General features: G+C 47.4%; 55 protein-coding genes (1 of these 55 only partly in view). 5 read left to right on the top strand and 50 right to left on the bottom strand.

Translation table 11 applies throughout. The annotated features are described in order from the left end of the window. From EV146_RS16090 to EV146_RS16055, 7 genes are all read right to left on the bottom strand, one after another. Positions 1 to 531: the 5' portion of a 3'-5' exonuclease gene (locus EV146_RS16090; protein WP_132008148.1), read on the bottom strand. The gene continues 114 nt to the left of window position 1, outside the view; 531 of the gene's 645 nt are visible here — the first part of the coding sequence; its start codon is at positions 529 to 531; its stop codon lies beyond the left edge, outside the window. A gap of 52 nt (positions 532 to 583) precedes the next feature. Beyond that, positions 584 to 2,458 carry a DUF294 nucleotidyltransferase-like domain-containing protein gene (locus EV146_RS16085; RefSeq protein WP_241993930.1) on the bottom strand — a complete coding sequence of 625 codons (1,875 nt, stop codon included), beginning with the start codon at positions 2,456 to 2,458 and terminating at the stop codon, positions 584 to 586. Continuing rightward, positions 2,433 to 4,103 (bottom strand): sodium:solute symporter family protein, encoded by a 1,671-nt coding sequence (locus tag EV146_RS16080; protein ID WP_132008142.1) that lies wholly within the window; start codon positions 4,101 to 4,103, stop codon positions 2,433 to 2,435. The genes EV146_RS16085 and EV146_RS16080 overlap by 26 nt, the downstream gene beginning before the upstream one ends. A gap of 64 nt (positions 4,104 to 4,167) precedes the next feature. Then, positions 4,168 to 4,470, bottom strand: coding sequence for a DUF4212 domain-containing protein (locus EV146_RS16075; RefSeq protein WP_121610585.1), 303 nt, complete (start codon positions 4,468 to 4,470; stop codon positions 4,168 to 4,170). Positions 4,471 to 5,423: 953 nt separating this feature from the next. Continuing rightward, positions 5,424 to 7,094, bottom strand: a complete 1,671-nt coding sequence (locus tag EV146_RS16065) for an alpha-glucosidase (protein WP_132008139.1) — start codon at positions 7,092 to 7,094, stop codon at positions 5,424 to 5,426. Positions 7,095 to 7,271: 177 nt separating this feature from the next. Then, on the bottom strand, positions 7,272 to 8,846 hold the full coding sequence (locus EV146_RS16060) for a response regulator (protein WP_132008136.1): 1,575 nt from the start codon (positions 8,844 to 8,846) through the stop codon (positions 7,272 to 7,274). Then, positions 8,843 to 10,684, bottom strand: coding sequence for a sensor histidine kinase (locus EV146_RS16055; protein WP_241993929.1), 1,842 nt, complete (start codon positions 10,682 to 10,684; stop codon positions 8,843 to 8,845). The genes EV146_RS16060 and EV146_RS16055 overlap by 4 nt, the downstream gene beginning before the upstream one ends. Before the next feature lie 287 nt (positions 10,685 to 10,971). Between EV146_RS16055 and EV146_RS16050 the strand changes: the two genes are divergently transcribed. From EV146_RS16050 to EV146_RS16040, 3 genes are all read left to right on the top strand, one after another. Then, complete coding sequence (locus EV146_RS16050; protein ID WP_121613840.1) at positions 10,972 to 11,853, top strand: carbohydrate ABC transporter permease; 882 nt, start codon at positions 10,972 to 10,974, stop codon at positions 11,851 to 11,853. Next, on the top strand, positions 11,853 to 12,680 hold the full coding sequence (locus EV146_RS16045) for a carbohydrate ABC transporter permease (RefSeq protein ID WP_132008130.1): 828 nt from the start codon (positions 11,853 to 11,855) through the stop codon (positions 12,678 to 12,680). The genes EV146_RS16050 and EV146_RS16045 overlap by 1 nt, the downstream gene beginning before the upstream one ends. 95 nt (positions 12,681 to 12,775) lie before the next feature. Beyond that, positions 12,776 to 14,077, top strand: coding sequence for an ABC transporter substrate-binding protein (locus EV146_RS16040; protein WP_132008127.1), 1,302 nt, complete (start codon positions 12,776 to 12,778; stop codon positions 14,075 to 14,077). 339 nt (positions 14,078 to 14,416) lie between these two features. Here the strand turns inward: EV146_RS16040 and EV146_RS16035 are convergent, their stop codons facing one another. Beyond that, positions 14,417 to 16,417 carry a penicillin-binding transpeptidase domain-containing protein gene (locus tag EV146_RS16035; protein WP_132008124.1) on the bottom strand — a complete coding sequence of 667 codons (2,001 nt, stop codon included), beginning with the start codon at positions 16,415 to 16,417 and terminating at the stop codon, positions 14,417 to 14,419. 101 nt (positions 16,418 to 16,518) lie between these two features. Then, on the bottom strand, positions 16,519 to 17,565 hold the full coding sequence (locus EV146_RS16030; RefSeq protein ID WP_132008121.1) for a stage II sporulation protein SpoIIQ: 1,047 nt from the start codon (positions 17,563 to 17,565) through the stop codon (positions 16,519 to 16,521). 135 nt (positions 17,566 to 17,700) lie between these two features. Between EV146_RS16030 and EV146_RS16025 the strand changes: the two genes are divergently transcribed. Together EV146_RS16025 and EV146_RS16020 are read left to right on the top strand one after the other, a co-directional pair. Then, positions 17,701 to 18,126 (top strand): VanZ family protein, encoded by a 426-nt coding sequence (locus EV146_RS16025; protein WP_241993928.1) that lies wholly within the window; start codon positions 17,701 to 17,703, stop codon positions 18,124 to 18,126. A 203-nt stretch (positions 18,127 to 18,329) separates the two neighbouring features. After that, positions 18,330 to 19,337 carry a nuclease-related domain-containing protein gene (locus EV146_RS16020; protein WP_132008115.1) on the top strand — a complete coding sequence of 336 codons (1,008 nt, stop codon included), beginning with the start codon at positions 18,330 to 18,332 and terminating at the stop codon, positions 19,335 to 19,337. Between the two features lie 19 nt (positions 19,338 to 19,356). Here EV146_RS16020 and spoIID read toward each other — a convergent pair whose 3' ends face one another. The 41 genes from spoIID to EV146_RS27730 all read right to left on the bottom strand — a co-directional run. Continuing rightward, complete coding sequence (gene spoIID, locus EV146_RS16015; protein ID WP_132008112.1) at positions 19,357 to 20,397, bottom strand: stage II sporulation protein D; 1,041 nt, start codon at positions 20,395 to 20,397, stop codon at positions 19,357 to 19,359. Between the two features lie 192 nt (positions 20,398 to 20,589). Beyond that, the gene (gene murA, locus EV146_RS16010; protein WP_132008109.1) at positions 20,590 to 21,897 is read right to left on the bottom strand and encodes a UDP-N-acetylglucosamine 1-carboxyvinyltransferase; all 1,308 of its coding nucleotides are present in this window, start codon (positions 21,895 to 21,897) and stop codon (positions 20,590 to 20,592) included. A 32-nt stretch (positions 21,898 to 21,929) separates the two neighbouring features. Beyond that, positions 21,930 to 22,673 carry a YwmB family TATA-box binding protein gene (locus EV146_RS16005; protein WP_132008106.1) on the bottom strand — a complete coding sequence of 248 codons (744 nt, stop codon included), beginning with the start codon at positions 22,671 to 22,673 and terminating at the stop codon, positions 21,930 to 21,932. 238 nt (positions 22,674 to 22,911) lie between these two features. Next, positions 22,912 to 23,157 carry a DUF1146 family protein gene (locus EV146_RS16000; RefSeq protein WP_132008103.1) on the bottom strand — a complete coding sequence of 82 codons (246 nt, stop codon included), beginning with the start codon at positions 23,155 to 23,157 and terminating at the stop codon, positions 22,912 to 22,914. 171 nt (positions 23,158 to 23,328) lie between these two features. Next, positions 23,329 to 24,846 carry an NADH-quinone oxidoreductase subunit NuoN gene (nuoN, locus tag EV146_RS15995; RefSeq protein WP_132008100.1) on the bottom strand — a complete coding sequence of 506 codons (1,518 nt, stop codon included), beginning with the start codon at positions 24,844 to 24,846 and terminating at the stop codon, positions 23,329 to 23,331. Between the two features lie 6 nt (positions 24,847 to 24,852). Further along, positions 24,853 to 26,358: an NADH-quinone oxidoreductase subunit M gene (locus EV146_RS15990; protein WP_132008097.1), complete on the bottom strand. Its 1,506-nt coding sequence runs from the start codon at positions 26,356 to 26,358 to the stop codon at positions 24,853 to 24,855. After that, positions 26,355 to 28,211: an NADH-quinone oxidoreductase subunit L gene (gene nuoL, locus EV146_RS15985; protein WP_132008094.1), complete on the bottom strand. Its 1,857-nt coding sequence runs from the start codon at positions 28,209 to 28,211 to the stop codon at positions 26,355 to 26,357. Before nuoL ends, EV146_RS15990 begins: the two co-directional genes overlap by 4 nt. Positions 28,212 to 28,317: 106 nt before the next feature. Continuing rightward, complete coding sequence (gene nuoK / locus EV146_RS15980; protein WP_121610567.1) at positions 28,318 to 28,632, bottom strand: NADH-quinone oxidoreductase subunit NuoK; 315 nt, start codon at positions 28,630 to 28,632, stop codon at positions 28,318 to 28,320. Further along, positions 28,629 to 29,153, bottom strand: coding sequence for an NADH-quinone oxidoreductase subunit J (locus EV146_RS15975; protein ID WP_132008091.1), 525 nt, complete (start codon positions 29,151 to 29,153; stop codon positions 28,629 to 28,631). Before EV146_RS15975 ends, nuoK begins: the two co-directional genes overlap by 4 nt. Then, the gene (gene nuoI, locus EV146_RS15970; protein WP_121610565.1) at positions 29,150 to 29,569 is read right to left on the bottom strand and encodes an NADH-quinone oxidoreductase subunit NuoI; all 420 of its coding nucleotides are present in this window, start codon (positions 29,567 to 29,569) and stop codon (positions 29,150 to 29,152) included. Before nuoI ends, EV146_RS15975 begins: the two co-directional genes overlap by 4 nt. Positions 29,570 to 29,628: 59 nt before the next feature. Further along, the gene (gene nuoH, locus EV146_RS15965) at positions 29,629 to 30,636 is read right to left on the bottom strand and encodes an NADH-quinone oxidoreductase subunit NuoH (protein ID WP_132008088.1); all 1,008 of its coding nucleotides are present in this window, start codon (positions 30,634 to 30,636) and stop codon (positions 29,629 to 29,631) included. After that, positions 30,636 to 31,736, bottom strand: a complete 1,101-nt coding sequence (locus EV146_RS15960) for an NADH-quinone oxidoreductase subunit D (RefSeq protein WP_132008085.1) — start codon at positions 31,734 to 31,736, stop codon at positions 30,636 to 30,638. The genes nuoH and EV146_RS15960 overlap by 1 nt, the downstream gene beginning before the upstream one ends. A gap of 3 nt (positions 31,737 to 31,739) precedes the next feature. Beyond that, positions 31,740 to 33,068, bottom strand: coding sequence for an NADH-quinone oxidoreductase subunit C (locus EV146_RS15955; RefSeq protein WP_132008082.1), 1,329 nt, complete (start codon positions 33,066 to 33,068; stop codon positions 31,740 to 31,742). 3 nt (positions 33,069 to 33,071) lie between these two features. Continuing rightward, positions 33,072 to 33,584: a NuoB/complex I 20 kDa subunit family protein gene (locus tag EV146_RS15950; RefSeq protein WP_121610561.1), complete on the bottom strand. Its 513-nt coding sequence runs from the start codon at positions 33,582 to 33,584 to the stop codon at positions 33,072 to 33,074. Further along, positions 33,575 to 33,952 carry an NADH-quinone oxidoreductase subunit A gene (locus tag EV146_RS15945; RefSeq protein ID WP_121610560.1) on the bottom strand — a complete coding sequence of 126 codons (378 nt, stop codon included), beginning with the start codon at positions 33,950 to 33,952 and terminating at the stop codon, positions 33,575 to 33,577. Before EV146_RS15945 ends, EV146_RS15950 begins: the two co-directional genes overlap by 10 nt. A gap of 286 nt (positions 33,953 to 34,238) precedes the next feature. Beyond that, positions 34,239 to 34,646, bottom strand: coding sequence for a F0F1 ATP synthase subunit epsilon (locus EV146_RS15940; RefSeq protein ID WP_132008079.1), 408 nt, complete (start codon positions 34,644 to 34,646; stop codon positions 34,239 to 34,241). A gap of 22 nt (positions 34,647 to 34,668) precedes the next feature. Continuing rightward, positions 34,669 to 36,090 (bottom strand): F0F1 ATP synthase subunit beta, encoded by a 1,422-nt coding sequence (gene atpD / locus EV146_RS15935; protein WP_132008076.1) that lies wholly within the window; start codon positions 36,088 to 36,090, stop codon positions 34,669 to 34,671. An 84-nt stretch (positions 36,091 to 36,174) separates the two neighbouring features. Next, positions 36,175 to 37,032, bottom strand: coding sequence for a F0F1 ATP synthase subunit gamma (locus tag EV146_RS15930; protein WP_132008073.1), 858 nt, complete (start codon positions 37,030 to 37,032; stop codon positions 36,175 to 36,177). Positions 37,033 to 37,494: 462 nt separating this feature from the next. Further along, entirely contained in the window at positions 37,495 to 39,003 is a 1,509-nt protein-coding gene (gene atpA, locus EV146_RS15925; RefSeq protein ID WP_121610555.1) for a F0F1 ATP synthase subunit alpha, read from the bottom strand. A gap of 24 nt (positions 39,004 to 39,027) precedes the next feature. Then, the gene (locus EV146_RS15920; protein WP_121610554.1) at positions 39,028 to 39,564 is read right to left on the bottom strand and encodes a F0F1 ATP synthase subunit delta; all 537 of its coding nucleotides are present in this window, start codon (positions 39,562 to 39,564) and stop codon (positions 39,028 to 39,030) included. Then, positions 39,561 to 40,094 carry a F0F1 ATP synthase subunit B gene (gene atpF / locus EV146_RS15915; protein ID WP_132008070.1) on the bottom strand — a complete coding sequence of 178 codons (534 nt, stop codon included), beginning with the start codon at positions 40,092 to 40,094 and terminating at the stop codon, positions 39,561 to 39,563. Before atpF ends, EV146_RS15920 begins: the two co-directional genes overlap by 4 nt. A 221-nt stretch (positions 40,095 to 40,315) precedes the next feature. After that, positions 40,316 to 40,528: a F0F1 ATP synthase subunit C gene (gene atpE / locus EV146_RS15910; protein WP_121610552.1), complete on the bottom strand. Its 213-nt coding sequence runs from the start codon at positions 40,526 to 40,528 to the stop codon at positions 40,316 to 40,318. A gap of 68 nt (positions 40,529 to 40,596) precedes the next feature. Then, positions 40,597 to 41,307, bottom strand: coding sequence for a F0F1 ATP synthase subunit A (gene atpB, locus EV146_RS15905; protein WP_132008067.1), 711 nt, complete (start codon positions 41,305 to 41,307; stop codon positions 40,597 to 40,599). A gap of 22 nt (positions 41,308 to 41,329) precedes the next feature. Further along, positions 41,330 to 41,704: an ATP synthase subunit I gene (locus EV146_RS15900; protein ID WP_132008064.1), complete on the bottom strand. Its 375-nt coding sequence runs from the start codon at positions 41,702 to 41,704 to the stop codon at positions 41,330 to 41,332. Between the two features lie 7 nt (positions 41,705 to 41,711). Next, a complete protein-coding gene (locus EV146_RS15895; protein WP_132008061.1) occupies positions 41,712 to 41,933 on the bottom strand; it encodes an AtpZ/AtpI family protein in 222 nt (73 codons plus the stop codon). A 296-nt stretch (positions 41,934 to 42,229) separates the two neighbouring features. Further along, the gene (locus EV146_RS15890; RefSeq protein WP_132008502.1) at positions 42,230 to 44,446 is read right to left on the bottom strand and encodes a S8 family serine peptidase; all 2,217 of its coding nucleotides are present in this window, start codon (positions 44,444 to 44,446) and stop codon (positions 42,230 to 42,232) included. 92 nt (positions 44,447 to 44,538) lie between these two features. After that, complete coding sequence (gene wecB / locus EV146_RS15885; protein WP_132008058.1) at positions 44,539 to 45,687, bottom strand: non-hydrolyzing UDP-N-acetylglucosamine 2-epimerase; 1,149 nt, start codon at positions 45,685 to 45,687, stop codon at positions 44,539 to 44,541. A 55-nt stretch (positions 45,688 to 45,742) separates the two neighbouring features. After that, positions 45,743 to 46,372, bottom strand: a complete 630-nt coding sequence (upp, locus tag EV146_RS15880; RefSeq protein WP_121610546.1) for a uracil phosphoribosyltransferase — start codon at positions 46,370 to 46,372, stop codon at positions 45,743 to 45,745. 163 nt (positions 46,373 to 46,535) lie between these two features. Further along, a complete protein-coding gene (gene glyA / locus EV146_RS15875; protein WP_132008055.1) occupies positions 46,536 to 47,777 on the bottom strand; it encodes a serine hydroxymethyltransferase in 1,242 nt (413 codons plus the stop codon). 266 nt (positions 47,778 to 48,043) lie between these two features. Beyond that, complete coding sequence (locus tag EV146_RS15870; protein WP_181215904.1) at positions 48,044 to 48,610, bottom strand: TIGR01440 family protein; 567 nt, start codon at positions 48,608 to 48,610, stop codon at positions 48,044 to 48,046. Positions 48,611 to 48,673: 63 nt separating this feature from the next. Continuing rightward, complete coding sequence (gene rpiB / locus EV146_RS15865; protein WP_121610543.1) at positions 48,674 to 49,114, bottom strand: ribose 5-phosphate isomerase B; 441 nt, start codon at positions 49,112 to 49,114, stop codon at positions 48,674 to 48,676. Between the two features lie 208 nt (positions 49,115 to 49,322). After that, positions 49,323 to 49,763 (bottom strand): low molecular weight protein arginine phosphatase, encoded by a 441-nt coding sequence (locus EV146_RS15860; RefSeq protein ID WP_132008052.1) that lies wholly within the window; start codon positions 49,761 to 49,763, stop codon positions 49,323 to 49,325. Positions 49,764 to 49,852: 89 nt separating this feature from the next. Continuing rightward, positions 49,853 to 50,401, bottom strand: a complete 549-nt coding sequence (locus tag EV146_RS15855) for a manganese efflux pump MntP (protein ID WP_132008049.1) — start codon at positions 50,399 to 50,401, stop codon at positions 49,853 to 49,855. 84 nt (positions 50,402 to 50,485) lie between these two features. After that, positions 50,486 to 51,532, bottom strand: coding sequence for an L-threonylcarbamoyladenylate synthase (locus EV146_RS15850; protein ID WP_132008046.1), 1,047 nt, complete (start codon positions 51,530 to 51,532; stop codon positions 50,486 to 50,488). Positions 51,533 to 51,718: 186 nt separating this feature from the next. Then, complete coding sequence (locus tag EV146_RS15845; RefSeq protein WP_132008043.1) at positions 51,719 to 52,156, bottom strand: GNAT family N-acetyltransferase; 438 nt, start codon at positions 52,154 to 52,156, stop codon at positions 51,719 to 51,721. A gap of 148 nt (positions 52,157 to 52,304) precedes the next feature. Then, positions 52,305 to 52,760, bottom strand: a complete 456-nt coding sequence (locus tag EV146_RS15840; protein WP_132008040.1) for a KGG domain-containing protein — start codon at positions 52,758 to 52,760, stop codon at positions 52,305 to 52,307. 289 nt (positions 52,761 to 53,049) lie between these two features. Further along, the gene (spoIIR, locus tag EV146_RS15835; RefSeq protein ID WP_132008037.1) at positions 53,050 to 53,817 is read right to left on the bottom strand and encodes a stage II sporulation protein R; all 768 of its coding nucleotides are present in this window, start codon (positions 53,815 to 53,817) and stop codon (positions 53,050 to 53,052) included. Between the two features lie 124 nt (positions 53,818 to 53,941). Continuing rightward, complete coding sequence (prmC, locus tag EV146_RS15830; RefSeq protein ID WP_132008034.1) at positions 53,942 to 54,814, bottom strand: peptide chain release factor N(5)-glutamine methyltransferase; 873 nt, start codon at positions 54,812 to 54,814, stop codon at positions 53,942 to 53,944. Beyond that, a complete protein-coding gene (gene prfA / locus EV146_RS15825; protein WP_132008031.1) occupies positions 54,807 to 55,880 on the bottom strand; it encodes a peptide chain release factor 1 in 1,074 nt (357 codons plus the stop codon). Before prfA ends, prmC begins: the two co-directional genes overlap by 8 nt. A 652-nt stretch (positions 55,881 to 56,532) precedes the next feature. Then, positions 56,533 to 57,153: a thymidine kinase gene (locus tag EV146_RS15820; protein WP_132008028.1), complete on the bottom strand. Its 621-nt coding sequence runs from the start codon at positions 57,151 to 57,153 to the stop codon at positions 56,533 to 56,535. Between the two features lie 329 nt (positions 57,154 to 57,482). Continuing rightward, positions 57,483 to 57,671: hypothetical protein (locus tag EV146_RS27730; protein ID WP_206751982.1), on the bottom strand; the 189-nt coding region annotated here is incomplete at its 5' end.

Raw genomic sequence — 57,671 nt, 5'->3', positions numbered from 1 at the left:
ATGGCGTTTGTAGATTCTCGTCCCGAATGCCATGGCGTATCGCTCAAGATCCCTCATATCGTACGAAGGAGCAATAAAGCCAATCAAGTCTAGAGTATCAATCGTACAGAGGCCCCTTAATCCCTGCTTTCCCCTCTTTAACTCATGTTTGAAAACAAGGGTATCAAAGCTGACATAATGACCAACCAAACATACAGCCTCCCGCTCCCCAACATAATGAAAAAAGCTGGCAATGGCCTCTGTCGCTTGAGGCGCATTTTCGACTTTTTCTGTGGTAATGGACGTTAATTGGATTATTTCCCGAGAAATTTGTCGATTCGGATTTACATATGAATGAAAAATATCCTCTTCCTGTACCTTGAGCCCCTTGATGGAAACGGCACCAATCTCAAGCAACCGGTCATCTGCACCCACCTGGAAACCGGTTGTTTCCGTATCAAAGACGATAAATGACAATTCCTCCAGCTCAGTGGACAAAGGCAAGCTGTCATAGGCAACTGGGCAGGATACCGTCTTACGCTGAAATAACATCGAACCCTCCTTTTATAAAAATATAATTCCAGCCTGCAAATCAGCCTCCCTGCTACAGCGGAAACTGCGCAAATACAGAGCCTTGCAGTTTCTTTAATGTCCTCAGGCTCAACATCAGTTCATCCTTCTCTCTAGTCGACAAACCTGAAAAGGTTAAGACCGAGCTGCCATCTCCACTATCTTCATTCCATCTCAGCCTGATATACAAGGATAATACCTGGCTTGCGGCTGCCCTTACATCCTGGGCAAAATCGGCCGTGAACACCCCTTTTTGTTCCAGCGCATTGATCTTTTCCAAAGTGGTTCCTCCCAGAATGCCAGCTTTCAAGGCCAGTATTTGCAGGCTGTGGTGATAAGGAAACAGCACCTCTTTCTTTAAGTCCAGGCTCTTGCGCTCCATTTTAAACAGAGACCGGATTGGCTGGTCAAGGTCAGGGATCGGGCGTTGCTCTCTTTCTGCCTGCGCAAGGCGGTATAAAAAAATCTTCGACCTGGCAAGGAGTTCTCTGAGACCGGACTCCAGCCCCCGGCCCACTTCCTCGCTTCCAGCAACCAACCGGTAGGAAAAGAAATTTTGCGCCAGCAGCAGGTTGGTGTTCGTAGACTGAACCATCCATTGCCTTACCCGGTCCTGCCACTGGCTGACCGTTCCCCGCCACTGTTCCTCGCTGGCCATCATCAGGCCCTGACAGCTGGCATAGCCCGCCTGTTCTAGGATGGAGACAATCTCGCTGCCAAGCTTTTTAAAATAAGCATGGTCTCCGCCGTCCTCATAGACAAGAAAATGGTCCTGGTCTGTCAGCATGAATTGCTCGCCCCGGCCGCTGCTTCCCATCTGGTAAAAAGCAAACGGTGCAGGAGGTCGTCCGAGCCTTGCAGCAGCAAGATCCACAGCCCTGGACACTCCCCGGTCATAAAGGCTGGTGACTGTTTCCAGCAAGGTAAATACCGGTACCTGCTCCCTTAGCAAATGATCCGTTATCACGGATACCGCCTCCTTTACCTCCCTCAGTCCTGTTTCGTCCGCCTCCTCTATTTGCCTGATTGTCTTTAAGACACTGGCATTTTTCCTCCTGCCAAGGTCGGATAATGTGACAATACCGACCGTTTTTTCGCCCTCTATAACCGGTAAATGCTTAATTCCCTTTAAAACCATCTCCGAAATCGCTTCGTACACGTAAGCGAGCCGTGGAATGACTATGGGATCAGGAGTCATGATTTGGCTCGCGGAACTTTGAAAAGACTTGCCTCCAGCCACCACCCTCTGAACAATATCCCGCTCTGTAATTATTCCTTCAAGCTTCCCCTCTTCGGTGACCAGGACAGAGCTGACTCGTTTGTCCGACATTGCCCGGGCTGCCTCCTGCACAGTTGCTCTGGGCGGAATCGAAACTATCTCCTCTGACATGATGTCCTGTACCCGGGAAATAAACGGTTCCTTTTCTCCCAGCTGCCGGGCCAGACTGACCTGTTCCGCAAGCGATCCATAGACATCCCTCAGGCGGATGGCTACCTGAGAAAGAATATAGTCATGGACATTGGAATCCTCCCACCTCCTGGCCAGCACCGCAAATGGGATGAACAGTACCTTTACTTGCTCCACAGCACGCAGCTCAACGGTAAGAAGGTGGTCTTCAGGAGAAGGGATGCCAAGGAAATCAGCCAGGCTTGAAAAGCCGGCCATTTCCCCTTTTTGAATCACCTCAAGCACCTCTTCTCCAACACGCACCTCGGCGATGCCTTCTAAGAGCAGCAATAACCCCTCGCGTTCTGTATCGCCCTTCAGCATGACCTCATGCTTCTGGTAGGCCTTTACCTCGCATTCGCGGACAAGGGAAAGGGCTGTGCCCTGTTCCAGCCCCTGAAACAAGGGATGGAACTGCACAGCCTCCATAATTTTATTAAATTGATTTGGTTGCATCGTCATTCATCCAGACTGAGCCGTCTTTATAGACCATCTGCTCCGGATAGCGAAGGTCGAGCACTTCTTCCTGAAGCTTTTGGGATGGTGCCGGAGTAGCCAGCGAGACGACAATATTGGCGAGGAATGCAGCAGCAGCACCAAATACCCCTGCCCCCGTATCAATGATTCCAAGAATCGTGAATCCTCCGTATTTCGCTGCAAAGATATAGCCCAGCGTGACAGCGAGGCCGACGAGCAGACCCGCTATGACCCCTTGGGCATTCGAACGCTTCCACCAGACACCAAGGACCAATGCCGGAAAGAAGGTTCCAGTTGCCAGTGCAAACGCCCAGGCCACAATCTGCGTAATCGCTCCCGGAGGATTCAAGGCGATCAGGCCCGCAAGCAAGGTAGCAATGACGATTGACCAGCGCGCCACCGCAAGGCGCGTTTTTTCCGTCGAGTTTGGCTTCCAGACGCGGTAGAAAATATCATGGGCAAAGGATGATGAGATCGAGATCATCAGGCCGCCCGCAGTGGAAAGTGCTGCAGCCATTGCCCCAGCAGCCACCAGGCCGATGACGAACACCCCAAGATTGGCAATTTCCGGTGTTGCCATAACCACAATGTCGTTTGAAATGATGAGCTCGCTCCATTGCAAAACACCGTCGCCATTATTGTCGGCCATTTGCAGCTTTCCGGTATCGATCCATGACTTGGTCCAGGCAGGGAGTTCGGTGATTTTGCTCCCTGCCACCTTCGTCATTAAAATAAACCGGGAAAAGGCGGCGTATGCTGGCGCCGAGAAATAGAGAAGCCCGATGAAAAGCAGTGCCCAAGCCCCCGACCAGCGTGCTGCTTTCATGGTGGATACAGTATAAAAACGGACAATGACGTGCGGAAGTCCTGCCGTACCGCACATCAGCGTAAACATCAAGGCAAGGAACTGCCACTTCGTCCCATTGGTAAACGGAGCAAAATACTGGGAAATTCCGAGCTCCCGGTCCAGTTCACCCATCTTTCCGACAAGCTCCCCGTACGAAAGCCATGGCAGCGGGTTGTTAGTCAGCTGGAGCGACATAAAGATAACGGGGATCAAATAGGCAATAATCAGGACAATATACTGGGCAACCTGCGTCCAGGTAATCCCCTTCATCCCTCCGAAAGCCGCATAAAATGCAATCAGCACAACACCAATCATCGTTCCAAGCTTGGCGTCGATTTCAAACAGGCGGCCGATGACCACCCCGGAACCTGACAGCTGTCCGATGGAATACGTAAATGAAATAATAATGGTACAAACTGCGGCCAGAACACGCGCGGTATGGCTGTCAAATCGGTCGCCAATGAACTCCGGCACAGTGTAGCGGCCATATTTGCGAAGCTGCGGTGCGAGCAGGAAGGTAAGGAGCAGATAACCGCCCGTCCAGCCCATGATATAGGCGAGCCCATCATACCCAAGCAGCATGATCGTTCCAGCCATTCCAATAAAAGACGCAGCACTCATCCAGTCAGCGCCGATTGCCATTCCGTTAAAAACTGGAGGGACACCTCGTCCAGCAACATAAAAATCAGAAGTCGCCTTCGCCTTGTTATAAAGCGCAATACCAATATAAAGAGCAAATGTTGCCAATATGATCGATAATGAGACCAGAAACTGTGTATCCAAAGAACTTCCCCCTATTCATGCACATTCTATTTAATTTAAAAAATTAAATTATAAAGTCCCGGATTTAATGGTCGAGTGTCTTTCCTTCACTCAGCTTGATATTTTTCGCTTCATCAATTCCATACTTTTTGTCAATCTGGTCGCCAACCTTTGCATTCACGAACAGCAGGATGATGAAAGTCAGCACAGAGCCCTGGGCTCCCATAAAATAATGGAACGGAAACCCGCCGATGGAGAAATTGCTTAAAGGCTCTGCCAGCAGGACAGCACCAAACGATACACAGAACCAGATGACCAGATACAGCACCATGTAGGTGTTCTTTTCACGAAAATATTGATCCGCAACAGCCTTGTCGATCTTTTTCACACTTCCACCCCTTTTATAAAAATAGGTTTTTTACACCCGTTTTAACCAATACGCTATGCTCGGTTTCCTCCTCTCAGGATTTTTCTCCCTGGCGCCCGTGCAGCTTTAGCTCAGGCTGAAAATAAATTTAACGGTATCAAGAAATGGTGCAGGCACCATGAGGATTTGAATCAAAAAGTAGACAAAAATGCTAAGGAACGGGACAACAAGAAAAAAAGACCGTTTTTTCCTGAAGGCCAAATAAAGGGAGCCTGCCGTGATTGAAATCAGGATAATAAAAGGGATCAAACATCTTCACCTCCATGTAAGCGCTGCCATAATTTGTCGAAATGCCGGGGTTTTTCTGTGAATCAATACCCTATTCAGTTTACTGATTTATTCGAAAATTTAATTTTATTATCCATGCAACATACCGCCCGGTCAAGTAAAAGCTTGTAACGTTTTCAGCAGTTAATGTCGAGCCTGTCCTCCGGGGGACCAGAAACCCTTAAAGAAAAAGGATTTTACTGGTAATCAGATGAAAATCCCTGTCGAAAATTTCTCTTCACCCCACAAAAAGGCGCTGAGGCAAATGGTCCCAACGCCGGGAAGCAAGCCTTTTCCTCCGGCTTTGGGTATGCATTTTCCCTCTGCGTTACCACCCAACCCCCTTTCCTCCCGCTTCGGTCATGCATCTTCTCTTTGCGTTACCATCAAACCAATTTCCCTCCCTCCTCGGTCACGCATCCTCTCTTTGCGTTACCCCCCTCCCCCTTTTCCTCCTCTTTCGGGCAAGCATCCTCTCTTTGTGTTACCGCCCACCCCTTTTTCCTCCCTCCTCGGTTACTCATCCTTTCTATGCGTTACCACCCAACCACTTTACCCCATGCTCCCGGCACGCATTTCTCCCCAAAGAGAAAAAGACACCCGCCAGCAAGCAGGTGCCTATAATCCACTATTCTTCTATTCAAACATCACTTCAACAGATAAACCCTTGTTTCATATGGTTTCAGGGTAAAGACTCTCGGCAGGCTCTTCTGGACGCCCTCATAATTATGGAGGAGAAGCTCCGACGATCTGTATTTGACACTTGCCGGCACTTTGAATCTCGTCGGCGTTCCGTGAAAATTACAGATGACAATGGCTTTCTTGTTGCCCATTCTCCTTGTATAGACAAAGAGTTTAGGATGATTGTGATGATGCAGTTCGTACTTTCCATAAACGAACAGCGGGTTTTCTTTCCTCAGGACAATCAGTTTTTTATAAAAGTTGAGAATGGAGTCTGGATCGTCCAGCTGCGATTCTACGTTAATGCTGGAATAATTCGGATTCACGCCAATCCAGGTTTTAGTTCCTGCCGTAAATCCTGCATGGTCCGTAGCATCCCATTGCATCGGAGTGCGGGCGTTGTCGCGGCCCTTGGTCCAGACAACCTTCATGATTTCCTCGTGCGGACGTCCCTTCTCGGTCTCCACCTGATAAAAGTTGACCATGCCCACATCATCGTAGTCGTCAATCGATGGAAACTGGACATTGGTCATCCCGATTTCCTGGCCCTGGTAAATAAAAGGTGTTCCCTTCATCAGAAAATACAGGGAAGCCAGCATCTTTGCGCTTTCCTTCCAATACTTCTGGTCATTGCCCCAGCTTGAAACCCGGCGCGGCTGGTCATGGTTCTCGATGAACAAGGCATTCCAGCCCCTGCCCTCAAGGCCTTTCTGCCATTTAGTCAGTACCTTTTTAAGGGCATTCACATCGACCAGGTCCCTCGACTTTTTATCCCAAAGGTCCAGGAACTCGAACTGGAAGATCATATTAAAATAGCCATTTTCCTCGCCAACCCATTTGTCGGCATCCTCAAGGGAAACACCATTCGCTTCCCCGACAGTCATAATGTCATAGTTTTTGATGGTTTTGTTCGAGAACTCGTTCAGGAACTCATCAATTCCGTCCACATTCATCATATAGTCAAAGCATGGAACATATTCGAGGTTCTTGGGATTCGGCATATCCGGGAAACCCGGCTCCTTTTTAATATGGGAAATCGCATCCACACGGAAGCCGTCAATTCCCTTATCCAGCCACCAGTTCACCATGTCGTACAAGGCTGACCGGACTTCAGGGTTTTCCCAGTTCAGATCCGGCTGGCGGGCGGAGAAGATATGCATGAAGTATTGCTCTGTTTCTTCGTCATATTTCCAGGCAGGACCGCTAAAGATGGATTCCCAGTTGTTCGGTTCCTTGCCGTCCTTCCCGTCGCTCCAAATATACCAATCCCGCTTGGGGCTGTCTTTGGAGGAACGGGATTCAATAAACCATGGATGCTCATCGCTTGTATGATTGATCACAAGATCAAGGATCAGCTTCATTCCCCGCTGGTGCACACCCTCCAGCAGTTCATTGAAATCTTCCATCGTACCGAAATCTTCCATAATATCGTGATAATCGGAAATGTCGTAGCCATTATCATCATTGGGGGATTTGTACATCGGGGAAAGCCAGATGACATCAATTCCCAGCTCTTTTATATAGTCCAGCTTGGAGGTAACTCCTTTTAAGTCGCCAATCCCGTCCCCGTTGCTGTCCATGAAGCTTCGGGGGTAAACCTGATAGGCAACGCTTTCTTTCCACCACTGTTTGTTCATTCCTGCACCTCTATTCATTGAAGTAAGCTTTCACCCAGAAGCATTTACCTTTATTTTAGAGAATAAGAGAAGGAATGAAACGGCTTACATTGACACGTAGGGTGGAATATATTGAACAGCACGAAGGATGCTGAACTCATTTTTTCCACCCGGCCATGCAAACCGTCTCTCCTGCCCTTATTTTAACCCCAGCCTGTATTCGTTTGGAGTGATTCCCTCGACTTTTTTAAAAACTTTCCGGAAATACTTATCATCCTGGTAGCCAACCATGCTGGCAATCTCGTAAATTTTCAGCTGGTCGTTCTTCAATAGAGACTTCGCCTTCCGAATCCGGTATTTCACGATATAATCGGAGATATTTTCATTGAATTCCTGCTTGAACTTTCTTGAGATATACTCCCTGCTTAAATAAAATTGATCGGCAATTTCCTGAAGCTTTACATCCCGATCAAAGTTCGCCTGTAAATACTGTTCGATTTCATAAATGATATTCCCTTTTTCCAGCTGAGTATGTCGCTTTATTGACTTTAGGAACAGGGAAATTTCCCGCTTCTTCCTGTTCACGTACTCCTCCAGACAAAACTGCCCGTTCCGGTCCAAAAACAGGTCGGCTTCGCGCTCGATATCATCCGGCGGGGTAAACGGGAGGCGGTATTTTTTCATCCATTGGTTGCAGATCACCTGGTACTCCCTTTCAAGGTGGAAAAGCTGCCTGAGGGACATGAAATGATTTTGGGAAAATTCACTGGTTACCTCGTCAATCACTCCTTCAAATGCAGAAACTTCCCCTGCCTGTACCGCCAGTTCGATGCTCGAGGCATGAGCCATCAACGTAGGCAAGGCTCCCTCCGCCTCATTTACCCTGGAATAGACCCGGATCTCTTTCTTGTCCAGCAAATTATGGCTGAGCATTACCTCTGTAGCTTGGCGGTAGGAATCCATCAGCTGGGAGATTTCATCCACCTGATGTCCAATCGCAATCGGGCAGGCAAAGTCCATTGCCTCTTTCAACGCTTTATAAATCGTGGCTAGATGCTTCTCCAGCTGCTCAAATTGATTCCAGAAGATGATGACGATCTGCCCTCTTTGCGCCAGATAACGAAAGCCAATCCCGATATCCTCGGCCTTTAAAATTTCATTAATCACATTCAGGGTCGTAAAATAGGCAAGATCCCGGCCAAATTCAATCATGACCTGCTCATTTATTTTTACGACGGCAGCCACATACTTCCCTGATGGCTGAAACCCCAGCTCCTCATAGAGATTTTCCTTCAAATGGTCATTGGCAAACAGTCTGGTGAGCATTCGATCACGGTAAACCGGCTTCATTTCATTGAGGAGCTGGTAGCTGTTTGTCTCTTTCCTGCGCTCTGCTTCTTCCTTTTTCCATTCTTTTACGGCATTTTCCAAGGTTTGATTCAGTGCGTCAGGATCAACCGGCTTTAATAGATAATCCGAACTGCCAAAGTGAATGGCCTTCCTCATATAATGGTAGTCATCGTATCCTGTTACAACGATCGTCTTGCTGGTTGGCTGATTCTCCTTGATCCACTCGAGGAGCTGGATACCGTCCTTCTTCGGCATTTTCATATCGGAAAATATAATTTCGGGCCGGTACTCCTCAATCATTGCAATTGCTTCTTCCCCGTTCGTTGCCTCATAAATTTCCTTTATTCCTTGTGCCTCCCATTCTCCGAGAAGCCTGATTCCTTCCCGGACATGCTGTTCATCATCCACAATCAAGACCTTCATGAAGGGCTGTCCTCCTTTGATATAGCAGACGGAATGTCGAACGTGACGGTAAAACCGCCGTTTTCTGCGCCTTCAATCCTTATAGCTGCGTCATTTTGATAGTAAATCTTCAGGCGGTCAAAAATATTCCTCAACCCGATGGAATCACCGTCCCTGCCGTATTTGGAAGAACGTCCAAAGTCCTCCTGTAGCCTTCGTGCATCGGCCTCGGAAATTCCAGTTCCATTATCTTTTATTGTGATTCTGACTCTGCCATTCTCCTGCATGCCGGCTTCCAGCTGGATGAATGCCGGTCCTTCTGTCTGGTCGAATCCATGTTTAAAACTGTTTTCTACAATTGGCTGCAGGATCATTTTTGGGACCTGTATGCTATCCACTTCAGGCTGAATTAAAATTTCATATTCAAAGCGGTCGCCAAATCGCTGTTTCTGGAGCTGCAGGTATGACTTTACATGGAGGACTTCATCGCTGAGAGGCACAATATCGTCCTTCATGTTCATGCTGTACCTCATGATTTTCGAGAGCGAGGTCAGCAGGGAATAAACCGGGACTGCCTTATGCTTCAGCGCCAATGTCCCGATCGACTGCAGCGCATTATAGAGGAAGTGGGGATTGATCTGTGACTGCAGCACCTTGAGCTGTGCAGACTTATTTTCAATCTCCAGCTTGTATTCCCGCTGGATCAGATCATTGATGGTTGCGATCATCATTTTAAAATGCCTTCCCAGCATCCCGAATTCATCATTCCCCAATGTATCAAAATCCGCCTGGAAGACTCCCTTCTCCACCTTTTTCATATTGGCAATCAGCACTTTAATCGGCTCTGTGAATTTGAACGATATCACCATTGTCGCTAAAACGACAATCACAAGCGAGCCGAGGCCAATGAGGATGTTCATGAGCGCTGTTTCCCTGGCACCCTGATATAAAAGATCATATGGGATTCTCTTGACGATATGCCAGCCGTTTAAAGAATCCGAGAACTCATCATAGATAATGACACCGGAAAAATTGCCATCCTTCCACTCCATGCTTTGCGCCTTTTCAGGGGCCTGCTTCAGCCGTTTATACCACTCCTGCCTGTTTGGCTTTCCGATCAGCTCCGACTCTGATGAATAGACGATCCTGCCCTCTTCATTCATCAGGTAAAAGTCTTCAGCACCTTTCGTATAGAGCCTTTCCGCGATGGATTCAATCTGCGAGAGGTTAATATCGACGGATAAAAAGGCTAAAGGATCGCTGTATGGAACATCTCTGATTATATTGTGAAAGCTTAGTACATTCTTTTTTTGCGAGTTTGGGATCATCGATAAATTATTATAGCTGTAGATTTCATGGGGCGGCTCGATCATCGTGTTATCATTTGGGTTTGACCGGCTGAATTTATTGTAATAAGGATGCTCATAAACATTCTCATATGTCCCTCTTCCGCTCAATGCAGAATGATAGTTGGTATAGGAGTCCTTGCCTTCATGTATATATAGATGCATCTGTTCAATTTCCGCACGTGTATTAAATAGATAGATCAGGATCCGGTTGATCTCCTCCTGATTGCTGACAAGATCATCCGACACGCCGTCCCTCAGCACATTCATTAAGGGCGTATATCTGTAGAGCGTCGTCTGAATATAAGAAAAATCCTCCAGGTAGGTCGTAATATCCTGCTTCCCATTTTCAATCACTTCCTGATTGCCGGTGACTACCTGCTCATTCAGGGACCTGGTGGTATGGAAATACGTAATCGCAATCGCAAAGCTGGATGGCAGGACTGTAACCGCCATCAAAAAGAGAATCAATTTGGTTCTGATGCTCCAGCCCCTTCTAAGATGTTTGTCCACTGAACACCCCGTCCTCCTATCTAAATCTAAAAACATTTTTCTCATTGTAGCATATAAATGAAAATTTCAATCTAGTAGATTTTTGGGTGCACCAGGGGGGTGACAAAATTGACAGTTCAATATTTTCCACCCTTTTGGTCAATGTAAGCCGTTTCATCTTTTTCGCAATTCTTTAAAATAAGATTATCGGAGGTGCAGAAATGAGTAACCATAGTAAACTAGAAAAAGTAAATTCAGCAGCCTTTCAGAATCAGCCTAATGTAAACGCATCCAGGTCCGTGCCTTTCATGAAAAGCAAAAAGGTAAAGAAAGCTGGACTGTTTGCCTTATTTGTCGGACCCGCATTTTTGGCTTTTGCCATGATTGTTCTTATCCCATTTTTCACAGGTGTCTATTATGCTTTTACCGACTGGAACGGCGTTACCGGAAATGTCAGCTGGGTAGGCTTGGATAACTTCAAGTATCTGTTCACCGAGGACAAGCAATTTCAGCAGTCCTTTATGCTGACCATCAAATACACCGCAGTCGCCATTATCTTAACCAATATCGTAGGCTTTGGGCTTGCCTTGCTCATCTCCCAAATGCTAAAAACAAGAAACATCCTGAGAACGGTCTTTTTCCTCCCGAACTTGATCGGCGGACTGCTGCTGGGCTTCATCTGGCAGTTCATTTTCATCAAAGGATTTGAATCCATTGGGAAACTTACAGGAATCTCCCTGTTCCAGCTTCCATGGCTTGGCGATGAGCAAACGGCTTTCTGGGGAATCGTCATCGTGAGTGTCTGGCAAGGTGCCGGCTATATCATGCTCATCTATCTTGCCGCTTTGCAGAACGTTCCGCAGGACATCGTCGAGGCAGCCAAAATTGACGGTGCAAGCAGATTTCAGGTGCTTCGCCATATCACGATGCCGATGGTTGCACCAGCGGTTACCATCTGCTTATTCCTGACCATTTCATCATCATTCAAGATTTTCGACGTGAACTTGTCCCTTACAAACGGGGGGCCTTTCAAATCAACAGAGATGCTGGCGCTTAATATCTATACAGAAGCATTCGTCAATAACCGTTACGGAATCGGCGAAGCGAAAGCCCTGATCTTCTTCCTGGTTGTTGCAGCCATCACCGTCATCCAGGTCAGCATCACCAAGAAAAAGGAGGTTGAGTCCTGATGGAAAACAAATATACCGGCAGAACCTTTATTGTTGAAATCATTGCCATTCTGATCGGTTTAGTCTTCCTTGTTCCTTTCTATTACGTGATTTCAAACTCCCTGAAGACCTTTGCAGACATTTTGACCAACACCTCCGCCTTGCCTTCTGTCCTCCAGTGGCAGAACTATGTACAGGCATTCGAGCGGCTTGACTATCTGAGGGTGTTCACCAACTCGCTGATCATTACCGTGGGGAGCAATGTTGTCCTGATCATCTTCTGTTCCATGGCAGCCTATATGCTCGTCCGGACTAAAAAGAAAATCAGCAATATTATCTTCATGACGTTCGTTGCAGCGATGGTCATCCCATTCCAGTCCATCATGATTCCGCTTATCAAAACGGCGGGCAACTTGGGACTTTTAAACAGCATGTGGGGACTTGTCATTATGTACCTGGGCTTCGGTTCAGGGATGACGATCTTCCTGTACCACGGATTTATCAAAGGAATTCCTGTTGAACTTGAAGAAGCGGCTATCATCGATGGATGTTCTCCATTCGGAGTGTTCTGGAGGATTGTCTTCCCGCTGTTAAAGCCAATCACCGTAACAGTGATGATTTTAAACAGCTTATGGATCTGGAATGATTACCTGCTGCCATCACTAGTGCTTCAGGATCCAGCGTTGAGGACCATTCCGCTTGCCACCTTCTTCTTCTTCGGGCAGTATACGAAGCAGTGGGAGCTGGCCCTTGCCGGACTGGTACTGAGCATCATTCCTTTAGTCATCTTCTTCTTTTCAATGCAAAAGCACATCATCAAAGGAATCACTAGCGGTTCCATCAAGTAATTTCCTACGGGAGCCCTCTCTGCTGGGCGGACCATCGTCCAGCAGGGATCTATTATAGGCAAGATAAAAAAGACAACATTACGGAGGGAAAACGCATGGCTTTCAAAATGAAAAAGTTTTCAGTTGCGGCAGGGGTTTTATCAGCTTCACTTCTTATTACAGCTTGTTCCAGTGGCAATACATCCGGTGAAAATAAAAGCGGCGGCGAAAGCAAAGGCGATAAGGTTGTCGTAGACATTTTCCAGGGGAAGGTTGAAATTGCCGATCAGCTGAAAGCGCTGACAGATGAATATACAAAGCAAAATCCAGATGTTACATTCAATATTGAAACAGTTGGCGGCGGCGCTGACGGCGCAGCAGCTCTTAAAGCGAAGTTCGCATCGAATAATGCACCGGACATTTTTACAAATGGCGGCGACCAGGAAGCACAGATATGGAAAGACAAATTCGAAGACCTTTCCGATCAGCCATGGGTAAAAGATGCGTTTGAAGGAACTTTGGATGGCATGACCATCGATGGCAAGGTGTACGGAATGCCTTTGAACATGGAAGGCTACGGCTTTGCTTACAACAAGGCATTATTTGAGAAGGCTGGCGTCAAGGAATTGCCAACCACCTACTCCGAGCTCGAGGATGCAGCGAAGAAGCTGAAGGCTGCAGGAATTACACCATTCTCCATCGGCTACGCGGAGTGGTGGGTACTGGCTAACCATGGACTGAACCTTCCATTTGCCTACCAGGAAGATCCAGATAAGTTCATCGCCAGCCTGAATGACGGAAGCGGCAAGATTGAAGGGAACGAGCAGTTTGACGCTTTCTTTAAGCTATTGGATTTAACAATGAAATATGGAAACTCCAACCCATTAACAACTGATTACAACACTCAGGTTACTCTTTTCGCAACAGGTGAAGCTGCGATGATCCAGCAAGGTAACTGGATTCAGCCAATGATCGATAAAATCACTCCAGACATGGAAGTTGGCTTCATTCCAATGCCATTAACCGATGATCCCGCTCAATCCGATAAACTGATGGTTGACGTACCAAGCAACTGGGTTGTCCATAACGCTGCACCAGATGCCGACAAGGAAGCAGCAAAAGACTTCCTGAACTGGATGGTCACATCTGAAGAAGGAAAAACCGCTATGACAAAAGAATTTAAATATATCCCGGCCTTCAAGTCAATTGAAGCGACAGCAGATGATATCGGTCCTCTGGGCGCAGACCTGCTGAAATACTCCAACGAAGGCAAAACATACCAGTGGCAATTCATGAAGTACCCTGACGGTGCAGGCCAGGAATTTGGAGCCGCCCTCCAATCCTACATCGCAGGCAAATCGTCCAAAGAAGAAGCCATGAAGGCCATGGACAGCACATGGGCAAAGCTCAAAAAATAATAGGGGGTCTGACCCCCTTTAGTAAAATAAAGAGTGCCTGACCCCTAAGGGTCAGGCACTTCTTTTTTAGCTTCACTTTTCCTTGCATAAAGGGATTTTCAAATTATTTACTCTTCGAATGATGGCCGATTGCCATGCCTGCTAATTAGCTGCTACCTTCTAGCCTTTCGCTTTGATAATTAGCATACTGTGTCTTATGCCTGACTCCTGCCATCCGCTTTTCCAGTCTAGTTTACTACCTCATGAAGGCCCCTTGCCTTCGCCTTGCCAACTAGTTTACTACCTCATGAAGGCCCCCTTGCCTTCGCCTTGCCAACTAGCTTTATGCCACATTCCAGGCTATTCGATGTGAGCCTGGAATGAGCCTTTGACGCGAGAAACGGCTTCTTTAGAGCCTTCACCTTTTTGGACGTCCTCGACCATCATGGAGATGAGCAGGTCTGGTGATTCTGGATTATAGGCGACAAACCAGCCGAGTTCACGGCCTTTTGAGCCTTGTGTTTCCTTGAGTTCAGCCGTTCCAGTTTTTCCGGCAAGGTGATAGTTGCTCATCACCGCTGAATGTCCTGTCCCGTTTGGATCAGTGACGACCTTCCGCATCATGCTATTGATTGTAGAAACATGCTCCTCGGAGATTAACCCTTCTGCTTGTACCTGACTTTTCTCTTCTGTTGCCATCAGGATCGGCTTAATCATATTTCCTTTGTTGACGAAAGGCGTATAGGTAGCAGCTAAATGAAGAATGTTCATTTCGACATGTCCCTGGCCATAGCCGGAATCAGCCAGCAGGACATCACTTTCAAGCTTCCCTATTTGCGAGGCTTCAAGCGGATAGGAGAAGTCCATTTCCTCAAAGCCGAATTTTTTTAAGCCCTCCGCAAATGTATCCTTCCCAATCTCCAGCGCTGCGCGAGCAAAATAAATGTTGTCAGAATAAATCATTGCTTTTTCAAGATCAATGGTGCCTTTAAGATCTGTATAGCGAGTCACTTTGTAGTTGCCCCACGACTTGTCAGGCTGCCATTGTTTCTCATTAATTTCATAGGTCGTATCCTGGTTGATCTTACCGGAATTCAATCCGATCGCTGCCGTAATCGGCTTAATGACAGAACCTGGTACATAGGTCACCTTGAAGCGGTTCAAATAAGGCTTCAGCGGGTCCTCTTCCAGCTCCTGCCGCTGCTTGGATGAAATGCCCAGCGTTTCGGCATTTGGGTCGAATCCTGGCGCACTTACGAGGGCGAGCGTTTCCCCTGTGACCGGGTTCATTGCAGCCGACGTGCCGGCAACGCCCTTCATCTGGTCATAAATTTGCTGCTGAAGAACCACATCGATTGTCAGCTGGACGTTCTCTCCATCTTTTACCGGCTTTTCCGTCAGTACCTTTTCGGATCCGTCTTCTTTGACAATACTGACTTTAACCCCGTTGTTTCCTTTTAATTTCTCTTCCAGCACCTGTTCGAGGCCCCGCTTGCCGATCCAGTCGTTCGCCGTATAGCCCTTGCCTTCAAGCTTTTCAAGATCATCCGCAGTAACTGGTCCAACGAAGCCGATCAGGTGGGAAAGGTCCTCACCATAAGGGTATTCCCTGGCGCCTACAGACTGGCTTGTCACCCCATCCAGCGCAAAAAGTTTTGCTTTAAGGTCTTCATCAGTTTTAGAAATAGTCTTCAATGGAACAAACAAATCCGGTTTTACCCAGGAGGCATTCAGCTTATTGTTAATCTGATCTTCCGTCATTTCCAGGAGCCCGCTCAGCTCCTTGATGGTCTGTGATTTCTTTGCCTCTATTTGACTTGGCACCACTCCAATCTGGAGCGCTGTTCCGTTGATTGCCAGTCCATTCCCTCTGCGGTCGAGAATGTCCCCTCTTGCTGCAGGAGTCGTCTTAAAACTGATTTTATCCCCAGATTCAAGCTCAGGGAAAATATAAGTTGAATCCCAGTCGATATACCAATTCTCGCTGTCATTCCGTTCTTCTTTTACAAGCTTGGCCGTATGGTCAAACACAATGGGGCCTGCTATACTTTCCATGCTTGCCGAAAACGGGAAGCTTGCCTGATCCTTGGCTTTTTCCTTTTCTTCAGGCTGATTAAACTGAACGTCGAGCTTATCAATCTCGAGGTCCTGGTAAATTTTATTATAGCGGTCAACAAACTCTTCTTTCGTCACCGTTTTTTGGGCTGTTGCCGATAAATATCCATACATTTCTTCAAATTTTTGGCCATTCCATAGTTTTACATACTGTGAAAATCTCTCTTCCGGAGCAGGCTCTTTGCTGCACCCGGCAATAATCAAGATTCCGATCAATGACATCAGGATGATAATTGCTTTTTTCATTGCTCTTCCCTCCTCCTGTCTGATTCTACCATAAAAGGAGGATATGTACCTATTAAGACGGCAAAAACCCGCCTGATGAGATTGGCGGGTTCTTGATTTTATTAAGAGTTGCTTGATTCTGTAGAATCAGTAGAAGTGTCAGATCCAGTATCCTCTTTGGAGTCATCCTGTTCTGTATCTTCTTCAGTTGATTTCTTGTCATCGGAAGGAGTGCCTTCTTCAGTAGAAGCATCGTCAGAAGGAGTTCCTTCTTCTGTTGAAGTTTCATCCTCAGCTGGGGTTCCTTCTTCTGTTGAAGTTTCGTCAGCTGGTGTACCCTCTTCAGTAGAAGTTTTATCCTCAGCCGGAGTTCCCTCTTCGGCATCTTCAGCTGGAGTTGTTCCTTCTTCTGTGGCAGCTCCGTCTTCAGCAGCAGGATCAGAGCTTTCGGTGCCGGCTTCATCCTTGCCAGAGTTGCTTTCAGGGGAAACAGCAGCTTCCTCTAAAGAGCTTAGCGGCTTGTCAAAATAATCCAGTGGGTTTACTGGTACATTGTCTTTTCGGATTTCGAAGTGGACATGGTTTCCAGCCTCTTCATTGAACAAGCTTGTGCCGGAAGTGGCAATGGCTTGTCCTTGCTCGACTTTGTCGCCAGCTTTTACTTTCATATTTTTAATTGATTGATACTGTGTTACAATTCCATTGTCATGTTCGATTTCAATCACATTGCCAAGCAGCGAATCTTCCTTGACTACTGTCACTGTACCGCTCAAAGAAGCGATTACGTCAAAGTCTTTTTCATCCTTCGCAGCAATGTCGACTCCTGTATTCGGATGGTACTGATTATTGTAGACTACAAGAGCGGCTTCCTGCTCAGCCTTGTCACTGTCATTATCATAGAATTGAGTTTTGATGACAGTATTTTCGGCATCCTTTACCGGCATTACGAAGTTTTCCAGTGAGCGGTTGACTTCAACAGCTGGCTCTTGATTGATTTTCTTTCCAGGGACTTCAGTTGCAAATTGATCCTTTTCTTCACCGCTGTTTTGATACCAGAGAACACCTGTTAGAATGATTGCGGCACTTGCAAGATATGCTGTTGGATACACCCACCGCTTCTTAAAAAAGCGTTTAAAGCTTTTGTCTTGAGAAGATTTTTCCTCTCTCATTTTCATCACCTCAGCAATCATTCTGAACAGATGCGAAAAAATATATACATAGAGTGAAAAATTTTTTACTGCTTATCTTTCGACAAACGTGTCGATCTTATACATAAATTTTTTTCAAAGATGCGAGGTTTTATAATGAAACTAATAATACGCCTTTTGCCAATCGCCTACATGATCCTCATCTGGGTTCTGTCCAGCCTGCCAGATACGGCCGTAATCGAGCTCCCCGACCGCGGAATCGACCGAATCTTAAAAGAATCGCTGCACCTGGTCGAATTCGGAATACTGTACATTTTGCTCTTTTTTGCCGGGCTGACAATGAAGAGGTTCCGTCCAGCGATGAGCTTTATCTTCATGGGAATTTCCATCCTGTACGGGTTAACCGATGAAATCCATCAAAGCTTCGTGCCCTACCGCTCCGCCACCGTCATCGATTTCGTGAAAGACACGATCGGCGTGCTCGCGGCATCGCATTTCCTGCACCATGCCTATTTCAGCGGGAAGTTTAAGAGACTGGGGAAGCTGCTGAAGGGGTTTGAGGGCTGGATTCAAAAGAATTGAGGAAATATTTTACATCTATTAGGAATATATCATGAGTAATCAGGAATATATCTTTCCTAATCGGGAATAAAAGTGTTCTAATAAGGAATAAATATATCAATTTAAGTTAGTGACACATCTTGTACAAATTTCTGCCTCCTTTTTAGCAGGAAATACTCCTTTAAGAGCGTATTTTCATATAGAAATAAAAAGGAGGCTCCAAATTGATTGTAAAACTTCGATTTATACCACTAAAAGTACACCTTAATCACGCCCTAATTCCTCGGCTGCAAAAAAATCACCCTAAGATAGCTATTATTGAAGCAGATACCCGTAAAAAGATGTCCGGGCACAAAGGCGAAGTGAACACTGACTTCCATTTACAATTCTTTGATGATAAAAACCACCTGATTTTCCAAGGGCTCCGACTTCCGCATCCATACCACTACTTTCAAATAGACACCATCATCCTCTCGACTAAATTTATCCTTCTAATTGAAACCAAGAATCACCCAGGAAGTATCAAGCTTGACGAAAATCAATTCAGCCAGATTACCGAGCACGGGGAAAAAGGGTATACAAACCCTCTCCTACAGGTTCAAAGGCATAAGGAACAGCTGCAGGATTGGCTTGATGTACACCATTTTAGTAAAGTTCCTATCATTACTCTCGTGGTTCTAAGCAATTCCTCCGCCATCATTCAAACAAATGACCCTCGTATTCATAGGAAGATTTGTAAAATAGATAAACTTAAAACTCAGATCATAAAGCTAACAAGCCCTTATACTGAGGAGCGAATGACCAACAAGGAACTGAAAAAAGTAAGCAAATATCTACTAAAAGAGGATACACCCCTGTTCCCCACCGTTTCGAACTCTTACCGTATTCTACCTTCAGATCTCCAGAAAGGAATTATCTGTCCATCTTGTTTATCCTTAGCCATGGTGCGAAAGAATAAGGTCTGGCTATGTCCACACTGTCTCTTCCATGCTAAAAATGCCCATCAAAATGCACTGCTGGACTATTTCCTTTTAATAAAGTCTAGTATAACAAATAAAGAATTCCGGGATTTCCTTGGAATTTCCTCGACAAAAACAGCAAGCAACCTCCTCTCAACCTTAAAATTACCTGCTGCCGGAACAAATAAAGGGCGCATCTATTATTGCCCGAATGATTTTATAAGCCAGCTGGAACACCGATATCAACTGGAAAAACAAAAAACCAAGGCCTGATACAAGCCCTGGTTCCCATTTATTTCTTCGCCGTCACCTTTGTCAGGGTATTCTCTGCCGAGGCAATCTCGACCCCCTTATAGTAGTGCTGGACGATTTCCTTGTACGTTTTGCCCTCAGCTGCCATTCCATTTGCGCCGTACTGGCTCATGCCGACCCCATGCCCAAATCCTTTTGTGTTAATCACGATGTTATTGCCTTTCAGGATCCAGGTAAAATCGCTTGATTTCAGGCCGAGTGCATCCCGAACTTCTTTGCCGGTAAGGGTTTTGCCCCCAATCTGAATCTTCCCGACCCGGTTACCATCGGTGCGTTCGATGATTTTCCCCGGCTCGCTTTCGCCGGAAAGCTTTACACCAAGCTTGTTCTGAAACTCCGCAACCGACATTACCGTCTGGTTGGTATATTTAGGTGATTGGAGATCCCAGGGACTTTCCACGCTCCTTAAGTATGGAAAGGAATTTGGCCAGTAATCCTCGGAATTTTCCGTGTACCCGTTGCTTGTAGAAAAGAAAGTCGCTTCAATTGGAGCTCCGTCATAGGTTAATATCTGTCCATCTGTTGCCTTTACCGCCTCAGTAATTTTTTTCACCTTCCAGTTATAATCGGCTCCCCACTGTTTTTTGAGCTCCTGGTTATTCAAAAAAACCTGATAGGCATCGGTATCAAGTACCTGTGCCCCTTGGGGAAGCTTCGTTTTTTCTGCACCGGAAATTTGCTTGACATAATAGGTCCTCGCCGTCAGGGCCTGGGCTTTCAGCGCCTCCAGTTCAAAGTCGGCCGGCATTTCAGCCGCTACAACTCCGACCAGGTATTGGTCCAGCGGGAGCTTCTCCAGTTTGCTCTGGGCCGTCCTGTAGACAGCTACTTCGACCGCCGAATCTGCGGAAGGCCCGGCATCTGCCGGTTTGCTCGCAGGGCTGGCAGGCTTAATCTCTTCACCCAGCTTCCCGCTCGCCTTTTCCTCCATAAAAGGAAGAACGAGAATCGATGGAACAAGGAGGGTTACAGTGAATAGGAGCGCCGCTAGTACGAAGAGTGGGTTCATTTTTTTTGACATAAAAATAAGCCTCCAAAAAGAAATTAAAACGGTGAAGCACCCGTCTTTACTTCAATCTTATGGAGGCGGACAAGCATTTATGACAGAATCTTCAAGCCAGGACGTTTTCATTTTCATTTCAAATATAAAAAACCGCAGAACCACACTGAGACAGTATAATTCTCCGGTTTTATGAGTACATATAATGTAATATTAAGCGTTCATGTCAGAAATATAGGTTTGCCCGAGTTCCACTTCTTCAACCTCGGAGATCCGCTCAATGTCGGCCCCAAGAGCTGCAAGCTTATCGTGGAAACCTACGTACCCGCGATCCAGGTGCTTCAGTTCTGTAACACGAGTTACTCCCTCAGCAACCAGTCCAGTCAGAACCAAAGCTGCTGCAGCACGAAGATCCGTAGCTGCCACTTCTGCTCCCTGCAGGTTGGATGGTCCGTTCATGATGACGGAGCGGCCATCGATTTTGATTTGCGCATTCATGCGGCGGAATTCTTCCACGTGCATAAAGCGGTTTTCAAATACTGTCTCAGTGATCATGCTGGTGCCTTGTGCGCGAAGAAGCAAGGCCATCATCTGGGATTGCATATCCGTAGGGAACCCAGGATGCGGCATCGTTTTAATGTCGACTGCTTTCAGGATATCCGGACCGATGACACGGATTCCGTCCTGCTCTTCTTCAAAGATAACACCCATTTCTTCCATTTTGGCAATGAGTGATGACAAGTGCTCCGGTACTGCTCCTTTTACAAGGACGTTCCCGCCTGTAATCGCAGAGGCTACCATGAAGGTACCCGCTTCAATCCGGTCAGGGATGATGTTATGCTCGATGCCGAACAGCTGCTCAACACCTTCAATTTTAATCGTGCCAGTTCCTGCACCTTTCACGTTTGCTCCCATTTTGTTCAGGAAGTTCGCAAGGTCGACAATCTCAGGCTCTTTTGCCACATTTTCAATGACTGTTGTTCCTTTTGCAAGGACTGCAGCCATCATAATGTTTTCAGTTGCGCCTACACTTGGGAAATCGAGATAGATTTTAGCCCCATGCAAGCCTTCCAATGCTTCGGCTTCGATGAATCCGTTACCCACCTTTACAGTGGCACCCATCGCTTCAAAGCCTTTTAAGTGCTGGTCAATCGGACGGGAACCGATTGCACAACCGCCAGGCAATGCTACACGTGCACGGCCGTTCCTGGCAAGCAACGATCCCATAACTAAAACAGAAGCACGCATTTTACGTACATATTCAAAAGGTGCTTCAATTTTCAACTCTCTGGATGCATCGACAACAATCGTATTATTTTCAAACTCCACATCGGCGTTTAAAGAACGTAAAACCTGGTTGATCGTATATACATCGGAGAGAGTCGGCACATCACGAATGACACTTTTCCCATCACTTGCTAATAATGTTGCAGCGATTACCGGCAGTACGGCATTTTTAGCTCCTTCTACTTTTACAGTGCCGCTTAGCCTTTTTCCGCCGCGGACGATGATTTTTTCCAAATGTATTCCCCTCCGCGTCCAATTTCTCTATATTAATATTCAATCGTTATGATGGGTGTGCCAACTACAATGGTAGTCTTTCCGCCCATTCCGTCTGGTTTCCTGAGTCCAAGCTGTAAATTCATGTCATGGTCTTTGCTTAATTGCCCGGCAAATAACGGTGAATAGGCAGATGTTGACATAAATGTGTCTTCTTCCAATGCTTCAATCTCGGTCGCATCAAAAGCTTTCAATAAGCCATCCATGTAATTAGGCAAAGCCTCATCCATCTTATCACTGATTACGCCTTCGATACAAGAGAAAGTTTCAGGGCTGCTTTCGAAAATATCAGCCAATCGTACGGGCAGGTTACTATCTAAAAAAGATTCCGATCGTTTGTCCCACGAACCACCTTTGACCTCATACAGAAGATATGTATGAATCTGGCCGTTTGTGACGGTTGAAATGATTTTAAGTGTCTCATTCATATGGGATGAAACATTTGTTGCCGTCACGATATGCTGATTTTCTTTCTTTGATTCAGTCCACGACCAGCCGGAAAACTTGCCTTTTAATTCCCTGACAAGGTTTTCCCTATCCTTCCCTGATTTAACACTTTCCAGAGTTTCCCTTGAATATAAAGACCATTTTTTGATTAAAATATGTTCGTCCTGCAGACGTGAGGCCAAAGTCTGTAAATCTTGTCTAGCGTCAGCTACAGTCGTCTTATTCCCAGCCTGAAGCACGATAAAACCAATAATGCCAAAAATTGATAACATAAGCGAGATTCTTTTCATTCTGTATCTCCTCCCCTTAGTACCATTTTTACCAGGAAAAAGAGGAGCATACTTGGGAATTCTCGTCACTTTTTGACAAACTTGTTTTCAACGACAACTCGCCCGGGTGTGTGCTGAATTCCGCGTATGTTACCAGGAGTTTGCGAAATTCCTCACATATTGCAAGAAAGCAATACAAAGACAATCATAATAAATATTGAGTGATTTGAAAACATGTATTATGACCTAATTTTATTATCTAGTTGATTAGCTGCAATATGGCTGGAAGCTGTTGCGACCAAAGAAGATAATCCAGGAAAAAATTGCCAACTGCAGATCCAAGGGCTATCGATACCAATATGTACAAAACCCTGGCCTGGAACACACGATTTGCGCGCAGCAACTTTTCAAAATGCAAGGCCTGCAGCGCCCACCAGGCTAATGCGATAAACATAAGATGAGTCATGATGCTGATTAAAGCCTGTGAGCCTAAGTCCGTTATCATCTTCCTTTCTCCCTCCAAATTAGTCTCCTTAATATTACCAAATTAATTGGATAAATGGAATGGAAACAATCCCTCTTATATAGACGAATTTTCCTAATAAAAGTTTCATTTTTACAAAAAAAAGAGCTGGCACAAACGTTCGCCAGCTCATGTATTTATTTATATGTTCTATTATTGCATGAAATCAACAAACTGATTAAAGTTTGTCTGCAGGAAATCAAAGGCCAGCTGCGGCATAACCCCAAATATTACCGTTGCCGCTGTACAAATGGCAATGGCTGCGGTGATTCCCGTCTGCAGCTTGATTTTCCCTTGTCCTTCGGCAGCAGGCCGGAAGAACATCTGTGTCATGATACCAAAGTAGTAAAAGTAGGATACCACCGTGGCTGCAATCATAATGGATACAAGCACATAGTGTGCCGGTTCAACCATGAGCGCACCCATGAAGATATTCAGCTTTCCGATGAATCCTGCCGTCCCGGGAATTCCGGCCAGCGACAGGATGAGGATGGCCATGGCAACAGCCAGAAGCGGGGATCGCCGGTACAGGCCGGCAAACTCGCTGATATCCTCATTGCCGCTATTGGCCGTCAGCAGCTGGATAATGGCAAAGGCTCCCAGGTTCATGAACAGGTAGGCCAGCATATAAAACCAGATGCTGTCGAACATGACGTAGGACATCGCTGTAAAAGCAACGAGAATATAACCTGCATGGGCAATGCTCGAGTAGGCAAACAGGCGTTTAATATTGCGCTGCCTGAGAGCCACCACATTCCCGACAATCATGGTTGCGCCCGCAAGGAAGGCAAGATAGTCCTGCATCTCAAAGAGCATTGGGACCGCCTCTTGTCCCCCAGTCGGTACCGCTGCAAAAATGGAAAACATGATCCGGATCATAATGATAAATCCTGCCGTTTTCGAAACGACGCTCAGGAAAGCCGTTACCGGAGTAGGTGCTCCTTCATACACATCGGGTGCCCACATATGGAAAGGCGCTGATGCGAGCTTAAAGGACAGTCCAATGAAAATCATTAAAAAGGCCATCCCGAGAATGTAGATATGCTGCTGTTCAGACAGCGAAGCCAGCGTCCCGGCCATCGCCTTCAGGTTGGTCGTGCCGGTCATCCCGTACACATAGCTCATTCCGAACAAGGTGATGGCTGTTGAAATACTGCCGTTAATCACATATTTCATGGCAGATTCATTCGATTTCAAATTCTGTTTTTTGAGGCCTGCTAATATATAGGAGGAAATCGATAAAAGCTCCAGCCCGACAAACAACGTAATCAGGTCGCCGCTCGAAGACATCATCATCGCACCCAGCAAGGCCGCGAGAAACAAATAGAAAAACTCGCCGCGATATTCTGCCATTCCTTCTTTTGGTTCATAATCCACTGCTAAAAGAAGCACCAGAGCCGCACCCGTAAGCAGCAAAAGCTTGAAGGCTTTTGCAAAGGAATCAAGCCTGAATGTATCAAATAAAATGGAGTCTGTATCATGGCCAATCAGGGTAACAGAGGACACGATCGCGGCCAGCACACCGGCAAATGCAAGCCAGCCCAGGTGTTTCCTGTTAAAGCGCTTTGGCAGGAACAAATCAAGCAGGGTCAGAATGGTCGCAACCCCAAGGATGATGAATTCCGGCGCCATCATTCCCCATTCAAATGATTGTAATGTCTCTATATCCATTCTTCATCACCCTCCTATCCCAAGCACGATCGATTCAATGGGCTGGCTCAGCACAGCCGGATAAACTCCGATCAGGATAATCAACCCGACAAGGATCAGTACGGGTGCCCATTCATAAGAACGGATATCCGTAATGCCGGCAAATTCTCGGTCAGACCTTCCATACGTGATGGCCAGCACAGCCCTCAGAAGATAGACAGCCGTCATGATGATTCCGAGAGTACCGACAGCTGCAAGGACCGGCATTTCCCTGAACAGTCCCATGAAGGCCATAAACTCACTGATAAATCCGGACATTCCCGGAAGTCCAAGCGATGCCATTGCGCCTGCCAGCAGGAACCCCGCGGTTAACGGCATCCCCTGTGCCAGCCCGCCTAAATTAGCGATATTTGTTGTTTGAACCCGTTCATACAGTACACTGACCAGGAAGAACAGCAATGCTGAAATCAATCCGTGTGAGACCACCTGGAAGATGGCTCCTTGAATTCCTGCCTCATTTAATGCTCCAAGTCCGATTAAAACGATTCCCATGTGGGAAATAGAGGAGTAGGCAAGGACCATTTTAAAATCATCCTGGATAAACGCCATAAACGCACCATACAGGAGGTTAACCACCCCAAGGACTGCCAGCAGGACGGATAAATCTCTAAATTGCTCGGGAAATATTCCCAGTCCGAAACGGATCAGGCCAAAGGCCCCGATTTTCAACAGAATCCCCGAGTGGAGCATAACGATGGAAGGCGGTGCTTCCACGTGGACCCGGAGCATCCAGCTGTGGAGCGGAAAGATGGGCAGCTTGACTCCAAAAGCGACCAGCAAGGCAATCAATAATCCGAGTTTAAGAGATTCGGAGATGGGAGCCACCAGCTGGCTATTGTCCGAGTTCACTAAAATCTTCAGAGCTTCTATATTCGTTGTCCCTGTCCGTGCAAACAGCACCATGATCACGATCAGAAGGACGGCAGAGCCCAGTCCATTGTAGATCAGGAAGCTGTATGCTGCCTTCTCTTTTTCAAAATAGCCCCACTTACCAATCAGGAAGAACATCGGGACAAGGGTAATTTCAAAGAAAAGAAAGAAAAGAATCAGATTCTGTGCCGTAAAGACACCCAGCATGCCAATTTCGAGCAGCAGGAAGAGCATAAAATAGCCTTTCCACTCCTTTTTGACATGAAAGGAGGCAATCGATGCCAGAGTCGCAAGCACAGTGGTCAGAACAATCATCAGCAGGGAAAATCCATCGATTCCAAGCTCATAAAAAACGGTATAAAGATTCTCGTCAATGGCTCCAAAGCCGCCAAATTGAATCCAGCGGACCCGTTCTGAAAATTCATCCAGGCCCTTTCCGCCCTGATACGCGGCATAAGCCATCAGGGAAAGCACGAGCGCCGGCAGTGTCGCCAGAAACCCAAGGAACTTAATCCCCTTTTCATTTTCACGCGGCATGAAGGCGAGGAGCAACAATCCTAATAACGGGGAGAAGACTAATAAGCTGAGATAAAAACCATTCATCCAAAATACCCCCCTGTTATCGCAAAGATCAGCATCAGGAAGGCCAGTCCGAGAAAGGCTGCCATTCCGTATGTCTGGGTTTGGCCGCTCTGCACCCTTGCTCCGGACCTACCCAGACCCTGAACGAGGCCAACCACCACTTTTAAAAGTCCCTCAACCAGGAACACTTCAATAAAGCGCAGGAACAAGCTTACTGCCTTTGCACCGTATACAAAGGACCTTTCATAAAATTCATCGATAAAATATTTATTGTACAGAATGCTGTAAGTGATCGGTAAACGGCTTGACAGCCAATCCCTCTCCATCGTCCGCCTGCCGTACATCAGATAGGCCAGGAGGATTCCCAGAAGGGACACAAGTGTGGCAACAAGCATGATCCAGACAGGTCCTTCGGTATGTCCGTGACCGTTCCCCTCAACCAGCCAGTCCCCAAGGAAGGTTCCGAACCACGGTGTATTGACGTACCCGGCCACAATTGCAAGAATGCCCAAAACCATCATCGGGGCAGTCATCGTGACAGGAGACTCATGTACATTCTTCATCTGGCTGCGGGCTTCGCCGGCAAACACCATGAAGAATAGGCGGAACATATAAAATGCGGTGAAAAATGCAGCAATCACTGCAAGCCAGAACAGAAAGGTGTTGCCATGAGTCCAGGCAGATATCAGAATCTCATCTTTACTGAAGAAACCTGAGAAAAGCGGAACACCGCTGATGGCAAGCGTCCCAATCAGAAACAGCGGACCAGTAAGGCGAAGCTTTTTCCAGAGGCCGCCCATTTTTTCAATGTCCTGTGTATGGACGGCGTGGATGACGCTCCCCGCTGCCAGGAACAGAAGTGCTTTGAAAAAAGCGTGCGTCATCAGGTGAAACACCCCTGCAACATACCCTGCCGATCCAAGCGCCAGCATCATGTACCCCAGCTGGCTCACTGTTGAGTAGGCCAGGACGCGTTTAATGTCGGTCTGGACAAGCCCTATGCTTGCCGCAAAGATAGCTGTGACAGCCCCAATAACCGCTACCGTCATCATGGCGGTTTCACTTGCCTCAAAGAGCGGGAACATTGCTGCCACAAGGTAAACCCCTGCCGCAACCATCGTCGCTGCGTGAATCAGGGCCGAAACAGGAGTCGGGCCTTCCATCGCATCCGGAAGCCACGTATGAAGCGGGAACTGGCCGGACTTTCCGACAGCTCCGATAAAAATTAAAATGGCAGTGAGGGTAATCATTGTTCCCGAAACCTCGCCAGCCTCAACAGCAGCGAAAATGTCATCATATTCAAAGCTGCCAGTCTGCCAGAATAATAGGACCATTCCAATTAAAAGGCCGACATCGCCAATCCTTGTCATGATAAAAGCTTTTTTAGCGGCCTGCTTTGCACTTTCCTTGTAAAAATAAAAGCCGATCAGCAGGAAGGATCCCAAGCCTACAAGCTCCCAGAAAATATAAGTCTGAAGCAGGTTGGGCGATATGACAAGCCCGAGCATGGCAAATGTAAACAAACCAAGATAGCCATAGAACACAGGGAATCGCTCATCTCCATGCATATAGCCTTTCGAATAAGTATGTACCAGAAAACTGACAAGCGACACGATTACCAGCATTAATGCATTTAGTTGATTAACCTCAAATCCCACTGTTAATTGCAAATCTCCTATTTGGAGCCATCCTGCTTCCGTTTTAAAGGTAGGTCCCTGCAGGCGGCCTGCAAGTACGATGACAGAATAGACCAAAGAGGCAAGGGTCAGCAAAATCCCAACGTACGCACTCGCTTCCTTCAGCTGCCTGCCGAACAGAAGGAGGATCAAAAACGATAAAAGCGGGAAAAGCGGAATGAGCCAAGCATTCTCCATCTATATCACAATCCCCTTTTTGAACGCGCCAGCTTTCACACCTGCAGCGCGTCAGATTGTGCCCAACTTCCGGGCCAACATATTTCGGACCTGTCTCTGCCCGAGGTCAATGTTTTAACTGATCCATTTCATCAATATTGACAGTCTTACGATTACGGTAGAGCGACAGAAGAATGGCAATCCCGACTGCGACCTCTGCAGCAGCAACGGCAATCACAAAAACAGCAAACACTTGCCCTGTAATGGATGGGTTCATCCCAAATTTGCTGAAGGTGACAAGGTTGATGTTGACTGCATTCAGCATCAGTTCAATGGAGATCAGGACAATGATTGTATTCCTTTTCGTCAGGGCACCGTAAAGCCCAATACAAAAGAGAATCAATGCAAGCGCCAAATAGGCGGAAACGGGTACACCGGTCATTCTTTGTCACCCTCCTTTTCGCCATCATTCCGGGAAAGGACAATTGCTCCAACAAGAGCTACCAGCAGCAGCACAGACATCAGTTCAAACGGAATCACGAAATCCGAGTACAGGGCAACCCCAAGCTGCTCGGTATTTTTCTCATGAAGTGCAGCAGGTTCTGTGCCGAAATCCAGATTGTAAATCCCGATGTAAAAGGCAGCCCCAAAGGCCAGTACTCCCAGAAACAACAGCACCTTTTTCCAGCCGCCCCCTTTCGAGTCAGACTCCTCGTCATTATGCCTTGTCAGCATGATTCCAAAGAGCATAATAATCGTGATCGCACCTGAATAAATTAAAATTTGCACAACGGCTAGAAATTCCGCGGACAGCAGGATATAAATCCCTGCAATCGCGATAAAGGTAAACACCAGACCTACCACCATATGCACGACTTTTGTCAGGTTCAGAAGCAGCACGCCCCCGATAACGGCGACCAGGGCAAGCGAAATAAATGCCAGAAATTCGCCAGATATCGTCATGCCTTATTCACCTTCCGTATGTTCTCGTCGTTCTCGTCCAGCCATTCCAGGTTTTTAAACAGTTCGTCACGGCTGTAATCCGCGAGTTCAAAATTATTGGTCATGACAATGGCTTCGGTAGGGCATACCTCGGTACAGAGGTCGCAGAGGATGCATATTTCAAAATTTATATCGTAGGTATCAATGATTTTCCCCTTTTTGGCTGGGTCCGGATGCTTCTTCCCCGTCAGCTGAATGCAGTCGGTTGGGCATATATTGGCGCACTGGTTGCAAACAATACATTTCTCCGGATAAAATTTCTGGACTCCCCGGAAACGGTCCGGAAGCGGAAGCGGTTCATTTGGATAATCGTAGGTGACTTTTTCCCGAGTCAGGTTTTTTAGGGTATAAGCTAATCCTTTTGTCCATCCAAGCACGTATTTTCACCCCTTGGTCAGAAAAGCAGATATCAGCGCTGCCGCTTTTCTGTAATAGTTTAAAAGATATTCAGAAACTCTTTTAATAGAGCCGTCAGGAAGATATTTGCAAGCGCGACTGGAAGAAGGACCTTCCAGGCAAATTCCATCAGCTGGTCGGCGCGGATTCGCGGGAATGTCGCCCTGAACCAGATCAGGATGAAAACGACTAGGCTGAACTTTAGCGCAAACCATACGGCTCCAGGAATGAAGCCCAGGAAAGGCAGCGGCAGCCACCCGCCTAAAAACAGGACGGTAATCAGCGCACACATGGCAAACATATAGACATACTCTGCAAGCATGAACATCGCCCAGCGAAAACCCGAGTATTCGGTATGGAAGCCTGCGACCAGCTCATTTTCAGCTTCAGCAAGGTCGAACGGAACCCGGTTTAATTCGGCAACGGCCGCAATAAAGAAGACAATGAAGGCAATCGGCTGCCAAAGAATGAACCAGCCCTTCTCCTGCGCCTCCACAATCTCATTCAGATTGATGCTTCCGGCAAGAAGAGCAATTCCCAGAACGCTCATGACAAGCGGGATTTCGTAGGAAATCATCTGTGCCGCAGCACGCATACCTCCAAGGAGGGAGTATTTGTTGTTGGAGGCCCAGGCCCCCACTAATATTCCGACTGTTGTCATCCCTGAAACGGCAATATAATACAGCAGCCCCACTCCAATATCCGCGAACTGCAGCCTGTCGGTAAATGGAATGGCCGCGACCACCATAAAAGCCGGTGCAAATGCAACCACAGGGGCGAGGATGAACAGTGGCCTGTCAGCCGCCTTCGGGATCAAATCTTCTTTTAGAAGCAGCTTTAAAACGTCCGCTACAGTCTGAAGGAGCCCCCACCGGCCACCCACCTGGTTTGGGCCATATCGGCCCTGCATAAAACCCAGGACCTTCCGTTCAGCAAGAATCGCGTACGTAACAAAACCGAGAATCACAAACAGAAAGACGGTGGCGAGAAGAAAAAAGATGACAAAGTTGGACAGCCCAGGGCTCGAATGGAGCAAATCCTGAATCATTATCCGTCAACCTCCCCAAGAACAATATCCACTGCACCTAAAATCGCAATTAAATTTGAAATGTTTTCTCCTTTTAGCAGCTTAGGAAGAATTTGAAGATTATAGAAAGACGGCCTTCTGAACTTCATTCGGTACGGCTCCTTCTTGCCATCACTTGCAATATAGCAGCCGATTTCGCCTCTTGAAGCCTCGATCCTGACAAATCCTTCTCCTTTGGGTACTTTGATGATTTTTGGAACCTTTGCCATCGTTTCCCCATCTTTCGGGAATTGTTCGGCCGCTTGTTCAATGATTTTTAACGATTCTTCAATTTCCGCAAGCCTGCACTCATAGCGGGAGTAGGCATCCCCATCTTCCCTGGTAACGACGTTAAAATCGAACCGGTCGTATATGGAGTAAGGTTCATCCTTTCGTAAATCCCATTTAATGCCGGTGCAGCGAAGGTTTGGCCCGCTCAGGCTGTAGTTAAGGGCATCTTCTTTTGTATATTTTCCAATACCTTTTGTCCGGTTCAGGAAGATTTCATTGCCTGTCACTAAATCGTGGTACCCCTTCAACTGCTCCCTCATATAAGGAACGAAATCAGCTACTTTTTCAATCCAGCCTTCCGGAGCGTCCCATTTGACACCTCCGACGCGCATATAGTTGAAGGTAATTCGCGCCCCTGATAGTTCATTCAGCAGATTAATAATCAGTTCCCGCTCACGGAATGCGTACAGGAGCGGGGAAGTTGCACCAAAGTCCAGTATATATGTACCCCACCATAGAAGGTGGCTTGCTACCCTGTTCAGTTCCATAGCCAATACCCTCAAGTATTCAGCCCGTTCTGGAACCTGAATGCCCATCATCGTCTCAACCGCATGGCAGATAACATAATTATTGGTCATGGCCGAGATATAATCCATCCGGTCTGTATAAGGGATGATCTGGGTATATTGAAGATTTTCAGCGAGTTTTTCCGTCCCGCGGTGCAAATATCCGATTACCGGCGTTGCTTCGACAATAATTTCCCCGTCGATTTTTAAAACAAGCCGGAATACTCCGTGCGTACTAGGATGCTGCGGACCGACGTTCAGGAGCATTTCTTCTGTGCGTATCACCGGCTACACCTCCACATCATACGGTTCATAGTCTCTCCTCAGCGGGTGGCCAACCCAGTCCTCGCCCAGCATGATCCGGTGGAGATTAGGGTGTCCTGCAAACTGAATGCCAAGCAGGTCATAGGCCTCACACTCTGCCCAATCCGCTCCGGCCCAGAGCGGCTGCAGCGATTCAATTTCGGGGGCTTCCCTGTCCAATTTCACTTTCATCGCCACACTTTGGCGGTTTTTATAAGAATAGAGGTGGACATAAATTTCCATATGGGTTTCAAAATCGGTGCCATGCAGTTCAGACAGATAGTCAAAGCCGAGACTTTCATTGTATTTTAAAAACTCGGCAATCTTATAGTATGCGCTTCTGCTAACAACGATTGTCGGGACGTCCTTTGAAAGACTATTAATATAGAAATCTTCTAAAACGTTCTCTCCCAAATGCTCGGTGATAATCTTGACATATTTATCGAGATAAACCTGGTTCGGTGATGGCTGTTTAGGCTCAGAAGTCTTTGCCCCAGAATCTCCCTTGCCAGCCGCGGCTGCTTTTGCCTTGGCCGCTGCCGCTGCTTTTGCTTTTGCTGCCGCGACAGCCTTCGCCTTGGCATCAACGCCTGCATCGCTGCCGCCCAGTTCTGCCGCCTTCTTTTTCGCGGCAGCTGCTGCTTTGGCTTTGGCCACGGCGGCTGCTTTCTTCTTCGCCAGGTCATCGGCTTCTCCGGAGGCACCTTCGCTGACCGGACCACCCTCTGCCTGTTCCATTGCTTTTCGTTTCGCGGCGGCCGCGGCTTTTGCCTTGGCTACCGCGGCTGCTTTCTTCTTCGCCAGATCATCGGCTTCTCCTGAATCGCCTTCGCTAGCCGGACCACCCTCTGCCTGTTCCATTGCTTTTCGTTTCGCGGCGGCCGCGGCCTTTGCCTTGGCTACAGCGGCTGCTTTCTTCTTTGCCAGATCATCGGCTTCTCCTGAATCGCCTTCGCTAGCCGGACCACCCTCTGCCTGTTCCATTGCTTTCCGTTTCACGGCGGCCGCGGCTTTTGCCTTGGCTACGGCGGCTGCTTTCTTCTTCGCCAGGTCATCCGCATCTCCGGAAGCTCCATCACTTCCTGATCCGCCTTCTGCCTGTTCCATTGCTTTTCGTTTCGCGGCGGCCGCGGCTTTTGCCTTGGCTACGGCGGCAGCTTTCTTCTTCGCCAGATCATCGGCTTCTCCGGAGGCGCCTTCGCTACTCGGTCCGCCCTCTGCCTCGGCCATCGCTTTCTTTTTCGCCAATGCTGCCGCTTTGGCTTTAGCTGCAGCCTCTTTTTTCAGCTGCTCAAGGTCCTTTTCCCCGCTCATGAATTAGATCACCTTCTTCCCGGTCTTCGCCTCATAACGGATCTTTTCTTTAAGTTTATTGATTCCATAAATCAAAGCAGCAGGATTTGGCGGACATCCAGGTATATACACATCCACCGGGACGATCTGGTCCACGCCTTTTACCACGGAGTATGATTTTACATACGGCCCGCCTGCAGTTGCGCAGGAACCCATTGCTACCACCCATTTTGGCTCCGCCATCTGGTCATAAAGTGTCCTAAGAACTGGCGCCATTTTTTTCGTTACAGTGCCCGATACAATCATCACATCTGACTGTCGGGGAGAATTTCGGTAGAAGGTTCCAAAGCGGTCCAGATCGTAGTGTGCAGAACTGGTTGCCATCATCTCGATGGCACAGCAGGCCAGGCCAAATGTCATTGGCCACAGCGAGCTGCTTCTGGCCCATCCTTTCACTTGTTCAAGCGTTGTGAAAAGTACATTTCTCTTAAGCTCTTCCACTTCCATAGGTGAAAGATCATTCAGCTTTAAATCCATTTCAGCACCTTCTTTTTCCATGCATAGATAAGTCCGATTAACAGCATCACAACAAAAATCAGCATTTCAACGAGCGCAAAGATTCCTAGTTTCTCATAGGCCACAGCCCATGGGTATAAAAAAACAGTTTCCACATCGAAAATAACGAACATCAGGGCAAAGACATAATAGCGGACATTAAACTGGACCCTTGAATCATGGAAAGGCTCAATTCCGCTTTCATACGTGGTGTACTTTGACTCAATCGGCTTATACGGCGGCCTGAGCAGCCTGGCTGCAAACAAAGCCACTACCGGCAGCAGAATGCCCAGACATAGGAACACAAAGACGATTAAATAGTTATTTTGATATACATTTAAAAGTTCCATGCCATTCCCCCATTTGATATGGAATATTCAAACTATTAAAATATGTAACCGATACCAATTATACCATTGTTACCTATCAGTGTCGATAAACCCTTGGCAATATGCTGGAATATTGAGCCAATATTTCGGTCTCACTCCCTTATAAGATGGGAGAGAATAATATTATGAAAAACTGTGAAACCTTCTTTTCCCTTGCCCCTAATTTTTGTCCTATTCTATTCATAATCAGAAATGCCGGGATTTATTACGCAAAAAAACACCTTCCGGGAAAGGAAGGTGTTTTATCTTATATTTTTCTCTGTGCAATGGAGATCCGGTTAATGGCACGCTGAAGGGCAAGCTCTGCACGTCTGAAATCAACATTTTCCTGCTTTCGTTCCTGCAGGCGCTGTTCCGCACGCTCTTTCGCACGAAGCGCACGATCCAGATCGATTTCTTCTGATTTCTCGGCTGTCTGGGCAAGAATCGTCACCTGTTCAGGGCGAACTTCAAGAAACCCTCCGCTTACTGCCACAATTTCTGTGCTGCCGCCTTTTTTCAACCGGACCGCGCCGATTTTCAGGGGTGCAACCATTGGAATATGACCTGGCAGGATGCCAAGCTCGCCAGTTTTGGCTTTTGTACTGACCATTTCCACATCAGATTCATATACCGGTCCATCGGGAGTAACAACACTGACTTTCATCGTCTTCATTTTTTACCCTCCTGGTCCGTTATTAGACCTCTACACCGAGGCGTTTTGCATTCTCGATAACGTCTTCAATGCGTCCGACAAGACGGAAAGCATCTTCTGGAAGGTGGTCATATTTTCCATCAAGGATTTCTTTGAAGCCTTTAACGGTTTCTTTTACTGGTACGTATGATCCAGGCTGCCCTGTAAACTGCTCGGCAACGTGGAAGTTTTGAGATAAGAAGAACTGGATTCTGCGGGCACGGTGAACGACAAGCTTATCGTCATCTCCAAGCTCGTCCATACCTAAGATCGCAATGATATCCTGAAGCTCTCTGTAACGCTGCAAGGTTGACTGAACTCGGCGGGCCACATCATAATGCTCTTCCCCGACAATCTCAGGAGACAGGGCACGTGAAGTAGATGCTAATGGATCCACCGCTGGATAGATACCCATCTCGGAAAGCTTACGCTCAAGGTTAGTCGTTGCATCTAAGTGGGCGAAAGTAGTAGCCGGAGCCGGGTCCGTATAGTCATCGGCTGGTACGTAGATCGCCTGGATGGAAGTAACGGAACCTACGTTGGTAGATGTGATACGTTCCTGAAGCTTACCCATTTCAGTTGCAAGAGTCGGCTGGTAACCAACCGCTGATGGCATACGGCCCAATAGCGCGGACACCTCAGAACCCGCCTGCGTGAAACGGAAGATATTATCCATGAAGAAAAGAACGTCCTGCCCTTGGTCGTCACGGAAGAATTCAGCCATTGTCAAACCTGTCAGGGCAACACGCATACGTGCGCCTGGCGGCTCGTTCATTTGTCCGAATACCATTGCCGTCTGCTTAATAACGCCTGAGTCCGTCATTTCATGGTAAAGGTCGTTACCTTCACGTGTACGCTCTCCGACACCAGCAAATACGGAAATACCGCTGTGCTCCTGGGCGATGTTATTGATTAATTCCTGGATTAATACAGTTTTACCTACACCGGCTCCACCGAAGAGTCCGATTTTACCACCTTTAAGATAAGGGGCAAGAAGGTCAACTACCTTAATACCAGTTTCAAGAATTTCAACTTCTGTTGATAATTGTTCAAATGCAGGAGCTTCCCTGTGGATGGAGTCACGGCGTGCATCTGCTGCGATTGGAGAATCAAGGTCGATTGTTTCCCCAAGAACATTGAATACACGTCCTAGTGTTACATCCCCAACTGGAACTGAGATAGGTGCACCTGTGTCAATAACCTCTACACCACGGCTTAGTCCATCAGTGGATGCCATCGCGATCGTACGGACTGTATCATCACCTAAATGAAGGGCTACTTCAAGGGTTAAGTCGATGTCGACTGCATTTTCATTGCTTGCTTTAGTCACAATCTTCAAAGCGTTATAGATCTCAGGAAGGCTGCCGCTGTCGAACTTTACGTCAACTACTGGACCCATAACCTGGAGAACGCGTCCTTTGTTCATCTTTTTCCCTCCTAACTTAGTCTTTCGAATCTATACATCATGATGGGATGTGGAGTTTAACGCCACATCCCCTTTCATTCATCTCTACTCTAATGCTGCAGCTCCGCCGACGATCTCTGTGATCTCCTGCGTAATGGCTGCCTGCCGGGCACGGTTATAACTGATGCTCAGGGAGTCAATCAGCTCTTTTGCATTGTCCGTAGCATTCTTCATGGCTGTCATACGGGCAGCATGCTCACTAGCCTTGCTGTCCAGTAAAGCTCCATATATCAAGCTTTCAGCGTATTGAGGTAAGAGAACTTCTAAAATTTCTTCAGCGTTTGGTTCGAATTCATAGGATGTAAGCTTTGTTGAAGCTGCAATATCCGTTAGAGGCAAGAGTTTCTTCTCCGTTACTTCCTGGGAAATCGCGCTGACATAATGGCTGTAGAAGATATGCAGCTCGTCGAATGTTCCATCAGAGAACATACCAACAGCAGAGCTGGAAATGTCCTGGATTTCGCTGAATGAAGGCTGGTCGGCAACTCCGGTGATGTCCAGCACGACGTTCATGCCACGGTTGGCAAAAAAGTCGCGGCCGATCCTGCCGATGGCGATAATGGCAAACTCATCATTCGACTTATGGTTTTTTTGAATTGTCTGATGTACCTTGCGGATTACGTTTGAGTTAAACGCCCCGGCAAGGCCGCGGTCAGAAGTTATAACCAGATACCCCGTTTTCTTGACCGGGCGGGAGTTGAGCATAGGATGGTTTGAATCCTTGCTGCCATTTGCAATGGAAGCTGTCACTTCCTGGATTTTTTCCATATAAGGAACAAATGCCTTTGCATTCATGACTCCGCGGTTCCACTTAGAAGCAGATACCATTTCCATAGCCTTGGTGATCTGGCTTGTCTTCTTGGTCGAGGTAATCCGGGATTTTATATCGCGTAAAGATGCCATAGGTTCTCACCACCCTTTTTCAAAGATTGTTATCTGATTTATGGAAGTGCGACTGGCCAGGACTTGCACAGGATGTGCTGACGTCAACGTTCGCCACAGGATGTGGCGGTTCTTAGTTGACGTTCCTTCAACAGTCGCCTCCGCTTTTCTAATTGTCCAGCTGCGGCTCCTAGCCCCTCGAGTCGCTTCGGTCCGTCAGTTGAAGTCAAAGAGCGACTTCATCTGTCGGCCCTCCAGCGCTTGTCGGGGCTGTACAGTCGCCTCCGCTTTTCTAGCTGTCCAGCTTCAGCGCCTAGCTCCTCGGGTCATAAGCAAGTCCCTTTCAGAAGTCAAAGAACGACTTCCTGCAGGGGCTGTCTTATGCCTGTCGGACTTGCACAGGATGTGCTGACGTCAACGTTCGCCACAGGATGTGGCGGTTCTTAGTTGACGTTCCTTCAACAGGCGCTTACGCTTTTCTAATTACTCAGATACTGCAAACTGCTTTTTGAAGTCGTTAATTGCAGCAGCCATATCGTCGTCCTTCGGAAGTTCCTTCGTTGTACGGATATGGTCTAACAATTCTTTGCGGTTGTGGTCTAACCATGTATGGAATTCAGATTCAAAGCGGCGAATATCCTGCAATGGGATGTCATCAAGGAAGCCGCGTGTAAGTGCATAAAGGATTGCAACCTGCTTTTCTACTGAAAGCGGCTTGTGAAGGTCCTGCTTTAGGACTTCAACTGTACGCGCACCGCGGTTCAGCTTCGCCTGGGTTGCTTTATCAAGGTCCGAACCGAACTGGGAGAATGCTTCCAGCTCACGGTATGACGCAAGGTCAAGACGCAATGTACCAGATACCTTCTTCATCGCCTTGATCTGTGCCGATCCACCTACACGGGATACGGATAGACCCGCGTTGATTGCAGGGCGCACGCCGGAGAAGAATAGGTCAGACTGAAGGAAGATCTGTCCATCAGTGATGGAAATTACGTTTGTTGGAATATAGGCGGAGACGTCTCCTGCCTGTGTTTCGATGAACGGAAGCGCTGTAATGGAACCTGCGCCCTTAGCGTCGCTTAGCTTAGCTGCACGCTCTAACAAACGGGAGTGCAAGTAGAAAACATCCCCCGGGTATGCTTCACGGCCTGGAGGACGGCGAAGCAGCAAGGAAAGTTCGCGGTATGCAGATGCCTGCTTAGTCAAGTCATCGTATACTACAAGAACATGCTTTCCTTCATACATGAACTCTTCCGCCATCGCAACACCTGCATAAGGAGCAAGGTAAAGAAGCGGTGCAGGCTGTGATGCAGAAGCTGTTACAACGATTGAATATTCAAGTGCGCCGAACTTGCGAAGAGTTTCAACCGCATTACGTACAGTTGACTCTTTCTGTCCGATTGCAACATAAATACAAATCATGTCTTGTCCCTTTTGGTTCAGGATGGTATCGATTGCTACGGATGTCTTACCTGTCTGACGGTCACCAATGATCAGCTCACGCTGTCCACGGCCGATTGGAACAAGCGCATCAATCGCTTTGATACCTGTTTGCAGCGGCTCATGAACAGATTTACGGTCCATGACACCAGGTGCATTGTATTCAATTGGGCGAGTCTTAGTTGTATTGACCGGACCAAGTCCGTCAACAGGCTGTCCAAGAGAGTTTACTACACGGCCAATCAGTTCCTTGCCAACAGGAACCTCCATGATGCGGCCCGTGCGGCGGACCTCATCGCCCTCGCGGATTTCCGTGAATGGCCCAAGAATGATGATACCGACGTTATTTTCTTCCAGGTTCTGAGCCATACCCATAACGCCATTCGAAAATTCAACAAGTTCTCCTGACATGGCATCGTCGAGGCCATGAACACGGGCGATACCGTCACCAACGGAGATGACTGTACCTACATCACTCACTTGAATTTCCGACTGATAATTTTCTATTTGCGACTTTATCAGCGCACTAATTTCTTCAGCATTGATGCTCATGAGTTTCACCCCTATCTACGAATCTTATCCTAGCAATTTGCGTTCCAGACGATCCAGCTTGCCTTTCAGGCTTCCGTCAAAAATACGGTTGCCGATGCGAAGCTTGACACCGCCCAGCAAATTGGAATCTGTAATGTTTTCAATTTGAAGCTTCTGCTTTCCAACCTTAGGTGCAAAAGCGAGAGACAATGCTTCGGCCTGTGCGTCCGTTAACGGCTGGACGCTGTAAACCCTTGCCTCGGCAATTCCCTTGGCTTCATTCGCCAATTCGATGAACTGGTCAGCCACATCGGCAATCAGTTCGGTACGATGGCGGTCCACTAAAATCAACAGCATATTTTGAACGAATGGAGTTGCGGATGTGAACGCCTGCTTTAAAAGCTCTTTTTTCTTTTCCTGTGTAAGCTTGGGAGAAGTAAGGATGGACGTAAGGCCCGGATTGTTCCCAACCACAGCTTTCACAGTACGAAGATCTTCTTCGACAGTATTGAGAAGCTGATGTTCAGAAGCAACTTGAAAAAGAGCTAGCGCATAACGCTTTGCTATTGTCGAGCTGCTCATCGTTTTTCTCCTGCCTCTATGATATATTCATTGATTAACTTTTCCTGGTCTGCGGCACTAAGTTCTTTCTCAATGACCTTAGAAGCAATCAGTACAGACAAGGAAGCCACCTGTTCGCGGATAGCGGTAACTGCCTGCTCTTTTTGTGTTTCAATCTCCTGCTTGGCAGATTGCTTGATGCGGTCGGACTCAGTGCGTGCAAGTGCAATGATCTCATCGCGCTGGACATCGCCCTGCTTCTTGGCGTTTTCAATCAGGACCTGTGCTTCCTGGCGTGCCTGCTTCAAAAGCTCACGCTGTTCTTCAAGATTCTTCTGTGCTTCAGCACGGCTTTGTTCAGCACCCTTGATTTCCCCGGCAATATGCTCTTCACGCTGTTTCATGATGCCCATTAAAGGACCCCACGCAAACTTTTTAAGCAATGCCAACAAGACGAGGAACATTACTAACTGGAATAAAATATCGCCGCCGTTGATGCCGTTATGGCTGGCGCCTTCAGCTGCGCCTAATACTAAACTGCTTGTTAACACCCTCGATTCACTCCCTTCAAGAGTCTTCCCTTTTTTAAAGGATCATGGTCCTGCCTCCGCCTCCGTCCGGGCAATGATTGAGCCCTCAGTCGGCGCTGCTTTATTCCGGCATTCCGGATAAAGCTATGTTTATATTGAACGAATGAATTTGTTAGGACATAAATGAATGGCGAAGGTTCGCTTGGAATGATCTTCGCCATTTATTAAACGAACTTCAGTTATTAGCCACCAATAACCATGAACGCGATAACAACCGCGATGATAGGAATCGCTTCAACCAAGGCAACCCCGATGAACATTGTAGTTTGAAGCTGACCTTGTGCTTCTGGCTGACGGGCAATCCCTTCAACTGTACGAGATACGATAAGACCGTTACCGATACCAGCACCCAGTGCTGCTAAACCAATTGCGATTGCTGCTGCTAAAAGACCCATTAGATAGTTCCTCCTTATTGGATAAAAAAATGATTTATTGTTTTGTTCATAAATGAACAGGTAATATATTAATGGTCATTGCTTACTTTATGGGCAAGATAAACCATTGTTAACATTGTGAAAATAAACGCCTGGATGGCTCCGACAAAGATGGAAAACCCTTGCCATGCAAGCATCGGAACGATTGCGGCCAAATGTCCGCCCACTCCGGTTGCAAGACTTGCAGCCAATAAACTTAGCAGGATTTCGCCTGCATAGATGTTTCCGTAAAGACGGAGACCGAGAGTTAGCGTATTTGCGAACTCTTCAATGATTTTGATCGGAAACATGAACCAGAACGGCTTGAAGAATTCCTTGCCGTATGCGGCTGTCCCTTTCAGCTTTACTCCATAATAATGGGAAAGCGCCACGACCATTGTCGCCAATGTCAGTGTCACGACCGGATCTGCTGTCGGTGATTTCCACCACAGTTCATTGTCGATGACGATAGAGAATGGAAGTCCAAGCATATTGGAAACAAAGACATACATAATCAATGTTATTCCGAGCACGTGGAACCTTCCGCCATCTTTCCAATCCATTGTGCTGTTGATGATTCCTTTAATGAAATCCATTATCCATTCCATAAAGTTCTGGATGCCGGTTGGATTCATCGCAAGTTTGCGAGTGGAAAGAACGGCAATAAGAAAAACAATTGCGCTGGCTACCGTAATCATTAATACGTTCGCCAGGTTGAAATCGAGCCCTAAAAATGTGTATATAGGAGCTTCATGATGCACCAGTATTCACCTCTCTTCCCCGCTATCGACGTAAATGCAAAGACTGGATAATAAAATCTATCATAATGACAAAATAGGATGTCATTAGTCCCAAAACTACGCTGATCAAGTGCACATGTCCCGGATATTCCATCGCAATCATGATGGCCAGCACTGCTGCTGCCAGCCGCGAAAGGAACCCGAGCGACCTGACCTTTGTCCCATGGACAACCGCGTCGCCAAACTTTTTCGTCCTTCTAGCAAGGAGCCACATGTTGTACAGGCTGATGCCTGTCCCAAGAATCAATCCCGCAAACACAGTCTTGTATTCCGTGAATCCCCACCCGAGAACATAGATTGACAACAAAAAAAATATGTATTTCCGCTGGCGTGTAAAAATAACCTGTATGTCTGGCATGGATGATCTATTCTCCTGAAAAGAAATGTTGGACAAGGCGCAGCATTGCGTAGATGCCTGCAGCCAGTCCGGCCAGCAATCCGAATATTAAGAAAAGTGGCCCCGCACCGCTCACCCGGTCCAGCCACCTGCCCAAAAATATCCCGACCAGAACCGATCCGGCCAGTTGGGAAACGATCGCCGACATTAATGCCATCGCCTGAAAAGGGTGACGGTTATTTTGACGCATGTACAGCATCTCCCATCCTGAAGAATGGAACAGCCTGAGCCTGCATAATACACAGAAAAAATAAGGTGATCATTCAAAAAAAACTTGCTTTTCTCCAGTGAAAACCTTATCATTTATACCCTTTGTAAGCATACAATAGGCTCTTGTCAATGTCAATTCCTTTTAGCGAAAAAGTTCACATACTTTTCAATAAAAATACCCTCCTTAATCAATAGACTCTTAATCTATTCCTTCCGCTGTTTTTACAAGGGCAGGTATACCGAAAAGTGCAGGGGAGGTCCGCTCTCCCCTGCAGTTTATTCCTCTTTCGATGGAGCTATATAGATAAAGGTTTCCAGCTTGTCCTCCCTGCCGGCTTTCTTGACAAAAACCTTCGCAAGATAGCCGCCTTCCCCCGGGAGTCTGTCCTGACTGATTTCCTTCTGCCTGAGTCCCCTCTTCAGATTCCTTCCCCAGTCAAGATAACCAATAAATCTTAACTGTTCGGGATCAAACAATGCGATGCCAAATTCATCGGCACCTCCCGGCAGGTATACTTCATACCTGTATGTTCCCGGCTTATCAGCAGGAGCAAAGGCAAAGCCCATCACCCGCGGGTAGTCCGGCTCCTCCATTACATATAGATAAGGAATCCTGATGGGTCCCCCCCCGGCATTGACCTCCAGAAATCCATCGTAGATCTTCTGTCCAAAAGCCTTTGGGTCAACTGTCATGCCTATGGACACTTTCCTTCTTTCCCCGGGCCCTAGTTCAAAAGCAAGCGGAAGCTCCCAGTCCAGGCCATCCTCTCTTTTAGGAGTGGAAAAAGAGTACCTTTTTACTGTGCTCCCATGATTTTGAATTTCAATAGTAGCTTTATGCCTGGGCATTCGCTCCGAAAACCGGAACCTTCCAAATTGCAGAGAGCCCGGAACCACGAGGGTTTCAGCGGCTGCGGCTTTTTCCGACTGAATTCTTCCAGCTCCCTGTTCAAAGGTACGGTACTCCCGGCCATCCCGGTCTTTTATCTGCAAAGCGGTATTCATAAGAGCGGCTTTGATTTGGGCAGGCTCCCAGTCTGGATGCGCCTGCTTGACTAAAGCACAGGCCGCAGCAACATGGGGGGCCGCCATACTTGTCCCCTGTAGTGCCAGATATCCTCCGGGAATGGTGCTTTTGATAGCAACCCCCGGAGCCAGGACATCGGGCTTGATCTCCCAGGTTGTTGTTACGGGGCCGCGCGAACTGAAGTCGGCAAGAAAATCTTTTTCTTCCTTCGGCTCGATTCTTCCTGTGACTGTTTCTTGTTCAATAACCTTTTTCAGCCTCTCCCCTTCCTCTTTTGTAATAGAGGCAACTGGGATTTCCAGACCCCCTTCCAAATTTCCTGAAAAGCGGCCTTTCGTATTATTGTAGATGATTACTCCCCGGGCACCGGCTTGATAGGCATTTTTAGCCTTTTGTGTAAAAGTGAGCTTCCCTCTTTGGATCAGCACCACTTTTCCTTCGGCATGACGGAAATCTTTTTGGCGTCCAATCCCTGCATCAGCCAATTGCAGATTCCTGTCCATCTTCCACTCCTTGGAACCCTGGAGGAGTTCCAGCCTGATTTTATCCGGACTTCCTGAAGCAACTAGATAGGGAATGGAAAGGGGAGGAGTCGATGCCCCTACGGAAATTGCCTTTGATGCAGTGCCCGGCGACCCGACACTCCACCTCCCCGGGCCGGAATTCCCTGAAGATGTTACAGCTGTGATCCCTTTTTCAACCGCTTTGTTGAGTGCAAGGGAAATCGGCAGGTCAGGGCCATTTATATCATTGCCAAGAGACAGGTTGAGGACATCCACTTTGTCCTCAATAGCCTCGTCAATGGCGGCAAGAACCTGCTCCGTGGTCCCCATTCCGCCCGGGCCGAGCGCCCGATAGGCAATGATCCTGGCATCTGGAGCAAGCCCGGTTATCCGGCCATTGGCCGCAATAATCCCCGCAACATGCGTGCCATGCAACGTCCCACCCGCCCCTTTTGTTTCCATTGGGTCCTGATCTCCATCCACAAGGTCACGCCCGCCTGCATAGCTTCGATGAAGGTCGGGATGTTCATAGTCGATTCCTGTATCAATGACCCCGATCCGGATTCCCTTTCCTGTCAGCCGCCTCCCTTTGCTGTCGAAGATGCTCCGTACCTCCTCGCCGCCGATCAAATCCATATTTTCCTCCCCGGCAGCTCTGTAGGTCTGAACCGGCGACACCAGCTTTATGTCAATCTGCCTCATCCCTAACACTTTATTGAGAGGACCTTCGACGGAATACCCAGTCAATGCATGCTTAAAGATCCTTCGAAGCTTTACATCCGGATACTTCGCCAAAACTGTCCGGATTTCCGAAGCGCTTTGCGGCTCCTCTGTCAGGACGATGGCCACCGTCCGCTCTGTGCTGTTTTCCCCCGGAATGGGAGGGTGGTTCAGCTTTGCCGGCCCGGAAGCTGTCAGCACCAATAGGGACAGCAACGCTCCAATACCGATTATTTTCCGCATCATGGCACCCCTTTTTTGCTTAGAGTAATCCATAAACAGAAAACTATGCAGCGCATACAGAAAAGGCACCCCATAACGAGGTGCCCTGATGTTTATTCCGGTCGGTAAGCTTCCGGTCTTTTATCGTTTTGTTTAAAATAATACAGGATGGCGGAAGCAATTCGTTCGGAAGCAAGCCCGTCTCCATAAGGATTGACTGCCTTTGCCATTTTTTCGTAGGAGGCCCTGTCTGTCAAAAGCTCCGTGGCCATCTCGTAAATCGGCTGCTCCTCATTCCCCGCAAGCTTCAAAGTGCCTGCTTCAATCCCTTCAGGACGTTCTGTTGTATCGCGCAGGACAAGGACTGGCACGCCCAGTGAAGGGGCTTCCTCCTGAACACCGCCTGAATCAGTGAGAATCAAATGGGCACGGGAAGCAAAGTTATGGAAATCAATCACATCAAGCGGCTCGATCAGGTGAATTTGCGGGTCATCCCCCAAGACATCATCCGCAATCTCACGCACAACGGGATTAAGATGAACTGGATAGACAACCTGTACGTCTGGCTGTTCATTGACAATCCTCTTGATGGCCCGGAACATATTCCGCATAGGTTCACCAAGGTTTTCCCGGCGATGGGCCGTTAGCAGGATCAACCGGTCATTTCCCAGCATATCCAGAACTTCGTGGGAATAAGACTCCTTAACCGTAGTTTTCAATGCATCGATGGCTGTGTTTCCCGTAATGAAAATGGTTTCTTCACTTTTATTTTCACGAAGAAGATTGTCTGCGGATTTAGATGTCGGCGAAAAATGAAGGTCCGCTATAACCCCCGTCAGCTGGCGATTCATTTCCTCAGGGAACGGCGAGTACTTGTCCCACGTCCGAAGCCCTGCTTCCACATGCCCTACCGGAATCTGATTGTAAAAGGCGGCCAGCCCGGCCACAAAAGTTGTTGTTGTATCGCCATGGACAAGGACGATATCAGGCTTTACCTCCTTCATGACCCCGTCGAGGCCTTCGAGGGCTCTTGTGGTAACACCGACAAGAGTCTGGCGGTCCTTCATGATATTGAGGTCATAATCCGGGACAATCCCAAAGATATCGAGTACCTGGTCAAGCATTTGCCGATGCTGCGCAGTCACCGTTACGATCGATTCAAAATGTTCCTCCTGCTTTTGCAATTCAAGAACAAGCGGAGCCATTTTGATTGCCTCTGGCCTCGTCCCGAAAACGGTCATCACTTTGATTCTGGAGTTCAAGAAAAAGCACCCCTATCTCATTAATGGCGAATGTCTTTCTTTTGCTGCCTAAAGTTTACTTCGTTCCAAACAGACGGTCGCCTGCATCTCCAAGACCCGGCACGATATAGCCGTGATCGTTCAGCTTCTCGTCAAGGGCCGCAATATAAATATCAACTTCCGGATGAGCCTTCTGCAATACTTCTACTCCTTCAGGAGCGGCAATCAGGCACATGAATTTAATCTGCTTCGCACCGCGTTTTTTCAGGGAATTGATCGCTTCAACCGCAGAACCGCCGGTTGCAAGCATCGGGTCCACGACGATAAAATCGCGCTCCTCGACATCACTTGGGAGCTTTGCATAATATTCAACAGGCATTAGCGTCTCAGGATCGCGGTAAAGGCCGATATGCCCTACCTTTGCAGCAGGAATCAATTTTAGGATGCCGTCAACCATGCCGATCCCCGCGCGCAAAATCGGAACAAGGCCGATTTTTTTCCCGGAAAGAACCTTGGATGTTGTCTTCTGTACAGGAGTTTCAACCTCAAAATCCTCTAACGGCATGTCGCGGGTAATTTCGAATGCCATCAAGGTAGCTACCTCATCGACAAGCTCGCGGAATTCCTTTGTGCCTGTGTTTTTATCACGGATATACGTCAATTTATGCTGAATTAAAGGGTGATCGAATACAAATACCTTTGCCATGTGAATCTCTCCTTTTAAAGGGTGGAATTTTTAAATTTATGTACCTAAAACATCGGTTTACACTTCGTCTAATTTTACAGAAAAACGACATCAAGAGCAACCTATGGCTTTTTTTCATAAAAATGGCGGTCTCCCAAAAGAGACCGCCATACTTTGTCGTGTTTTACAGTTCTGGGTAAAGCTCGAATCTCGCTGTTAAAGCTTCCACTCGCTGCTTTGCTTCTTCCAGCTTCGCTTCATCTTCATGGTTTTTCAATGTGAAAGCAATAATGGAGGCAATTTCGTCCATTTCCTCGGCACCAAAGCCACGGCTCGTCACAGCTGCTGTACCGATGCGGATGCCGCTCGTAACAAATGGGCTTGCTGGATCATAAGGGATCGTATTTTTATTGACTGTAATTCCGATATCATCAAGAACCTTCTCAGCCACTTTACCTGTCAGGTCCAAAGAGCGTGTGTCAATCAGCAGAAGATGATTGTCCGTTCCGCCTGAAACAAGGGTAATTCCTTCTTTTTGCAGGCCTTCTGCCATGCGCTTGGCATTGGCGATGATATTGGCAGCATACTCTTTGAAGCTGTCCTGAAGCGCTTCTCCAAAAGCAACAGCTTTTGCAGAAATCACGTGCATCAGTGGTCCGCCCTGAATTCCAGGGAAAATGGACTTATCGATTTTCTTGCCGAATTCCTCACGGCAAAGGATCATGCCGCCGCGCGGACCGCGAAGTGTTTTATGCGTTGTCGTAGTGACAAAGTCTGCATAAGGTACTGGATTCGGGTGAAGCCCCGCAGCTACCAGTCCGGCAATGTGAGCCATGTCCACCATCAGGTAAGCACCGACTTCATCAGCAATTTCACGGAACTTTTTAAAATCGATTTCGCGAGGATATGCACTTGCACCGGCAACAATCAGCTTCGGCTTATGCTCAAGCGCCTTTTGGCGCACATCTTCGTAATTGATGCGGTGGCTGGTTTCATCCACTCCGTATTCCACGAAATTGTACTGGACACCACTGAAGTTGACTGGGCTTCCGTGTGTTAAATGGCCGCCATGGGACAGGTTCATCCCAAGAACGGTATCACCCTGTTCAAGAATCGTAAAATACACAGCCATATTAGCCTGGGCACCAGAATGCGGCTGAACATTGACGTGCTCAGCGCCAAAGATTTCCTTTGCACGATCGCGGGCGATGTCTTCAACGATATCGACGTATTCGCATCCGCCATAATAACGCTTGTTTGGATAACCCTCTGCATACTTATTGGTCAGTACTGATCCCTGTGCTTCCATAACCGCTTCACTTACAAAGTTTTCAGAGGCGATCAACTCGATTTTTGTCCGCTGGCGTTTCAATTCCTTTTGGATTGCCTCAAAAACCTGGCTATCTTGCTGTGAAAGATGCTTCATTCTATTATCCCCCTCTTATTTGTCTGGTGCCGAAAATTATGTATTGCCACGACTTCGTTTGAAAATTCTTTTTTATTGTATATGAACTTTTTGTGAAAAGAAAGACCTGAAACCAAAGAGATTAAATGGAAGCGGTTGCTTTTATCATTTATTAAAAAGATTGCTTTTAACCTGGAAGTTGAGCTTAAATCTGGAAATCTTTTTATCTTTTTTTAAGTGCAAAAATGCTTTCCACCAAAAGAAAAAAAGCCCCGGAATAGAGCTTTTTAACAGGACTGATTTTCTTTTGTAGGCTCATAGACCGCCCTGGCCCCGCCGATCAGCTTTGGCCGGGTGGTCGCAAGCGTGACATAGGCCTCTCCAATCGTCTTTTGCGTGACTCGCAGCGGAACAGCAACATGCTTGAGGTGCATGCCAATGAGAGTGCTGCCAATGTCGATGCCCGCATCACCCTTGATGAACTCGACTACAGCAGGGCTGTCCAGATTGGCATAGGCATAGCTCGCCATGGCGCCCCCGGCTGTACGGACCGGGATGACCGTCACTTCTTCAAGCTGCCGGCTTTCAGCAAGCTCCCTTTCAACGACCAGCGCCCTGTTCAGGTGCTCGCAGCACTGAAAGGCAAGCTGAACCCCTGTTTCTTCCCGAAGCTTTCGAAGCTGGCGAAAAATCATGGCAGCCGCTTCTTCGGTTCCGGAAGTGCCGATTCTTTTTCCCGAAATTTCACTTGTACTGCAGCCGATCACCAGCACATGCCGGTGAGTGAGCTCAACCTGTTCCTTGAATTCTGAAAGGATAAGGCTGAATTCTTCTTCCCATTTTTGGGTCATCATCAGATCCTCCTAACTTCAGGTCCTGCAGGATGACGTTTGCATGATCCAAGTATCCTTAGCAGCTTATTTATTTTCGTACTGAGCAATCTTTCCGATCCGGTTTGCGTGGCGTCCGCCTTCAAATTCCGTTGCAAGCCAAGTGCCGGCAATCTCCCTGGCAAGGCCTGGCCCGATTACCCGTTCTCCCATGGCAATCATATTGCTGTCATTATGCTGACGGGTCAATTTAGCGCTGTACACATCATGGACGAGGGCACAGCGGATGCCTTTGACTTTATTGGCGCTGATGCTCATGCCAATGCCAGTCCCGCAGATTAGGATGCCCCTGTCAAACTCGCCGTTTGCCACTTTTTCCGCAACAGGCAGTGCATAATCTGGATAATCAACGGATGTTTCACAATCACAGCCGAAATCCTCATACTGAATGCCCATTTCGTCCATCAAACTTTTAATCTCTTCACGGATATTGATGCCGCCGTGATCCGAAGCAATTGCTACTCTCATTTTCAATTCCTCCTGTATGAATACCCGGTTGGCCGAGCTCTAAATTCTCCCCTTATTTTCTCACAGTCATGTAAAAATAGAAAGAAAACTGTGGTCATTCCGGCAAAGAAAACGGAAACAAATAAAACCGCCCTCCTTCCTGCAGCCTGCCATCAGGTGCGGAATTTTGCGGCGGTCTTCTTTTAGGTTTCCATGGCATCTCTGCAGGTCAGGAATCTATTTTATAGAGAATTCCTTCAATCGCATCCTTGATTTCGCCGTATGCCGCCCGGTACATTTCTAGGCTGCCTCCAAACGGGTCGCCGATGTCCGCAAATCCATCTCCACCTGCAAATTCCTTCAGGGTAAAGGTTTTGGACTCCACCTGCGGAAAGTGGCTGATCACTGCCCCTTTATGGCCAGCGGTCATGGTCAGCACCAGATCTGCCCAGTCCACTTCCTGTCCTGACAGCAGCGTTGATTTATGGTTCATTGCTATATCGTTTTCCTCCAGCACCTTTTTTGCATTCAGAGAAGCATCACTGCCATTGACTGCATATACACCAGCTGACCGAACTTCCACGCCAGGAAGGTTCTTGCTTTTCAGGATTGCCTCGGCCATCGGGCTGCGGCATGTATTTCCGGTGCATACAAATAAAACCCGTTTCATCCGTCTGCCTCCTCATAATCGTTTACCCTATTATACCTGCTTTTTAAAATCATTAAAAAAAGACACCACATTCCGGCGTCCCTACTCCACTATAGCAGCAGCTTTAAACCAAAGGCCAGCAGGATGCTCCCTCCCAGCGCTTCGCTGTATGGCCCGATCCACCCTTGGACGCGACGTCCCAGGAGCAGGCCGCACCAGGTCAGAACGGTTGCAGCGAAACCGAAGCAGACAAGCACCAGCAATGTCTTTGCTCCATATATCCCAAGGGTAAGGCCCACCGAAAAGCTGTCAAGGCTTACACTCAAAGCAAAAAGCAACAGCCCCTTGCCCATCGGCTTCACCAGGCTTGATTCATCATCTTTAAAACCGGACCAGATCATCTGGACACCCAGCATAATCAGCAGGAGGCCGCCAATATATCCTGCTACAGTTCCAAATTGTTCAGATAAAAACCGCCCGGCAATCATGCCTGCGAGCGGCATCCAAACATGGAAAATGCCAATAGTTACACCGATTTTCAGGATTTGCCTTTTTGAGAGCCTGAACATTCCCATGCCGAGACCGACAGAAAAAGCATCCATACCCAGCGCAAAGGCCATTAACATGAGGGTTAGGATTCCCCCGAGCAATGCTTCCATAATTTTAGCCCCCCTGGACTTCCTTGGACTTGCTAATTCAGCATATGCATGTCCCCCAGGGTTTAGAAGCATTTTTAACCAGGCTTATTTCATCATGATAATGGGTGAACCTGAAGCCTTTGAGAGCCTGTTCATGATGGCCGTGCCTACTCCGCTCTCCGGGAAGACCTCCCCAAAAATGATATCGACGCTGCTTTCATTAAACGCTCTTAACGTATCATAGAGAGCTTCCGCCACTGTTGCCAGTGCATCGCGCCGGCCACAGGAAATGATCACATCCGCCTGGTAGCGCGCTTCATTTTCCACTGTTGTCAAAACGCCTACCTTTTTGCCTTCTGCTTGTTTTCCACCGATCAGGCTCTGGATCTGCTCAACACTTCCATCCACAAGGAAAAGCGGAGCATTCGGGGCATAATGCCGGTATTTCATTCCTGGTGCCTTAGGTGCTTTTTGGGGGTCTGAAAGAGCCGGGTCTGTCCTGATTTGCCCGATTGCTTCCTGGAGCTGCTCTTCGGTAATTCCGCCTGGCCTAAGGATGACCGGAAACTCCTCCGTGCAATCCACTACCGTAGACTCCACTCCTACTCCCGTCGGCCCGCCGTCCAGGATGCCGGAAACCCGTCCATCCAAGTCAGATCGAACGTGCTCTGCAGTCGTAGGGCTCGGGCGGCCGGACAAATTGGCACTTGGGGCTGCAATCGGAAGCCCCGATGCCTCAATTAGAGCAAGGGCAACTGGATGGTCCGGCATTCTGACACCAACAGTCGAGAGTCCGGCTGTCGCCAGTTCGGACAGGACCCCTTCTTTTTTTTCCAGAATGAGCGTCAGCGGGCCTGGCCAGAATCTCTCCATTAAGGTTTTCGCTTTTGCAGGAATATCTTTAATGAAATCTTCAAGCTGTTGTTCATGAGCTATATGAATGATCAGCGGATTATCAGCAGGCCTTCCCTTTGCTGAAAAGATTTTCGATACCGCTTCATCGCTTTGTGCATTTCCACCTAATCCGTAAACGGTTTCAGTCGGCAGGGCGACCACTTCATTCCTCTTCAGCAAATCCGCTGCCTTGGTGATTTGTGGATATGTGATTAAATTATCCACATTTTTATCCACCTTCCACATTTTCGTCTGCATACTTGTCCACCTTCTATTTTTGGGAAAATTGTCCCCAAACTAGTTCATTCATCCTTGCTTTTATAAGGATTTCAATAATAATTTCTATGAAAGTATAAAAGAAGAATTTAGTGAAGACAAGTTTTACCCACAAATTGTGGATAAAAAAGTGGATTACGTGGATAACTTTGTAGACATATCCACATTTTACATGGGCAGCTCCATAATTATTGAGTTATCCACATTTAAAACCTGATGTAAATGATGATTTTCCCTAATCTCAGGCGGGACATCATCCACAGCCTGAAATCCAAATCCCCTAAAAAACGTCACCGCACTCTCCTTGTTGGTGACCAGGTACACAGCTTTCAATTTTTTGTTTTCCGCTATTGAAATGACCCGGTCAAACAAAAGAACAATTTCGGACTGAGTGGTCCCTTGGGAAACAACGAAAGATCGGAGCATCCCAACAGTTCCTTGCGGTTCAATCCCAACGCACGCTTTCAATTCACCGGTCTTGGTTTCCAGCAGGGAATAGTAATCTATTGAATCCTGTATCCCTTCTGCATTCAGATTTGCTTCTAATAGGAACGACTCCAGTTTTTTCATATCCTTTGCTTCTGCCTTGCGGATTGTTTTTTCCATCTTCCCCCACCTCAATTAATCGGATTCTATTATATGCATATGTAGAAGGAGGGGAAGTAGAACCCATTGGAAGATTTAAAATAAAATGTGAAAGCCCGCGGCACATCAGGCCGCGGGCTGTTTTTCTTCCATTTTCATATATCTGCTATTATTTGTCGTTGTTGTTACGGGAACGGCCGCCTTTTTCTCCGATTTCCTCGTAGAATTCCTCCCCATGTTTTTCAGAAGTGGCTTCGCCGCCTTTTCGGCCGATTTCCTGATAGAATTCCTTATCATGATTTTCAGCTGTGGCTTCGCCGCCTTTTTTACCAATCTCTTGGTAGAATTCTTCTCCATGGTTTTCAGCTGTAGCCTTGCCACCTTTTTTACCAATCTCCTGGTAGAATTCCTTATCATGGCTCTCAGCTGTGGCTTCGCCGCCCTTTTTACCAATTTCCTGATAGAATTCTTTGTCATGATTTTCCGCTGTAGCTTCGCCGCCTTTTCGGCCAATCTCCTGGAAAAACTCTTTGTCGTGATTCTCTGCTGTAGCTTCTCCGCCCATACGGCCGCGCTCTTCACGTGACATTTTATCATCATTATTATTGTTTTTTCTGTTTGCCATGATCTCTCATCTCCTTGATTCTAGTAAGTTTTGTTGTTACACTCTAACATTAGCCGCTTTAGCCTAGCTTCAAACACTTGAAAAGAAACTGTAACATTGCTGTTCTTTGTTTGTAAAAATAGTGGAAAAAAAGGCGGTGTTTTTTCCTCTAAACCCATTATCTACCAGTAACTTGTAAGTAGTATTTTCCTACCTTCTCAATATAGAACACAGAGTGCACCCGTCATTGCAGTAAAGCACCGCGCGTGCACCCCATAGAAAAACCAGCCTCCTGTGGCTGGTTTTTTGTTTAACTAAATATTTTATTCCAGATATCCACCAGGAAGAAACGAACTTCCGCAGGTTCTTCATCATTTGCCTCGTATAACGGCGCCTTTTCTTCCTGCGTTTCAGTTTTCACCTGATTCTCTTCTGCTAGTTTAGTTTCAGTTGAAGCTTCATTTTTATCCTGGATCTTTTCCACGTTTTCCGCTTTTCCCGCCTCGCTTTGTTCTGCACCGCCGATTTTTCTGCCCTCATTGCCTTCCTGCTCGTCCTCGAAGCCTTCGCTCGTTGCCTCGCCATTTGAGAAATCAAGGAAACACAATGGCGGATACAGCACGCACCACCAATTGGCGCCTTTGCCTTCTCCCAGTGTAATCAAAATCGCTTCATACTCGCCTGCCGGATAAAGAAACTGTCCATAAAGCTTAGTCGGGAACTCTACCTTTCCAAACTCTGTTTTAACTGATTGACCTGATCCTTGAGAGGCTACGACTTCTTCCGCAATTTTCTGAATCTCCGGCAGTCTTGACTGAATCAGTGCCCGTGCATCCTCCATGGAAGTTAAATCTTCCACCCATTTCGTAATTTCTGCATTGACTGCATCCCTGACCAGCCGTTTCACTTCCTGATCCTTGGACGAGTCACTGTCCGCGAGAATCCTCAGCCTGATTGCCTCGCTTGGGATCACCATTGGATCCTTAGCCGTAGCTTCATTTTGGGGCATATATAAACTTAAAATCGTTGCCAGACATAATAAAATAAGATAAAGTTCAGCAAGCATTTTCTTTTTCATTTTCCAGCACCATCCCTTCACTAGTCACAGTGTGGACAGATTGCTAGATTCTTAAACTAGTAAATTTCAAATTATTTTCAAGATAAAAAATACCCCCGAATCCAATTCAGGGGCAGGCACTATACTATCCATTTTTAGTACCAATCAGCGCAAAAACCATCCGGTCCTTGCCGTTGATATCGTTGACTACTTCTACCTGTGCCTCAGAAAAGGTCTCCTCTAGCATGGCGGAAACTGCTGCTCCCTGCCCAGCGCCAATTTCAAACGCAACAAGACCCTTCTCCTTCAGCACCAGCGGCAGCTCTTCCATGAACCGTCTGTAAAGATCCAGCCCGTCCTCACCAGCAAACAGGGCTAAGTGCGGCTCGTGATCGGTGACCACTTCAGACATCCAGGACTGGTCGCCAACCGGGATATAGGGAGGATTTGAAATGATGGCATCATACCGCGTTCCTCCTGCTATCAATGGCTGCAGCAGATCTCCCTGTATAAAAGTGATATCCGCGCCAAGCCAGCTGGCATTTTTTTTGGCCGTCGCCAGGGCTGCTTCAGAAAGATCCGTCGCGGTCACATTTAACGCTGGCCTCTCCAGCTTTAAGGTGACGGATATCGCCCCGCTTCCGGTTCCAATATCAGCAAGCTCCAGTTCCTCTCCTCCAGGGAACAGAGCCTCGAGGCGCTCGAGCGTTCCGACAATCAGTTCCTCGGTCTCCGGGCGGGGAATTAGAACCGAACTGTTCACTTCAAAGCTCCGTCCGTAAAATTCCTCAAAGCCGATAATGTACTGAACAGGCACCCCTTCCCCATGCTGAAGTACAGCCTTTTCAAAGTCTGCCCATATTTCCGGAGCGAGTTCTTCGCGCATTTCCGCAAACAGGCTGGCACGGCTCAGTCCGGTAAAATGGCGGAGGAGTATCTCGCCTGCATTGTCGTCCCGCTGTTTTTCTTTTAAAAAAGAAGAAGCCCAGTTCAGGGCTTCATATATTTTCTTACTCATTGGTTGCACTCTCAAGTCTGCTGGATTGGTCTTCCATAATCAGTGCCTCGATGATCTCATCCATTTTCCCTTGCAGAATCTGGTCAAGCTTTTGGATGGTCAAGCCAATGCGGTGGTCAGTCACCCGGTTTTGCGGGAAGTTATACGTACGGATCCGTTCAGAACGGTCCCCAGTCCCAACTGCGGATTTACGTACCTGATCATATTCTGCTTGCGCTTCCTGCTGAAATTTATCATAGACACGGGCACGAAGCACTTTCATCGCTTTATCTTTATTTTTATGCTGGGATTTTTCATCCTGGCAGGATACCACAATTCCAGTAGGGATGTGTGTTAGACGAACGGCTGACATTGTGGTGTTAACGCTCTGTCCGCCGGCTCCGCTGGACGCAAATGCATCAAAACGGATATCTTTGTCATGAATCTCCACTTCAACATCTTCCGCTTCCGGAAGGCAGGCAACTGTGGCCGTCGACGTATGGATCCGGCCGCCGGATTCTGTTTCCGGAACACGCTGGACACGGTGTGCGCCATTCTCAAACTTCATTTTAGAATACGCACCATTTCCATTAATCATAAAAATAATTTCTTTGAAGCCGCCGACACCAGTCGAGCTGGCTTCGATTACTTCCGTTTTCCAGCCTTGCGATTCAGCAAAACGGCTGTACATGCGATACAAGTCGCCGGCAAACAGCGCAGCCTCATCTCCACCCGCAGCACCGCGGATTTCCATAATAACGTTTTTGTCATCATTCGGGTCCTTTGGAATCAATAGGATTCTCAGGCGTTCTTCAAGCTCCTCAATTTTATCATTGAGCTCGGAAATTTCATCCTTCACCATTTCCTTCATCTCGGCATCCAGCTTTTCCTCAAGCATAGCCTTTGCCTCTTGATACTGCTCTTTCGTTTCTTTATATTCCCGATAAGCCTGCACTGTCTCCTGAATATCAGACTGCTCCTTGGAGTACTCACGCAGCTTATTTGGATTATTAACAATTTCAGGATCACTCAGCAGCTCATTCAGCCTTTCATAACGATCCTCAACAGCTTGAAGACGATCAAACAAAGTCATTCACCTCATATTATTTATATTAAAAACGTTCCATTTGAACCCTATAAATTTTCGTCCATAACATTCTAATTATAGTATAGGCATAATCAAGCGTCAAAACCAAATCTAGCAAGATTACGCAACACTTTTTGAAAATTTACAGGCCTTATTGGACAGTACCTTGGGCAGGATCAATCCAACGCCTGCTGGTGAAAAATAACCTGCCATGGACCAACCCATTACCCGCTGATGAAAAATAAAACGGACTGGTCGGTAAATAAATCCGCCTTTTTGAAACATAAAGTACCTTTTACCAAAAATAAATGGCTCATTTTGAAATATATCCTGCCCCGGGTCAATCAACTGCCTGCTGTTGAAAAATAAATGCCGTTCTTTGAAAAATAAAATGAGCAGTTTGATTAACAAATCCACTGAATTAAAAAATATAATACCATTTTTGAAAAATAGACGGGTCCTTTTGAAAAATAACCTGCAACGGACCAACCCATTGCCTCTGGTTGAAAAATAAATTGCCTTTTTAAATAATCAACCTCTTGAGAAATTCCTGGATAAAACAGCTTCCTGAGCCAAACAGATTTCCTTTACTAAAACTTATATGCTGCCAACACGATAAAAAGCCAGCCCCAAAAGGAACTGGCTTCGTAATTTAGATGCTATCTGTTTTCTGGCCGATTTTTTCAAGGCCTTTTGGTGCTTTTGGCACTTCATGATGATGCCGGCAGCGCGGTTCATAGGATTCAGAAGCGCCCACAAGGATGACGGGATCGTCATAAGAGGCCGGCCTCCCATCGATGAGCCGCTGGGTGCGGCTTGCAGGGGAACCGCAAACAGCGCATACAGCCTGCAGCTTGGTCACTTGTTCTGCAACAGCCATCATTGCAGGCATTTGCCCAAATGGTTCACCACGAAAATCCTGATCAAGGCCAGCAAGGATGACTCGGTGCCCGCTGTTAGCCAAATGCTGGGCCACCTGGACGATCTCTGCATCAAAGAACTGGGCCTCATCAATGGCAATTACATCAATCTCAGCATTAATATGCTGGAAAATATCCGTGGATCGGGCAACTGGTATTGCAATAACGGATGTGCCATTATGGGACACAACTGCTTCTTCACTGTAACGGTTATCTATTAACGGTTTGAAAACGGCGATTTTCTGCTTGGCAAATTGAGTTCTCCTCACTCGGCGTATCAATTCCTCCGATTTCCCGGAAAACATGCTGCCGCAGATTAACTCGATCCAGCCGCTATGCTTCATCACATACATGGGAACGGCCTCTCCTTCCTTGCAATTGCTCATTTGTCTCGCTTTATGAACGCGCGATCCTCTGTTAACCTTAGTAATCTCCAGCTTTTAAGCACCTAATCAGACAATCGCCTGCATAGTGCCTGCGGGCGCTCAAGGCGCTTCCGCTTTTTATTCAATCCAGCTCCAGCGCCTAGCCCCTCGAGCGCTTCAATCGAGCAGTTGAAGTCAAAGAACGACTTCCTCTGCTGGATCTCCGACGGACAGGATGTCCTAGTGCCGACGTCGCCACAGGACGTGGCGTTCTTAGTCGGCCACCGCTTGTCGGACTTGCACAGGATGTGCTGACGTCAATGTTCGCCACAGGACGTGGCGGCTTTTAGTTGACGTTCCTTTTCTCTCAATCCAGCTCCAGCGCCTAGCCCCTCGAGCGCTTCAATCCAGCAGTTGAAGTCAAAGAACGACTTCCTCTGCTGGATCTCCGACGGACAGGATGTCCTAGTGCCGACGTCGCCACAGGACGTGGCGTTCTTAGTCGG

The organism is Mesobacillus foraminis, from assembly GCF_004340465.1.
GTDB classification, from domain to species: domain Bacteria; phylum Bacillota; class Bacilli; order Bacillales; family Cytobacillaceae; genus Mesobacillus_B; species Mesobacillus_B foraminis.
Note: the sequence above shows the minus strand (reverse complement) of the source record. Positions and strands in the feature narration are given on the sequence as shown.

Bases quoted from the DNA above. Each gene is read 5' to 3' on its own strand.
- EV146_RS16040 (WP_132008127.1), top strand. From the start codon at position 12,776: ATGGCTTTCAAAATGAAAAAGTTTTCAGTTGCGGCAGGGGTTTTATCA.
- EV146_RS15990 (WP_132008097.1), bottom strand. From the start codon at position 26,358: ATGAATGGTTTTTATCTCAGCTTATTAGTCTTCTCCCCGTTATTAGGA.
- EV146_RS16000 (WP_132008103.1), bottom strand. From the start codon at position 23,157: ATGATAACGGACTTAGGCTCACAGGCTTTAATCAGCATCATGACTCAT.
- EV146_RS15975 (WP_132008091.1), bottom strand. From the start codon at position 29,153: ATGACGATATCTGGCGAATTTCTGGCATTTATTTCGCTTGCCCTGGTC.
- EV146_RS15950 (WP_121610561.1), bottom strand. From the start codon at position 33,584: ATGGATTTAAAGCTGAATGATCTTTCACCTATGGAAGTGGAAGAGCTT.
- EV146_RS15920 (WP_121610554.1), bottom strand. From the start codon at position 39,564: ATGAGCAGCTCGACAATAGCAAAGCGTTATGCGCTAGCTCTTTTTCAA.
- EV146_RS15945 (WP_121610560.1), bottom strand. From the start codon at position 33,952: ATGGAACTTTTAAATGTATATCAAAATAACTATTTAATCGTCTTTGTG.
- atpA (WP_121610555.1), bottom strand. From the start codon at position 39,003: ATGAGCATCAATGCTGAAGAAATTAGTGCGCTGATAAAGTCGCAAATA.
- atpD (WP_132008076.1), bottom strand. From the start codon at position 36,090: ATGAACAAAGGACGCGTTCTCCAGGTTATGGGTCCAGTAGTTGACGTA.
- EV146_RS15895 (WP_132008061.1), bottom strand. From the start codon at position 41,933: ATGCGTCAAAATAACCGTCACCCTTTTCAGGCGATGGCATTAATGTCG.
- EV146_RS16085 (WP_241993930.1), bottom strand. From the start codon at position 2,458: ATGACGATGCAACCAAATCAATTTAATAAAATTATGGAGGCTGTGCAG.
- spoIID (WP_132008112.1), bottom strand. From the start codon at position 20,397: ATGTCAAAAAAAATGAACCCACTCTTCGTACTAGCGGCGCTCCTATTC.
- glyA (WP_132008055.1), bottom strand. From the start codon at position 47,777: ATGAAGCATCTTTCACAGCAAGATAGCCAGGTTTTTGAGGCAATCCAA.
- EV146_RS15860 (WP_132008052.1), bottom strand. From the start codon at position 49,763: ATGAAACGGGTTTTATTTGTATGCACCGGAAATACATGCCGCAGCCCG.
- EV146_RS15940 (WP_132008079.1), bottom strand. From the start codon at position 34,646: ATGAAGACGATGAAAGTCAGTGTTGTTACTCCCGATGGACCGGTATAT.
- EV146_RS15845 (WP_132008043.1), bottom strand. From the start codon at position 52,156: ATGGAAAAAACAATCCGCAAGGCAGAAGCAAAGGATATGAAAAAACTG.
- EV146_RS16025 (WP_241993928.1), top strand. From the start codon at position 17,701: ATGAAACTAATAATACGCCTTTTGCCAATCGCCTACATGATCCTCATC.
- spoIIR (WP_132008037.1), bottom strand. From the start codon at position 53,817: ATGAAAAAGAAAATGCTTGCTGAACTTTATCTTATTTTATTATGTCTG.
- EV146_RS15930 (WP_132008073.1), bottom strand. From the start codon at position 37,032: ATGGCATCTTTACGCGATATAAAATCCCGGATTACCTCGACCAAGAAG.
- EV146_RS15890 (WP_132008502.1), bottom strand. From the start codon at position 44,446: ATGCGGAAAATAATCGGTATTGGAGCGTTGCTGTCCCTATTGGTGCTG.
- EV146_RS16005 (WP_132008106.1), bottom strand. From the start codon at position 22,673: ATGAAAAGAATCTCGCTTATGTTATCAATTTTTGGCATTATTGGTTTT.
- rpiB (WP_121610543.1), bottom strand. From the start codon at position 49,114: ATGAGAGTAGCAATTGCTTCGGATCACGGCGGCATCAATATCCGTGAA.
- EV146_RS15870 (WP_181215904.1), bottom strand. From the start codon at position 48,610: ATGATGACCCAAAAATGGGAAGAAGAATTCAGCCTTATCCTTTCAGAA.
- atpE (WP_121610552.1), bottom strand. From the start codon at position 40,528: ATGGGTCTTTTAGCAGCAGCAATCGCAATTGGTTTAGCAGCACTGGGT.
- upp (WP_121610546.1), bottom strand. From the start codon at position 46,372: ATGGCAAAGGTATTTGTATTCGATCACCCTTTAATTCAGCATAAATTG.
- EV146_RS16030 (WP_132008121.1), bottom strand. From the start codon at position 17,565: ATGAGAGAGGAAAAATCTTCTCAAGACAAAAGCTTTAAACGCTTTTTT.
- EV146_RS15840 (WP_132008040.1), bottom strand. From the start codon at position 52,760: ATGGCAAACAGAAAAAACAATAATAATGATGATAAAATGTCACGTGAA.
- EV146_RS16050 (WP_121613840.1), top strand. From the start codon at position 10,972: ATGAAAAGCAAAAAGGTAAAGAAAGCTGGACTGTTTGCCTTATTTGTC.
- EV146_RS16060 (WP_132008136.1), bottom strand. From the start codon at position 8,846: ATGAAGGTCTTGATTGTGGATGATGAACAGCATGTCCGGGAAGGAATC.
- EV146_RS15955 (WP_132008082.1), bottom strand. From the start codon at position 33,068: ATGAGCGGGGAAAAGGACCTTGAGCAGCTGAAAAAAGAGGCTGCAGCT.
- nuoH (WP_132008088.1), bottom strand. From the start codon at position 30,636: ATGATTCAGGATTTGCTCCATTCGAGCCCTGGGCTGTCCAACTTTGTC.
- EV146_RS16045 (WP_132008130.1), top strand. From the start codon at position 11,853: ATGGAAAACAAATATACCGGCAGAACCTTTATTGTTGAAATCATTGCC.
- EV146_RS16035 (WP_132008124.1), bottom strand. From the start codon at position 16,417: ATGAAAAAAGCAATTATCATCCTGATGTCATTGATCGGAATCTTGATT.
- nuoN (WP_132008100.1), bottom strand. From the start codon at position 24,846: ATGGATATAGAGACATTACAATCATTTGAATGGGGAATGATGGCGCCG.
- prmC (WP_132008034.1), bottom strand. From the start codon at position 54,814: ATGAGTAAGAAAATATATGAAGCCCTGAACTGGGCTTCTTCTTTTTTA.
- EV146_RS15900 (WP_132008064.1), bottom strand. From the start codon at position 41,704: ATGCCAGACATACAGGTTATTTTTACACGCCAGCGGAAATACATATTT.
- nuoK (WP_121610567.1), bottom strand. From the start codon at position 28,632: ATGACCGGTGTACCCGTTTCCGCCTATTTGGCGCTTGCATTGATTCTC.
- EV146_RS16065 (WP_132008139.1), bottom strand. From the start codon at position 7,094: ATGAACAAACAGTGGTGGAAAGAAAGCGTTGCCTATCAGGTTTACCCC.
- EV146_RS15850 (WP_132008046.1), bottom strand. From the start codon at position 51,532: ATGCAGACGAAAATGTGGAAGGTGGATAAAAATGTGGATAATTTAATC.
- EV146_RS15820 (WP_132008028.1), bottom strand. From the start codon at position 57,153: ATGTATGTGATGAAGCATAGCGGCTGGATCGAGTTAATCTGCGGCAGC.
- EV146_RS15855 (WP_132008049.1), bottom strand. From the start codon at position 50,401: ATGGAAGCATTGCTCGGGGGAATCCTAACCCTCATGTTAATGGCCTTT.
- nuoL (WP_132008094.1), bottom strand. From the start codon at position 28,211: ATGGAGAATGCTTGGCTCATTCCGCTTTTCCCGCTTTTATCGTTTTTG.